The sequence below is a fragment of the Sphingobacterium suaedae genome (assembly GCF_042684625.1).
In the GTDB taxonomy this organism is placed as follows: Bacteria; Bacteroidota; Bacteroidia; order Sphingobacteriales; family Sphingobacteriaceae; genus Sphingobacterium; species Sphingobacterium suaedae.
In genome coordinates this window covers 57,672-115,342 of sequence record NZ_JBHULR010000004.1, presented here as the reverse complement: position 1 = coordinate 115,342, position 57,671 = coordinate 57,672, and the positions used below count along the sequence as shown (strand labels likewise).

At 44.4% G+C, this 57,671-nt stretch carries 34 protein-coding genes (2 of these 34 cut by a window edge); 7 read left to right on the top strand and 27 right to left on the bottom strand.

Annotation, left to right across the window (positions count from 1 at the left end):
• The 15 genes from ACFSR5_RS10165 to ACFSR5_RS10095 all read right to left on the bottom strand — a co-directional run.
• Positions 1-580: the beginning of a glycoside hydrolase family 28 protein gene (locus ACFSR5_RS10165; protein WP_380903349.1), read on the bottom strand. The gene continues 824 nt to the left of window position 1, outside the view; the window shows 580 of its 1,404 coding nt (coding positions 1-580); it begins with the start codon at positions 578-580; the stop codon falls past the left edge of the window.
• A 21-nt stretch (positions 581-601) separates the two neighbouring features.
• Entirely contained in the window at positions 602-1,708 is a 1,107-nt protein-coding gene (locus ACFSR5_RS10160) for a glycoside hydrolase family protein (protein WP_380903347.1), read from the bottom strand.
• Positions 1,709-1,986: 278 nt separating this feature from the next.
• The gene (locus ACFSR5_RS10155) at positions 1,987-3,957 is read right to left on the bottom strand and encodes a RagB/SusD family nutrient uptake outer membrane protein (protein ID WP_380903345.1); all 1,971 of its coding nucleotides are present in this window, start codon (positions 3,955-3,957) and stop codon (positions 1,987-1,989) included.
• A gap of 12 nt (positions 3,958-3,969) precedes the next feature.
• Positions 3,970-7,092, bottom strand: a complete 3,123-nt coding sequence (locus tag ACFSR5_RS10150) for a SusC/RagA family TonB-linked outer membrane protein (protein WP_380903343.1) — start codon at positions 7,090-7,092, stop codon at positions 3,970-3,972.
• A 318-nt stretch (positions 7,093-7,410) separates the two neighbouring features.
• On the bottom strand, positions 7,411-8,442 hold the full coding sequence (locus ACFSR5_RS10145) for a GntR family transcriptional regulator (protein ID WP_380903341.1): 1,032 nt from the start codon (positions 8,440-8,442) through the stop codon (positions 7,411-7,413).
• Positions 8,443-8,615: 173 nt separating this feature from the next.
• Complete coding sequence (locus ACFSR5_RS10140) at positions 8,616-10,124, bottom strand: RagB/SusD family nutrient uptake outer membrane protein (RefSeq protein ID WP_380903339.1); 1,509 nt, start codon at positions 10,122-10,124, stop codon at positions 8,616-8,618.
• Positions 10,125-10,146: 22 nt separating this feature from the next.
• Positions 10,147-13,323 (bottom strand): SusC/RagA family TonB-linked outer membrane protein, encoded by a 3,177-nt coding sequence (locus ACFSR5_RS10135; RefSeq protein WP_380903337.1) that lies wholly within the window; start codon positions 13,321-13,323, stop codon positions 10,147-10,149.
• 222 nt (positions 13,324-13,545) lie between these two features.
• Positions 13,546-16,290, bottom strand: coding sequence for a glycosyl hydrolase (locus tag ACFSR5_RS10130; protein ID WP_380903335.1), 2,745 nt, complete (start codon positions 16,288-16,290; stop codon positions 13,546-13,548).
• A 1-nt stretch (position 16,291) separates the two neighbouring features.
• Positions 16,292-16,603 carry an L-rhamnose mutarotase gene (gene rhaM / locus ACFSR5_RS10125; protein ID WP_380903333.1) on the bottom strand — a complete coding sequence of 104 codons (312 nt, stop codon included), beginning with the start codon at positions 16,601-16,603 and terminating at the stop codon, positions 16,292-16,294.
• Positions 16,603-19,557: a glycoside hydrolase family 2 protein gene (locus ACFSR5_RS10120; RefSeq protein WP_380903331.1), complete on the bottom strand. Its 2,955-nt coding sequence runs from the start codon at positions 19,555-19,557 to the stop codon at positions 16,603-16,605. The genes rhaM and ACFSR5_RS10120 overlap by 1 nt, the downstream gene beginning before the upstream one ends.
• 23 nt (positions 19,558-19,580) lie before the next feature.
• Positions 19,581-20,747: a glycoside hydrolase family 88/105 protein gene (locus ACFSR5_RS10115; RefSeq protein ID WP_380903329.1), complete on the bottom strand. Its 1,167-nt coding sequence runs from the start codon at positions 20,745-20,747 to the stop codon at positions 19,581-19,583.
• A 439-nt stretch (positions 20,748-21,186) separates the two neighbouring features.
• Entirely contained in the window at positions 21,187-21,978 is a 792-nt protein-coding gene (locus ACFSR5_RS10110) for a rhamnogalacturonan acetylesterase (protein ID WP_380903327.1), read from the bottom strand.
• Between the two features lie 5 nt (positions 21,979-21,983).
• Positions 21,984-22,748, bottom strand: coding sequence for a rhamnogalacturonan acetylesterase (locus ACFSR5_RS10105; RefSeq protein WP_380903325.1), 765 nt, complete (start codon positions 22,746-22,748; stop codon positions 21,984-21,986).
• Positions 22,749-22,765: 17 nt separating this feature from the next.
• Positions 22,766-25,549: a rhamnogalacturonan lyase family protein gene (locus ACFSR5_RS10100; RefSeq protein WP_380903323.1), complete on the bottom strand. Its 2,784-nt coding sequence runs from the start codon at positions 25,547-25,549 to the stop codon at positions 22,766-22,768.
• Between the two features lie 19 nt (positions 25,550-25,568).
• Entirely contained in the window at positions 25,569-26,903 is a 1,335-nt protein-coding gene (locus tag ACFSR5_RS10095) for a rhamnogalacturonidase (RefSeq protein WP_380903321.1), read from the bottom strand.
• A 467-nt stretch (positions 26,904-27,370) separates the two neighbouring features.
• On the opposite strand from ACFSR5_RS10095, the gene ACFSR5_RS10090 reads away from it, so the two are divergent.
• Positions 27,371-28,786, top strand: coding sequence for a glycoside hydrolase family 28 protein (locus ACFSR5_RS10090; RefSeq protein ID WP_380903319.1), 1,416 nt, complete (start codon positions 27,371-27,373; stop codon positions 28,784-28,786).
• 376 nt (positions 28,787-29,162) lie between these two features.
• Here ACFSR5_RS10090 and ACFSR5_RS10085 read toward each other — a convergent pair whose 3' ends face one another.
• Positions 29,163-32,024, bottom strand: a complete 2,862-nt coding sequence (locus tag ACFSR5_RS10085; protein ID WP_380903317.1) for a glycoside hydrolase family 2 protein — start codon at positions 32,022-32,024, stop codon at positions 29,163-29,165.
• 115 nt (positions 32,025-32,139) lie between these two features.
• On the bottom strand, positions 32,140-33,204 hold the full coding sequence (locus tag ACFSR5_RS10080) for a GntR family transcriptional regulator (protein ID WP_380903315.1): 1,065 nt from the start codon (positions 33,202-33,204) through the stop codon (positions 32,140-32,142).
• Between the two features lie 278 nt (positions 33,205-33,482).
• Here ACFSR5_RS10080 and ACFSR5_RS10075 point away from each other — a divergent pair, with 278 nt between their 5' ends.
• Positions 33,483-37,202, top strand: a complete 3,720-nt coding sequence (locus ACFSR5_RS10075) for a hybrid sensor histidine kinase/response regulator transcription factor (protein WP_380903313.1) — start codon at positions 33,483-33,485, stop codon at positions 37,200-37,202.
• 626 nt (positions 37,203-37,828) lie between these two features.
• Here ACFSR5_RS10075 and ACFSR5_RS10070 read toward each other — a convergent pair.
• Positions 37,829-40,180 carry a glycosyl hydrolase 115 family protein gene (locus tag ACFSR5_RS10070; protein WP_380903311.1) on the bottom strand — a complete coding sequence of 784 codons (2,352 nt, stop codon included), beginning with the start codon at positions 40,178-40,180 and terminating at the stop codon, positions 37,829-37,831.
• Positions 40,181-41,198: 1,018 nt separating this feature from the next.
• Between ACFSR5_RS10070 and ACFSR5_RS10065 the strand changes: the two genes are divergently transcribed.
• On the top strand, positions 41,199-43,406 hold the full coding sequence (locus ACFSR5_RS10065) for a TonB-dependent siderophore receptor (protein WP_380903309.1): 2,208 nt from the start codon (positions 41,199-41,201) through the stop codon (positions 43,404-43,406).
• A gap of 77 nt (positions 43,407-43,483) precedes the next feature.
• Here ACFSR5_RS10065 and ACFSR5_RS10060 read toward each other — a convergent pair whose 3' ends face one another.
• Both ACFSR5_RS10060 and ACFSR5_RS10055 read right to left on the bottom strand, forming a co-directional pair.
• On the bottom strand, positions 43,484-44,917 hold the full coding sequence (locus ACFSR5_RS10060) for a sialate O-acetylesterase (RefSeq protein WP_380903307.1): 1,434 nt from the start codon (positions 44,915-44,917) through the stop codon (positions 43,484-43,486).
• Positions 44,918-45,159: 242 nt separating this feature from the next.
• Positions 45,160-46,263, bottom strand: a complete 1,104-nt coding sequence (locus ACFSR5_RS10055; protein ID WP_380903305.1) for a glycoside hydrolase family 88/105 protein — start codon at positions 46,261-46,263, stop codon at positions 45,160-45,162.
• 294 nt (positions 46,264-46,557) lie between these two features.
• Between ACFSR5_RS10055 and ACFSR5_RS10050 the strand changes: the two genes are divergently transcribed.
• A complete protein-coding gene (locus ACFSR5_RS10050) occupies positions 46,558-47,472 on the top strand; it encodes a pentapeptide repeat-containing protein (RefSeq protein ID WP_380903302.1) in 915 nt (304 codons plus the stop codon).
• A gap of 4 nt (positions 47,473-47,476) precedes the next feature.
• A complete protein-coding gene (locus tag ACFSR5_RS10045; RefSeq protein ID WP_380903300.1) occupies positions 47,477-47,692 on the top strand; it encodes a hypothetical protein in 216 nt (71 codons plus the stop codon).
• 82 nt (positions 47,693-47,774) lie between these two features.
• Here ACFSR5_RS10045 and ACFSR5_RS10040 read toward each other — a convergent pair whose 3' ends face one another.
• The 3 genes from ACFSR5_RS10040 to ACFSR5_RS10030 all read right to left on the bottom strand — a co-directional run bounded on the left by ACFSR5_RS10040 (position 47,775) and on the right by ACFSR5_RS10030 (position 51,496).
• On the bottom strand, positions 47,775-49,577 hold the full coding sequence (locus tag ACFSR5_RS10040; protein ID WP_380903298.1) for a polysaccharide deacetylase family protein: 1,803 nt from the start codon (positions 49,575-49,577) through the stop codon (positions 47,775-47,777).
• Between the two features lie 347 nt (positions 49,578-49,924).
• Entirely contained in the window at positions 49,925-50,986 is a 1,062-nt protein-coding gene (locus tag ACFSR5_RS10035) for a hypothetical protein (RefSeq protein ID WP_380903296.1), read from the bottom strand.
• Between the two features lie 282 nt (positions 50,987-51,268).
• Positions 51,269-51,496: a hypothetical protein gene (locus ACFSR5_RS10030; protein WP_380903294.1), complete on the bottom strand. Its 228-nt coding sequence runs from the start codon at positions 51,494-51,496 to the stop codon at positions 51,269-51,271.
• 151 nt (positions 51,497-51,647) lie between these two features.
• On the opposite strand from ACFSR5_RS10030, the gene ACFSR5_RS10025 reads away from it, so the two are divergent.
• Both ACFSR5_RS10025 and ACFSR5_RS10020 read left to right on the top strand, forming a co-directional pair.
• Positions 51,648-53,228: a rhamnogalacturonidase gene (locus tag ACFSR5_RS10025; RefSeq protein ID WP_380903292.1), complete on the top strand. Its 1,581-nt coding sequence runs from the start codon at positions 51,648-51,650 to the stop codon at positions 53,226-53,228.
• Positions 53,229-53,415: 187 nt separating this feature from the next.
• On the top strand, positions 53,416-53,841 hold the full coding sequence (locus ACFSR5_RS10020; RefSeq protein ID WP_380903290.1) for a nuclear transport factor 2 family protein: 426 nt from the start codon (positions 53,416-53,418) through the stop codon (positions 53,839-53,841).
• A 282-nt stretch (positions 53,842-54,123) separates the two neighbouring features.
• Here ACFSR5_RS10020 and ACFSR5_RS10015 read toward each other — a convergent pair whose 3' ends face one another.
• The 4 genes from ACFSR5_RS10015 to ACFSR5_RS10000 form a co-directional block, all read right to left on the bottom strand.
• The gene (locus ACFSR5_RS10015) at positions 54,124-55,176 is read right to left on the bottom strand and encodes an NAD(P)-dependent alcohol dehydrogenase (protein ID WP_380903288.1); all 1,053 of its coding nucleotides are present in this window, start codon (positions 55,174-55,176) and stop codon (positions 54,124-54,126) included.
• A gap of 219 nt (positions 55,177-55,395) precedes the next feature.
• Complete coding sequence (locus tag ACFSR5_RS10010; RefSeq protein ID WP_380903286.1) at positions 55,396-55,491, bottom strand: hypothetical protein; 96 nt, start codon at positions 55,489-55,491, stop codon at positions 55,396-55,398.
• A gap of 819 nt (positions 55,492-56,310) precedes the next feature.
• Positions 56,311-57,336: an ABC transporter substrate-binding protein gene (locus ACFSR5_RS10005; RefSeq protein ID WP_380903284.1), complete on the bottom strand. Its 1,026-nt coding sequence runs from the start codon at positions 57,334-57,336 to the stop codon at positions 56,311-56,313.
• Between the two features lie 4 nt (positions 57,337-57,340).
• A protein-coding gene (locus ACFSR5_RS10000; protein ID WP_380903282.1) for a TonB-dependent siderophore receptor crosses the window boundary here: on the bottom strand, positions 57,341-57,671 show its end. It continues 1,829 nt past the right edge of the window; 331 of the gene's 2,160 nt are visible here — the last part of the coding sequence; its start codon lies off the right edge, out of view; the stop codon is at positions 57,341-57,343.

Sequence of the window (57,671 nt, the reverse complement as noted above, 5' to 3'; positions counted from 1 at the left end):
GCAGGATCGCGCGCGCAGGTTTTTGTTCCCCTGGACGCGACTCGTTCCATCCATATTTACGTGCGCCACACCAGTACCACCAATGGTCGTTATCGGCGTTGCCGTCTAACAACCCTTTGCCGGTAATCGCAATATTTTCCTCGCCATACGCATAGATAAATGGCGAATAGTTCATGCATTCCATACCTTCCCATCGCGTGAAAACCATCGGATAATCGGAACTGTCCCGGCTGAATAGTATTGTTGCGCCTTCGCTGACATGCAGGTTAACATTGCTTTCCAAATAAATGGCACCGGTCAGAAAAACGCCAGCTGGTACGACGACGCGTCCCCCCCCTTCTGCATTGCAGCGTCTTATTGCAGCTTTGAATGCCTCCGTATTCTTCGTGACACCGTCTCCTTTGGCACCGTAAGCCGTTACGGGATAATCTTTGTCACGAAAGGTCGGTTGTATCATTTGTTTTTTCAACGCTTCAACTTCTGCAAGCGGTTGTTTTGCTGTTGTCCAAGCCATGTCCTGCGCGAAAGCGAACGTCAAGAATAGACATGAATAGAAGAATAGTATGATTTTTTTCATCATAAAATAGTTATCGTGTGTAAATTAAAGTTTGTACGAAAGAATGTCGAAGACGAATGTGGTCGATGTATCATCTGGTCCACCTTGCGTGGCACCAAAGAGAAATCGGGGTTTATCTGTTTCTTTATCCAGTAGCAGCATGGGGCGTTCTAAGCGGCCAAAACGTTTCAAGTGCGATGCTGGTTGTAGTTCCTGGATATAGCTTTTCATAGCGGAGTAGGAAACCGCAGGATCCGTCCAACGAAGCCCGTCCGAAGACGACAGAATCAACCCATATTCGTGATTAAAAAAGCCCATATCCCGGGCGATCATGTAGTAGCGATGCTCTTCCTTCCACACAAAAGCATCCTCCAGCTGGGCATTATTTGGCCTGTCGGAAAAGTCAATAACCGGATTCTCAGATACCTTTTCATAAGGGCCAAGGGGGTGTTTTGCCTTCGCCAATCCATATTTCCGATTTCCGCGTACCGCGCCTTTAGCTTGCGCATATTCCGCGGTATTCCATGATTTATAGAACAGCCAATACAAGCCGTCATCGCCTTTTAAAAAGGCTGGATTTGTTGTACAGTGATCATCCCACATACCAGCCTGACCGGGCAGCAAACAGGGTGTATCCATACGTGTCCAAGGTCCCTCCAAATTTTTCGAGGTCGCGATCCCGATTCTCTTGGTATCGGTTTTCCCATTGGAATTACCCATATAAAACAGATAATACGTATCATCCACTTTTTTGATCAGCGGATTATGACAGGTCGTACTATCCCAATATCCTGCTCGAGGAGCTAATACAACCGTCTGATGTTCGAAACGATCGTATGGACTGTCCGCAACGGCATGCGCAATCTCTGAGCCTCGAATCCATCCACTCATCCCCCTCTCTTTTTTCCAACGGGAATAAAACAAGTGTACCTTACCATCTGCCCCCCAAATAGGAGAAGAACACCAAATGTAGTAATCAGGAAGTTGAAAGGAGCGACCAATGGGTTTTAACGTAAAAGCCGGTGGCCTATCCGCGAGCCTGGTCGCCGACCACGCCTCAGGGGCTACCAACATGATTGACAGACAGCCTATTCCAGACTTAATAAAGTATCTTCTAGAGAATGGTTTTTCCTCCCTTTTTGTCGACTCCATGGTTTATCGTATTCGCGTTAGCTTTCGGTTTACATCGACAAGATATTAAAAACACCTGCTAAAGGTATCCTGCTCTGTCCTGAAATGCAGTGCATTCTTGTAGCAAAAAGGAGGAAAAGTAGACCGTAACATCTAATCTTAACATTTTTTTTACAAAGACGTTGGCTCGCTAACCGTAAGGTCTGTTGTTTTAGTCGACTAGTGAAGTGAGGTTGGCTACAGGTTAAAAGAAAAACAGACCACACATGGCGGTCTGTCTCTTCAAAATATATATTGGGTTAATAGCCCGGATTTTGCATGGCCTGTTTTTCCGGAGCACTTAGTGGTCTACCACTGGTTTGGATCGCATCCAGAAAACTCTGCGGAATAGGTCGCACATAATGCGTGCCTTCGACCGGATTTGCTTCATTACTAAAAATCTGTGCTCGTTTTACCAATGTTTTCGTACGCGAAAGGTCTTCCCAACGTAGAAGCTCGCCCATCAATTCGCGAGATCGCTCGTTCAGGATGAACACCAAAAATTTATCCTGATTAGAAGATGCGCCGAGTTCCGTATAAAATTGATCTGTTGCCGTCCAAATATCATTTACTGTCAGGGTCATAGCAGTGGTGGTTGCAGCTGTCGTTTCTTGCATATTATTCGACTCATAATACGTATTACGTTCGGATAAGGAGACAAACGAAGTAACTGGAACGACCTCATTGTTTTTGTAAGCGATCCCACCATCCACATAAGCCGACCGATCTTCTCCATCTTTATAAGCGGCACGTTTTCTGATTTCATTAATGAAGGGCATCGCCTGGTCATATTTTCCCTGTCTGCCGTATGCCTCCGCAACAAGTAGATACGTTTCTCCCAATCGCGCCAAAATACCATCTCGGTTACCAAATTGGTTAGCCACCGAATTCCTGGAACCATCGGCAAATTTCGACATCGTCAAATACCGACTTGCTTCATAATTTCCATGAGCTCCTTTATAGCCCTGCGTATTTCCATTAAAATATCGCACAAACATATGTGGCGCTCTTTTTTTGATATTTTCGGCCGTATACCGAGTATCTCCGGCACCGTTGACGATATATTTAATAGAGACTTCTCCGCCTTTAAATTTTACTTGATTTACTAAATCTGCGCTAGGAGCATTTGTTGCGTCCCACTTTGGTGCCGCTTCGGGTTTATTGCAGAGGTATTCCGTTTTAAATGTTTTCCAAAATCTAGAGTCATGTACACGATCGTACACGTCGACCGAATAGTCAGACGTCCGTAATCGTTGAAACTCTCTTCCTCCCGGAATATCCCGTTGCATGCCTGCTAAATTCTGATAAACAGAGGGATAATGCAGATGCAATTGATTACCATATCTACCGGCTGTTGCGACATTATTAGAGAATTGGGCAGCTAAAATAATTTCAGGTAAGGTCTCGTTGGGACCGTCGGGCTTGGTAAAATTCCACAGATCCCGAAAATTATCTGCCAAACGGTGTCCGCTTTGCTCGATGACTTCTTTTCCAAATTTGACCGTGTTTTCCAAATCAGCGTCTTTGGTCGTCTCATTCCAATCGGCATATAGCTCACTGGCTCTGGTCAAATAAACTTTCGCTAGGAAATGAGCGGCAGCCCATTTCGTTATTCTTCCCGTTTGCGCTCCTTCTGTAGGCAAGAGTTCATACGCTTTCGTAAAATCGCTGACCACCTGCTCAAACACCTCCTGCGCCGTGCTCCGCGTAAATTCCAATTGAACGGTATATGAAGGATCCAATTTAATGGGTACACCGCCATATTGTTTGACCAGTTTAAAATAGTTAAATGCGCGTATGAAATATCCTTCTCCTAACCGCGTATTTTTCAAATTTCCATCGGTATAAAACTCGGGTACATTCGCAATAACGGTATTTGCTGAATTGATAGCCCCGTACATATTATCCCAAACGTTGGCTGTTTCCCCGGTCAAACTGTTTAGGGTTGATCCATATGTCCCCCACATTTCTTTCGTACGATCCCCTCCGATCCAAAACTCATCGGTACCGTAGTTTGTTGTCGCATAAGCCCATTCATAATTAAAATGAAAACGCAGCGATTGATACATACCTGTTACCAACCCATCTAGTCCTTCAGTTGTTTTGTAATCGTCTGTATTCCTAGACGTAATCAATTCTTCATCCAAAAAGTCCTTTTGACAGCTCTGCATACTCAACAGGGGAATTGCTGCAAGTAAAGCGTATATGTATTTTTTATTTAAAATTTTCATTATAATGCCTTTTTAAAAACCAACATTTAATCCAAAAACAACCCCTCTGTTGAAGGTCGAACCTCCCAAATCTGGATCAATCCAATCAACTTTCGAATACAGTAAACCTGGGTTCATACTCTGCACATAAATACGGAGTCTTGAAAGCTTCAACCGATTGGTAACATCTTCTCCGAAAGTGTAACCCAACGATACATTTCTGAGTTTGACAAATGTTCCATTCTGATAATTCATGGAGCTCTTGTACGTATCTCCGGCAGCACTATTATAGTTTGGAGCAGGATAATCATTCGTTGGGTTTTGCGGAGTCCAATAGTCCACTAACCGTTGCGAATAACGTCCTTGTAGTGCTTCTTCTCCTCCGGTCAGCATAAAACCGCCGCGTCCATAAATGAAGAAGTTTAGATCAAAATTTTTATAGGTAAAGCTGTTACCAAAACCAAAATTCCAATCGGGCGCCGAATGGCCTAAAATCTGTCGGTCGTTATTCGCATCTATTCTATAATCTCCATTTAAATCTCTAATTTTTATGCTTCCTGGCGTAAAGTTTCCACCGTTCGCGTTAAATTTTTCCATTTCCGCAAGATCCTCTGGTGTATTTTGCCAAATACCGTCTTTCACGTAATCGTAATATACGCCCAGCCGTTCACCTATAAACCAGAAATTCGCTAAGTCGTCGACCGTACCACCAGCCAACTCGACGATCCGGTTTTTGCTATGTGTAAAACTCAAGGTGGATTCCCATGAGAAATTCTCATGGGCGATGTTCACCGTATTCAATGATAGTTCGACACCCCGATTGGCTGTAGAGCCGACATTGTCGAACGTAAACGTGTAACCGTTTACTGTGGGAATTGTACGTTCCAAGAGCAAGTCTGTCGTCTTCGACGTGAAGTAATCCAGTGAACCCGATATTCTGTTTTTGAAGAAAGAGAAGTCGACACCGTAATTAATTTGCGCTGTCTTTTCCCAAGCGAGCTCCTTATTCGGTAATGGAAGTGGATCCCTGGTGGATGGGTCGGATGGCACATATCCAGGCTCAACTACATTGCCCCAGGTATAATATAAGGTTTGCAGTCGACCCAAGGTACTGTATGCGCTAACCGATGAATTTCCGGTGACCCCATAACCGATCCGCGCCTTTAACAGATTAATCCATGAGTGACTCCCTAAGAAACCTTCCTTATCCAGCCGCCAAGCCAAGGCTAATGAGGGGAAAGTATCCCATTTATGTCCTTCGCCCAACATAGACGCTCCATCCCAGCGCATCGATCCCGTAAAAAGATACTTGCCGTCGAAGTCATAGTTCCCGCGTATCATATAGGATTGCATTTGTGTTTCAACCAGTCCCGAAGAAAAATCGTCCAATTTATCCACCGAGTTTAATTGATACCATTTTTGGCTATCCCACGGTAGGTTTGTTGCGAGCATGGTGGATGTTTCTTCACGAAAAGAGGTAGCACTTTGCAACAGGGTCAAACCGACATTATGCTTTTTGAACGTCTTATTGTAGTAAATCAAGTTGTCCAATGTCCAAGAAAAACGCATCGTTTGGTTTAATTGCGCATAATTCGTTGACCCGGGTTCGCCACCACCACGATTCACAGAGTTTGCGTCCATGTATCGGCCGTTGCGGTTATTGTAATAATCAGGACCGAAATTGACTTTATATTTTAGGCCTTTAAGGGGCTCAAATTCCGCATAGATATTACCAAAATTTCGAAAAATAAATCGTTCATTCACATTGTAACTTGCCTCTAGAATAGGATTGAGAATATTAATATCTCCACCCGGCAGGTTGATCCGATTTCCTTGCTCGTCATACGGTACAGCAAATGGAAGCATGCCGCGCGCGGCAAAGTATAAGTTTCCCGGACCAGTCGCATTAGTGGTGGCATAACCATAGTTTTGGTCACCATAGGTGGTATTCAGTACGGCTCCCATTTTAAACCAATTAACCGGTGTAATATCCACCGTCAATTTTCCGGAATAGCGCTGATAATCCTGTCCCAATTGCGTTCCGTCTTGTTTCAAGTAGCCAAATGACCCGTAAGCCTGTACTTTTTCCGTTCCTCCGCTAGCAGACAGCAAATGATCATGCGTAAAGCCAGTCTTGGTCACATAATCCGTCCAATCCGTTGTCGGCACTAGAGAACCGTTCCAATCCCCGTCGGCCCATCCCTTCTGTACATTTGCCCAAGCATACGGATCTTGTCCAAAAATTTCCTGATCAGATGCGAAATCCGCACCATCCGGGTACTTAACTTTCACATTTGGATCTAAACGATATGCCCTTCTGTAGGCTTCCCGTCGGAATTCGATGTAGTCAGCTGCATTCATCATTTCTGTCCGATCTTGCAGATTTTCGATCGTCGAAGTAAAGGAATAATCCAATGTCGTGCGTCCTGATGTTCCGCGCTTGGTGGTGACAATAATTACACCATTCGCCCCACGCGAACCGTAGATCGCCGTCGCAGAAGCATCCTTTAAAACATCGATCGATTCGATATCTTTTGGATTTATAAATTCAATACCGCCGGAATTTAAAGGAACCCCATCGACAACATATAACGGGGAATTGGAAGCCAATAGCGATCGCTCTCCCCGTACACGAACAGATCCCACCTCTCCGGGGCGTTCATTGGATGTCACGTCAACACCTGCCGCACGGCCTTGCAGCGCTTGCAAAGGATTCGTAACCGGCATGGCCGTAATTTCTTCGCTCTTCACGGTAGTAACCGACCCTGTCAAATCCGATTTCTTCACCACATTATACCCCACTACCACCACCTCCTCGACCAATTCGCTTTCGGACATTAAAGTAATCGATAGAGTACTACTCCCCGCCACATCCTGCTCTTGCGATTTAAACCCCAGCATCGTGAAAACCAACGTTCCATTGCTCGGCGCGCTTATTTTAAACGCACCCGTTGCATCGGTTGTCGTACCTCCCTGTTCCCCTTTAACGGTAACGCTAACGCCTGGTAATGGGCTGCCCTCTGCATCTTTTACTCGTCCAGACACATTCGTCTGTGCCCAAGCCGGCGTGATACACAACACGGTAACGAACAACACCAGTATCCGCATATTGAGCAGATAAGCTGTGCTTGCATTCATCAATTTTTTCATTTGCATTTTTTTCTGAAATTTCTCGAATTATAAATCTCCTTTTCTTGAAGGGTACCATGTAAAGAGGCAGTAGGGAGAGGAGACCAACACGGCAACATCACGGCCTGATCGCAGTCAGCAATCGATTGCATTCCCATTGATGAAACTAGATTCGCAGCGAGCCAAGCGGTCGGGCCTAATCTATATGATTAATAAACAATGAAGGTGGTGGCGGTTTATCTTTCTTCCCTAGTATCTTCTAAACAAAATACCTTCTTCAAAATACCTGAGCAAGGTAGATAAACAATAGATGAGCAGCAACCTGCCGTATCCTGCCTATGGACGTTAGATAGAGGGACGGATATTAATGTAAAAAGGCACCTCGACTTGCTTGGTTTCCGATCCTTTAATAATCTGAGCTGCGTATTTGCCCATCAGCTCAAAGTCTGTTGAAATGGTTGTAATCCCGTTCAAAATAAATTTCTTGAGTGGTGTTTCGTTATAAGAAATGATGCCAACATCCGTCCCGACCTGAAAATTTTTCGAAATGCACTTTTCCAAAATGAGTACCAAATCGTCTTCTGCGAGATTAATGTAACATTCTCCTTTTTTAATACTCTCCTTCGACAAATCGCCCACTAGAATATGATCAAATGCATATTGCTGGCAGAACTTATAAAATCCTTTGATTATAGCTTTGGGGTAGTCGCTGTTATCTGGAAAGACCAGTTTAAGCGTTCGATAACTGGAGAGTGGATCCAGTGCTTTTTCAAGTGCCTCATAAATATCTTTTTCATAATTTTCGTATACGGCATCAAAGTGTCCTTCTAAACCGTCGACCATTTTCCCGAGTAACATCAGTTTTTCGGCAGGTATTAACGCAAGCACTTCTGGTGCCTGATCTCGCCCTTCTTTAAAATGCGGAAAAACCACATAGCGGTCATACTGTTTTGTTAGGTTGAGCACTAAACTTCTTAGATGAGAAATATCGCTGTTATATACAAAAAGATCCAGCGAAGCCTCTATTCCTAACTCCCGCGCAAACGCGTCATATACAATTTTTTTATGTGCACTGAGTTTGTTCAGGAATAACGCAATTTTTTGTTTACTCACCACTTCGGCTTTGGCCACAAAATAACCTTTTCCTGGGGTCGATGATATAACATCCAGACTTTTCAGGTGCTTATATCCTTTTTCTACCGTATCACGAGAGATATCTAAGTGGACACTTAACTCATTAATTGACGGTAAGATATCGCCGAGCTTCAGCTGATCGTTTCGCACCCCCTCCATGACGGCGTCCGCCAACTGCAAATACTTTGGCGTCGATGAGAAATCGCTGATCTGTATACTCTTTATAAAATCGGTGTTATTCATCTTCCCTTAACATAAGATCGCCTTAAAGAAACGCTTTTTTCATAAAAAAAGCAATCTTTCCGTAATTCTTAAAGAGAATAGGCGCTGTGTTGTGTAAAGAACGGATATATATAGCAGGAAAAGACATAGCGCGCAGCTTACATGGCCGACACGCTATGTCCCTATTTGTCGGTTTAATACCCTTGATTTTGTTCGTACAGTCCAGGAGCGTTATTCAATTCTGATTGGGGAATGGGATATAACACATAATTGATCTGAAAGTCCTGCATCTGTCCGCCCGTATCTTCTTGATCAATCCATGCGTTCATCGTTTGTTCGACGGTGCCCGAGCGAATTAAGTCAAACCACCGACTGCCTTCTCCAATGAATTCGCGGCGACGCTCTTCAAGAAGCTGTGTTTTTGTTACAGCAACAAGCGGCTCAGTTAAGCCGGCTCTTGATCGGATTTGGTTTACCACCTCATCCACGTCTGTCGTTGCATTTCCAGGAGCACCGTTCAATACACATTCTGCTTTCAGCAGCAGTAAATCCGCATACCGAAAGACAATAAAATTGTTTGGCCAATCTGTTCGGCTAGTTGTTGGCACTTTCGTGATGTCCACAAATTTTTTCACAAATGATCGGGTTTCGACGGCTGAGCCGTTCGAAAATCCACTTTGAATATTAAAAGATTTCCGAACATCAGCGTCTGCATAACGATCCAGCAAATCTTGCGCTACCGGACGAATAGTCAAACCGCCCTGATTGCCAAAACCGAGCGATTGGAACCACGTGTCCGGAACCAACACCCACGGAAATGTCGCTCCTACAGCCGGCGTCGCACCGGTTGCATATTCGATATTAAAAATAACTTCTTTGTTGCGCTCGTTGTTATAATCAAAAACGGCGCTATAGGTCGGCAATAGCTCAAATTCGCCGCTCGCAATAATCTCGTCGAATTGTTCGACAGCTTTTCCCCACTCGTTGCTATTTAATCCTGCACCATCGATACCCAAAGTAGGCCCGGATCTAGTCATGTACACCAAGCCGAGTAGCATTCTAGCCGCGTAGCTGTTAACTCGTCCCTTGTCCTCTGCAGCATACGTACTTGGGGCAGGCAAATAATTTATGGCTGTCATCAGGTCCTGAATAATAAAATCATAAAGAATAGTGACCTCACTACGTGGTATCGTCTTCGCTTCGGCGGCTGTGACCACGTGATCAATCAGAGGAACCTTCCCAAAATAACGAAGTAGATCAAAATAATAAAAGGCACGCAAAAAACGTACTTCTCCTTCCATCCTGCGTCGGACATCCGCATCCAAAATCACGGTTTCTCCTTTGGTAGTTAACTGTTCTAAATAATTATTTGCACGGAATATGCCGATATAATTCCCTTCCCAAGCTTCTTCTACATAGGGATTCGCGTCAATGGTCTTGTGAAAGCTGTTGATCCCTTCCCAATCGCGTACACCACCATCTGATACGGCATAGAGATTGTCCGAACGTGTTTCGGACAGATTTAGCAACCGATCGGGGTAAGTGCGCGTAGCACTGTACACGGCGTTCAACCCCTGTACAAAATCATTTTCGGTTTGAAAAAACGTTTCGGACGTTGGATCAGATATGGGTTGCTGATTGAGGTCCATGTCGCAGGCCGTTAATATGCCTAAACCAATTACTATATAAAATATTTTTTTCATGTTATGCATCGCTTTTAAATGATCAAAATGTCAGATTAATACCGAACGTAAAGGTTTTAGGTAACGCTAATCCACCATAGTCGCCGGCTTCGGGATATGTGTCACTACCACTCAGGTTGGTATTGGCCGATTCCGGATTGACGCCCCCGTCGTACTTATCGTGTCCCCAAAAGTTCTCTAGCGTAATATAGATACGTCCAGAATTTAATCGGGACTGTCCACCTATACGCAAATCTTTAAAATTGTATCCCAAAGTGACATGACGCAACCGCCAATAATCGGAAGAATAAAGCCAGTCGGTATTTTTAATACGGCCGAAGGTAGAATACGCTTTGCCAACGCGCCCGTCGCCAGGATCTTCTTCTGAACGCCACCTATCCCGATAGAATCCAAGGGCATTATCGCTTGCGCCTTGTCCCGTCCTTCCCAAGGCTCGTCCCAGAAGCGAGTAAATATGTCCGCCTTGTTGCCCTTGGAATAAGAAGCTGAGATCAAAATTCTTGTAGCGAAAATCATTGGTGATCCCCCACACGTAATCGGGGTTCGGATGACCGACAATCACACGATCGTCGGCATCAATGGTCTTATCCCCGTTAGCATCCACATAACGTGGATCGCCAGCTTGCTGCGTTCCGTACATCGGCACACCATTATCAATATCCTGCTGACTTAAAATACCGTCCTGTTGTACCACATAAATGCTGTACATGGGTTGACCGACACGCAAAAGACTATGTTCGATATCAAAAGAAGAAGGGATCAAGATTTCCTGTTGATCCGCTATTAATTTGGTTACCTTATTTCTATTATGACTCACATTGAGCGAGGTTGACCAAGAAAATGATTCGCGCTGCATATTGCGTGTCGTAATTTCCAAATCCCATCCTCGACTCTGCACCTCGCCCGCGTTATCCAGATAAGAAGAAAATCCTGACGCCAACATCGTCGGTACATTGAGGAGCAGATTGCTACTATTGCGTGTATACCAGTCAAAGGATCCAGATAACCGCGACCCCAAAACAGAGAAATCAAGCCCTAAGTCAAATGTCTTTGATTTCTCCCAAGTAAGATCAGGATTTATAATGTTACCAGCGCCTTGCCCCGGCGCAAAGTTTCCATTCCAAGAATAGTTATAACCATTTAATATAGCTATGCTGCTGTAATCGCCAATATTGTTATTTCCTGATTCACCATAACTACCCCGGATCTTAAGATCCTGTACAAAACCCACTGATTGCATAAATGCTTCTTCGGAGACGCGCCACCCTGCTGATAATGAGGGGAACCATCCCCACTTGGTGTTCGCTCCAAAACGGGAGGATCCATCCCGGCGGATGCTTCCCGAAAGCAAATATTTATTATCAAACGCATATTGAACACGTCCGAAGTAGGAAAGCATTAAATTTTTTGTGGCCTCGGTTGATGAAATTGTAGAAACCGCAGCATTCAAGGTCTTTACGGAACTGTTTGTATATCCTTTTTGCGATCTGATCGACGATAAATCTATTCGATCGTAATTGTAGGCATGCCCTAACATAGCATTTATACTATGCCTACCCAAATCTAGATTATAGTTCAACGTATTCTCATTCACAAAAGTCAGTTTCCGATACGTGGCACTTGCACCATATGTGCTTTCATTAGGTTTTTCTATGCGGTTTACCAATGTTCCGGCGACCGTATAAGGAATATAATTAAAGCCTTGCCGGTCGGTATTGTCTACATTCACTGTTGTTTTAAACGTAAGGTTATCCAGTATCTGATACTGCCCATACATACTTGCCAGTATACGCGCAATTTTACTCTCACCGATATAATTGGTTAATTTAGCTATCGGATCATTAGTTGATGTGCTCCAGGGATATTTTTCGTTTTCAAAAACATTCACTGTCCCAGCGGGATGATCCTGTACCGGTGTCATGGAATAAATCTGATGCATGATATTATCTTTACCTTCCACCCCCGGATCATTCATCATGGAATACGTCGGGGCGAGGTTCAATCCAATCGAAAGCTTCTTAGTCGCTTTAACATCTACATTCGCCCTGAGCGCGTAGTTTTTATAATCCAGACCTTTCACGATACCTTTCTGATCCATATAGTTGCCCGAAATGTAGTAATTTACGTAGTCCGTCCCGCCGGAGGCCGCTAGTTGATAATTCTGCACAAGCCCCCGACGATAAGCCTCGTCTTGCCAATTCATCAAGTAAATTCCCGGCCGACCTTCTTGCAACCATCGCTCGTCATACATTAACGATGTGTTGTAGGTACCGGGTTGCAACTTCAATATTTGGCGGCGTTCATCCATCGTTTGGCTGGCCGAACGTCCGGCTGCCGAAGCGACCCATGCCGCATCAATCATTTCCACCGCCCTGTCGATCCACTCTTCGCCGTTCAGCATGTCTAACTTTTTGTAGGCTTCAGATGCGCCTAGGTAAGTATTAAACGATAATTTTGGTTGTCCGGTCTTACCGCGTTTTGTCGTGATAAGGACAACACCATTCGCCGCTCTTGACCCGTATATAGCGGCTGCGGAAGCATCTTTCAAAACCTCTACTGACTCAATATCATTGGGGTTCATATTATCCAATGGATTTCCCGATGCATAATTCCCCGAGCCGTTAGGCGCGGCAGTTGCAAGCGGAAAGCCGTCCACCACATACAAGGGCTCACTGCCTGCGGTGATCGAGCCCGATCCGCGCACCTGAACGCTCAATCCTTTGCCGGGGACACCTGTCGTTTGCTTGACCCGCACGCCCGACATCTGTCCCACGAGCGCCTGATCAACACGAACAATCGGTCTTTCTTCCAATCCTTCCGCATTAAATTTAGACACTGGTGCAATCAGGTTGGAACGCTTTTGTGATCCATATCCGATCACTACGACTTCGTCCAATCGCTCGTCTTTCGCCTTCAGTGTGACAAGCACCGGTTCTTGGTTTGTCAAACGAAGACGGTGTGGCTCATATTCCACCGATGAGAAAAGCAGTGTTTCACCAGTCTTTGCTTGTAGGGTGAATTCCCCTTTCGCATCTGTCGATACTGACCGGTTATTGTCTCCTTCTACGCTTACAGAAACCCCAACGATAGGCTGTTGTGATCCATCTTGCACTTTTCCTTTCACCAGCTCCTGTCCGACCGCTTCACCGAATCCAAATAAAAGTGCCAACACAGCAATTAACCAAATTTTTGTTCTCATAGATTTATAACATTAGTTCTCAATTAGATTTATAGGGCTATAGAAACCAATGTAAATACTGTTCAGAAAACAACTGTCATGCGCTTACATGTTTGGCGCCCTAATTAGGTCTTTATTCCCTATTCTCGATACTATTTTGCTTTTTTTTGTAACAAAAACATAGCAAAACAAGAAGGTCGCTCTGTATCAAAGCGACCTTCTTGTTTTAATGAAGCAGTAAAGTTAGTACGTCAGCAAACGCACGGGTCCTTCCAGTCCACTATCCATTACCGACCAGGAACTGGCATCGAAATCCTTATAATCGATATTTACAAAATTAATTTCATGGTAATTACGCCATGACACTTTTCTTCGATCCAAGTCACGTATTCGGTTGGCCATCAGATTTGCTACCTCAATACGAATCGTATTATGGCCATCCTTCAACCACTCGCCTACTTCCAACTGGAATGGATTTGACCAGACGATTCCCGCTGATTTTCCATTAATATAGACGTGTGCACTTTCGGCCACCTTGCCTAAACTCAGCAAATAGGCTTTATTGCTATCTTTTTGTAGTCGAAAACTTGTTTCATAAGCTCCGGTTCCTGAAAATATCTGCGCCACACGATCGCCCCAAGACGTCCAATAGACTGGTCTATCCAACGTACGGGGTGAAGGCAAACTCGGACCTCCTTGTACGAAACTCACTTTCCAAGGATTTTTAAAAACAGGCTCATCGTGCCATTCGTTCGCATAATGATATCGATCTGCCGATTGCCGACGATCAGAAATCATCACGATCCACGCATATCCCGGAGGTATTTGCACACGTAACAGCCCGTTTTTGGTTGGCAAATGAAATATCTTCCCGCTTTGTGGATCGAGCAATGTATACGACTGTCCTTGAACATTCAGGCTAATTTCTTCATCCACGAGTGATTTTCCGTGGTTCACCATATAGTAATACGTGGTATCTCCAGCTTTCCTCCGGGTAAATTTCAGCCCAGTGCGCACGATACGCTCCGCAAAAATTTCTTCCGTTTCCAATGCCGAGTGTACATCTGTGGTTACGTATATTTTACCTTTTCCATAGCGTGTGTAATCATTTTCCCTGTCTTTCTTAAGGCCCAGTTTAGCGATCAGCTCCTGTAATTCAAGCCGACGCTCCTCGATTTGCGCAAGCCCCGCTACATCTTTTGGCAGCGATTCAAAAATAACAGTCGCTCCCTGCTCGGCAAGACTTAATAAGTTTGCGAATGTTTTTTCCGAGAAGTAATGAGCTGTAGGGACGTAAATAGCTTTGTAGGGATGTGCTTTTTCTGCGGTTATGACCTGATTATCTACGACTCCAGACCGGCCTAAAATAGCATCCGTTACGAAATCAAAACTGTAACCCGCGCGTTGCAATGCGACACTTTGCTTATAAAATTCTGTCGGATGCAACCAATCATCGACATGATGCACACTCAGCTGTTTAAAGGCCGTACTTGTATCGTGCCAAACATCGTAAATTGGCCAATACACCAACAATTCATTATCCGATGAGGTCGTTTGTAAAATAGATTGTACACGCGTAATATATGTATTTAACCCGGTTAAATGCGGCCAAAAGGAGTTATTGGTGGTGAAGTTTACCGATGCATAAAACAACCAGCCTGGATAAGGTACATCGGCCGGTGAATAGGTTGTGCCGTGATAAAAAATGTGATTGACACCTGCCAGAAAGAGTTGCTCTACCTCGGGTTTAGCCTGTGCTAATGACGTTTTGAAATGTTCGGTCAACCACGTGAATGTCTCGGACGAGGTATATTTTTTACCGCTCGTGTGCGTTGCGGAAGAGGCAAACTTAAACATCATCGGATCAGGATCAACGTTTCGTATATCAGCACTGTCTCGCCGCAGTCCGGGTATATCAAAAAAGCTAGATCCAAACGTCTCGCATTCCGCAATATCCGTACTGGCATACAAATCGATTAGGTTACCCGGGGAACCGTGCGCCTGATTTCTGGAAAAAGCTCCGTATTCTGCAGCAAAAGAGGTGAAAGGGAGTAAGAAATTTTTCTGCAGCACGGCACTCACCACTTCGCGGTAATCCGACTTAACACGCATTTCCTCTTCTTTGTCATTCCCTTGTCCCGAGAAGGCCAACAGATGATCCTCCAATTTATATGCTTTGATTCGCGCAAATTCCATTAAGAAATCATCTGTCCAATTGGCTCCGTAGACTTCATAACTGTCATTAAAAAATGATCTAACCCCTACCGGTTGTTTAGCAAACGAGCGTCTAAACCGCTCAAAGTAATGTTGTACAGAGCCGGCACCCAGGTGATCCAATGTATACCCTTCACCGCCGGGCGCTGCTCGTTTGACTTTCTGCCGCGTTCGCCCGGAAAAAAGCGCGACGATACGCACATCGGCTGGTGCTGTCCAAGTTCCTGAAGAATGTGTCACATACGTATCCAAATTTATCTCGTCTCCATTTGCCGTAAATGCACGCAAAGCTTGCAACTTCGAAGATCTTTGTTTTGGATCACTGTTCTGCAGGGGAAACGACAGGGTTGATCCCTTACGGAGTACAATTTCATCCAAAAAAAACTTAGTCGCAGCTTGAGGTTCCTCTATCTGTGGGCCACCAAACGGCCAACCGGTGCCTAAATTCATATCCATGCCCAATCCCAGCGACTGCGCCTTTTTTCCAGTAAAGGATAGCATATCCATCCATGGATCAGACAGGAAGGGGATATACCTTTTTTCATATCCTTTTGCGCCGTAGATGGGTGTTACTTCAACACCCCCAAAGCCAGCTTCTGCAAACATCTTGAGTTCACGCTCGACATTGGATTTATCGACCGCCGAACCCAACCACCACCACCGAGTCCATGGTTTCATCTCTTTGGTAACCGTGGGCCACAGCTGCTGCGCTCCCGCCGAAACGTGGAACAACACACCGCAGCAGAGTGTCATCAATATATTTTTCTTATTCATGCTAATCTAAATGAAAAACTTGTTCCAACGGAACCGAAACGGGCGAATAATCGGCGTTTGTTTCCATAATGTCGGCCATGTAGGCCCACCAACGCTGTACAACCTCTGTTTCACCAAGATCTTGCGAGGAATTTCCAGTAAGCCGCTGTACGGCAAACAAGGTATTAGACGCTTCGTCTAAAAATATGGTATAGTCAGAGATACCACTTTCTTTCAATAAAGCAACCAATTCAGGCCAGATAGCGGTATGCCTTTTTCTATACTCTTCCTTCATTCCGGGTTTTATCCGCATTTTAAAAGCAATTTTTTGCATTATTTCAGTTTGCTATAAATATCTATTTCGATAATACTTAACGTTCCTTTAGCGTTGGCATCATTGCGCGCTACCCCGTCATCCAGTTTCTTCCCTCCAATTTCAGCATGCTTATTTTCGTCCATTACGTAAGATGATCCTTTCAACTGGATTTTTATTCGACGGCCTCGAGTACGGGGCAAAGCTAGTGTATAGTAACCCAGCGTCGTCGCTGTCTCTCCGTCGTAGACCAATTTATCATCAACAAACACCTGAAGGGGATAGGCTCGTGACCTAAAGTTATTCAATTTTAGGTCAATTTCGTCAATATCAGCTGCTTTTGCTAATGTATACTCTATCCATGCATGCTGGAGGCTTCCATCATTTACCCAATCTGATAATTCGTTGTCATCAAACGATGCAGTGCCTTGCTGCGCATTTGCTCCAGCGCTGACAGACGCGATCGGCAACGACCGTCTCGTGATCGTTAACGCGGGTTCGTCCAATCCCGGCCCGCGATCAACATTGGATGGAAGTCCCTCTTTAGACAATTTAACGAACAGTCCGCCGACTGAGTCAATTGGGCGTACAGTCCACTCAATCTGAGCCGGCTGAAGGCCATTAGCCTGGGCGCGCACAGTCGTCTTCCCCGCCTTACCATACCGTGTGCGTAATAGAACACGGTTCACGCCTGCTTCTACGGGTAACGACTCCGACAGGATATAGTTACCGGGTCCCTGCGCTATACCGCCCCTCCAATCCATCGGTCCGTCCCAGGAGAAATCAACCATATGGGTAGCCGTCGGACAACGTTGTCCATTCTTATCAACCACTTCCACCTCAACGAGTACCATGTCATTACCATCGGCAAAAAGGCCATTGTCTCCATGTTTATAGTGGAGTTTAAGCGCATACGGTTCTCCCGCTGTACGAAGTACTTTTTCATTTAAAAGCATACCATTTACATTATACGACCGCGCTTTCAGTTCACCGGCTTCATATAAAATGTCTGGGAAGGTAAATACGAACTGATGCGATCGCTTACCAAATCCGACGCTAGCGCCGTTCACAAGCAGTTCAACGCGTTCGCCTGCGCTCACTACACGTATATCCTTTTTCGTTCCCTCTTGGTAATTCCAATGTCCGATAATGTGTAATCCTTTCGGATCGGCATCTACCCATCCGTCCCACATCACTTGATGTGCATAGAAACCATCTTTTGGAATTCGCATGGCGTCTACTTCGCCGCTACGGCGATAATTTTCTTTCCCTCTATAGTGGGTATTCGAGTCGGAAAAAATAATATTTACCCCACCGGAACTAACCCGAGTCCCTGTCCCTGGTCGAACCTTCCAGTATTCCCACCATCGGCGAACTGTTTCAAGGGCGTGTTGATCTTGGTTCCTGTTGTAATCACTTGCATCATTCCCTTTGTATAGTGGACCGTCTCCTTCTTTATGGAAAGGATAGGTATATTCATCCCAATACTTACGCAGCCCTTCGTCGCGCATGTATTCGGTTGCGATCATCGGGTGTTTTGCACTCTTGTTTATGTAGAGCATTTCTCCTCCGTATTCAGCAATCTTGCTGTCTAACATTTCCCGGGAGCCAATTGCCCGTCCACCATGCGGATCGTATCGATCCCGGATAGCTTTCATCTCAGCCATATGTGCTTCAGAAATAGATTCGTTACCGCTTTCGTAGAATAGTACGCTCGGATTGTTCCTATAGTAAATAATCGCATCGCGCATCACCTCGGTACGTTGTTCCCAACGCCGTCCCTCGACGTCGCGTTCCGCATCTCCGGCGGGCAACATTTGCAGAAGACCGACACGGTCACAGGACTCTACATCTTGTCGCCACGGCGCAACGTGCATCCAACGAACGAGGTTGGCATGACTTTCTACCATAAGCTTGTTACTGTAGTCACTCAGCCAAGGAGCAACGGATAACCCTACAGCTGGCCATTCGTTGCTGGTGCGCTGCGCATATCCTTTCATCATCAGGACTTGGTCGTTTAGAAAAACCATGCCTTCTTTAAAGGCTGTTTTACGGAAGCCCGTTTTTGTATCGACCTGATCAACGACTTGACCGTCCACTACCAATTTTGAGGTTACCGTGTATAAGTAGCCATATCCCCAATTCCAAAAATTTACTTGATCGAGCGCGCTGTATGCGGTAACGACTTGTTCTGATCCAACTCCTATTGAGAATTTACTTGAGAAGGTCTTCACCATTTTATTTTCGGCATCTCGCACGTCAATCACAAATTCGCCTTTGACGGGCATTTTGCCCGTGTTCTTTATTTCGGATTCGACATGTAGATCCAATCTCCTTTTAGCAATGTCTATGTTTTTTGCATATACATAGGTTCCAACCGTCCCTAGATTAGCATATAACGGTAACGTTTGATAAAGAGTCCCTTTAAAATGTATCCAAACATTTTTGGGGATTCCACCATAATTGGCATTGAAATTTTTATCATTCCATTGATATGTGCTGTTGGACGATTTCTCACGATATCGCCAACTGTTATCTGTGCGCACGGCGACCGTATTATCCGCATCGGCGTATATATAGTTGGAGATATCCAATCCAAAAGCCATGACGCCATTTTCATGTCTACCGACAAATTTACCGTTGACATAAATTTCAGCGCCGAAACGAACGCCTTCAAATTCCAGAAAAATGTTATCCAAGGGATACTGTTTAGGCAACGTAAATTTCTTTCGGTACCACACGACTGCTGTACTATGCTCATGTATAGGCTTCGCAAAAGCTTCGTCTTCATTCCAAGCTGCAGGCAATGTCACGGGCGTCCAATCCCGATCATCCAAGTTGGGTAGCGCAGCTTGTTCCACATCACCTATGTGATACCGCCATCCCGCGTTAAAACTTAAGACTTTCCGTTCCTGTCCGCAAACCAAAAGGATACATGTGGAAAGTAAACATCCGAAGAGAATATGTAATCGCATATGCTTGTTTTTTATCGAGCGTGTTATTTCATTCCTTCCTTATCCAACAGGACGTAGTACGCTGAACCTGCAAGTAGAAAACAGCCTAGGCCATAGTCTTCGAAATCAGGTACGCTGGAGAAGCTTACCGGTTGGCCGTCTTTAGGTTCTTTACCTGTACCCTGAAGATATCCGAGAAAACCGGAGGGATGAACGGATTCTTTTACCATTGCGTTCCAAGCTCTGTTTAATGCAGGCCGATATGTTTTTGCGTCCAGTAGACCGTTGTTTAAACCCCATGCCATACCGTAAGCAAACAATGCCGTGCCGGAGGTCTCCCGTCCGCCAAAATTGGTTGGATCGTGCAAACTAACATTCCAAAAGCCATCGGTTCGCTGCGTGGCGAGTACACCTTCCATCAGATTTTTATAGTCCTGAAGATATTCCGTTTTATGAGGATCCGTATCGGGCAGCAAATCAAGTACCCGCACTAAAGCAGCGACGACCCAACCATTACCGCGAGACCAGTAGCAATCCTCCCCATTGGGTTCCTGATACGGCGGAACGAAATCCTTATCTCTCCACCACAGTTTGTCTTTTGTGTTATACAGTCCACCACCCTCGCTATTTTTAGAATGCGCGTACATTTTATACATGTAGTCAAAATAGCGATCATCTTTTTGCAATACGCCGAGCTTCGCAAATACAGGCATAGCCATTTGTATGGCATCTATCCATGTCCAATCGTCGACTTTGCCGGAGGCGATAACGTAATCTATATTCGTTTTTATCGTTGCAAGGCGTTCGGGCTTCGGATCGATTTCATATAAATCTAAATAGGTCTGTCCGCACGCTTGATCGTCGGCGTTACGCGTTTGGGTACCGTTTCTTAGTCCCCAAGCATGTTTTGTACCCCAATCTACCGCATAATCGTAATATCGTTGGTCTGCATCTATTTTATATAAGGCCATGAGCCCTTCGTAATACACGGCCCGTGTCCAAATATTACTCGGCCGCCAGCGGTTTGTGTAAATCGGTTTACCGGTATCCGGCCATTTCTCCATAAAATAGGTATTGGCGGAGCGCATAACGTCCAACACCTCTCGTTTGGTATTGACAACAGGTGCGACTTGCTTCTTTGTTGCGCAAGCAGTGACGCAACATACCATCACAAGTAACAAGCCATACATCGTTCTTTTTCTTTTTATCATATATTATACTGGATCAAATTATTTCTGTTTGCACAAACTCTATTTATGTATGTGTAACGATACTTTTCAATTGTTAACATTCGACGCGCCTATTCTACTTCTCCGAACACATCATGTGTCTTTCATTCCGTATCGACACGCGTCGTTAGGTTTATAAGGATTCTTTCAACAGCTATAATAGCACATATATCCGAGCCGGGCAACCTGTAGTATCCTGCGATCCGGCCATTTTATGCCGTGGAAGCCGGCAATGGCAAATTTCCCATATATAAAGATTTTGTTACACCCAAACGCGAAGCAGTTAAAAAAAATGACGCGGGATAGAACTTCAGGAACATTGGCTAACAATCGTTGTTTAAGCCGGTGGACGCCCAAAAAAGCAACGCGCGCAGGATGATCCTACACGCGCGGTAAAAAAAAAATCGCACAAAGTCGGGATCTACTTTTTAAAGAAACGTTGTAATCCGATTTCTTTGGTGTCTTTCAAAAAAGAGGCCACGAGCGAGGCATTCCGCTCCGCTCCTGCTTTAATGGTATGTGTTGCATCTTTCGGCTCAAAGAACGTTCTCTGTACGGCTTCCTTTCCAAGCTCTTCATAATGTGCGATGATCAAATCCTGTAATGGCACAAAGAACGCTTCGCTTTGTGCCGCCGCCTCCTTTGCCCATTGCGCATATGCCGAGCGACGGACATGTTCGCCATCCCAGGCATTACGCGGGATAGGTGAACAGATTATTGCCTTGGCGCCTTTATCGTGTACATTCTTCACGAAGCGGCGTAAATAGAACCCGTAACTATACACCATTTCCCGTTGTTTCAACAACGGGTTGAACACCTCCTGAAATTCATCACCATTTCCTTTTATGGTGCCGCGCGCGCGCAACGTATCCACAATGGGACTGGAATCATTATGTCCAAACTGCATAATGACAATATCGCCGGCCTGAATACTGTCCAGAACCTGTTGCCAAAGCTTTGGGTTATTATAAAACGTTCGTGTGCTCGTCCCACCCAATGCTTTATTGCGCACATTCAATTTCGATCGATCGATATAATCCCCCAAGAAGCTTCCCCATCCCCATTGGCCATTGGAGCCATCTCCTCTACCATTTTTCACGGTGGAATCGCCGATGATAAACAATGTAGGTTTTCGATTTTCTCTGTTTAAAAAAGAACAAAAACAATAGGCCAACAAAAGGGCAACCAGCTTCCAGCCGATCCTATACTTCATTTTTTTCATCTACTTGTCATAAATTTTATTAAAGGGTGCTGTAGTTCTTGAAGTCCAGCTACTACAGAAGCTGCATTCTCTTTCGCACCTTCATAATTTGTATGGGTGTGATCACCCGGAAAATAGCGTTTCTTAACCGTATCGGGACCTAGCTTTTCGTATTTTAGGGCTGTAATTTCGTTAAGATCCACAAATGGGACGCCTTCTTCAGCTGCTATCTGCCGAGCCCAGAGACCAAAATCATGATTTGCACGTTTTACATGACCGTCTTCATCCCACTGGTTACGCGGAATCATGGAAAAAATGACCGGGTTTACGCGTTTCTCCTTTGCCTCTCGAACAAAACGTCTTAAATTTTCTCCATAACTATATACGACTTCAGATTTTCCATTTCCCCAATCCAGTAGCACGGAGTCCTTTCCTATACCGCGCAGTACGCCACGATATCCTTGCTTCGTTGTATCGGGCTTACTTCCCTCATTATGGCCAAATTGAATAAACAGGTAATCACCGGGTTTTAAAAGGGAATCAAGCCGATCCCACCGTCCTTCTTTCCGAAAGGTGCGCGTACTACGTCCGGCCATAGCATGGTTCGCTATTGCCACGGCGGTCGTATCTAAAAACTCAGGCAAGAGCGTACCCCATCCCCAATATTCTTTATTGCTGTTACGCACTGTAGAGTCGCCGATAATATAAATAGTTGGCTTATGCTGGAGGTCAAACGCCAGGAGAAGTATGCCGGCGACAAGCAGTATCACGTTCTTAGTCATATCTTATGATCTGGTATTTAGTTACGCGCTAAATTTATGAAAAGTGGCGCATCGCGATGGCAGATAAGCGCGCCATTATCGTAGCGGATCTCTGCCAGCTGTATGCTGCTCCGACGCTGTTCATAGGTGTCTTGGCCTAGATTTTCAGGCGTTCTTCCCGGATGCGTAAAATAATAAATATAAGCACGGTCGTTTTCAACGATTACGTCTGGGTGTCCCCCGACAACACCATCATCCCTGCCCTGCCCTGCCCTATCTAATAGCAGATCCGGCTGTTTATCCCATGTAAGAAGATCTTTCGATCGATAAATGGCGAGTCCTTTCCAAGTGTCCACGACCATCCAATAGAAATCTTTCCAAGCAAAGACTTTGGGTCCTTCGCCACGTGTTGCCAACGCCTTTCCCTTATCCTGCCAGGTACGAAGATCTGGACTGTCTGCATAATATACTGATTTTCCATCTTTTTCGTTATTGTACCACATTCGCCATCCACCGGTGGGCAATGCAAAAACACTGGCGTCGATAACCTTCTCCGACGAAAGCGCCAACGTAGATACGTACGACCAGTTTAGCAGATCTTTGCTCGTAAAATGTGCGATGGACCGTGGATGATTCCAATCTTCGAATATGCCCGGCACCACTGTTAGATACATATGGTATGTTCCCTTATCTTCGATGACGTCCGGCGCCCACAGCGTCATGTTCGTATATGGTTCTTCAAATTTAGCGGTATCCAAATATTCCCACTGCACCCCATCCGTAGAACGCGCAATACCAATTGCTGTCCCATGCACCCACGAGACCCCGGTGAGTCCTTCGACTTTTGCCCGACGATTGGTATATAGCATATACCATACCTTTTCTTGTTTATTCCAGACCACAACAGGATCAGCGGCGCCGTCTTCTTTCGGGTCTCGGTATAACGGTTTTTGAACCTTGAGGTTTCTACCTCGTTCGGCATGAACCAGTTTTACATTTGGCTTATCAGGCCTTTCCATTCCCGTTCCCAAATAGTAACCTGTATGTGGAGGTTGGTTGTAGGCAACATTTTGCCATGCGATGCTCAGTCTGTATTGCGGGTCTTGCATTAACGTGTACAAGCGATATTCCGTTGGTATCGTCGTACTATAAATCCGTAAACTTTGATTATCATCCGAACGGAGAATGAGTTCTTCGCGCCAATCGCCAAGTATATCCGCACTCAGATTAGGCGTACTTTTGGTTCCATTAATGGAAGAAGCCCCTTCGGCACGGAAGATAACACCTTGCTGGTATTTTTCAATATAATTGCTGTTCAGCAATTCCCTACTAAGATCGCCATCCCACCAAATCAAAAAGTTAGCCGATCGCGGCGCTTGCCCCACGACCTTTCCTTTCATATCATAAAGTGATTTTGAGCCTAGCCACCACATATAGGCGCCTTTATAATTCGGATCAATATTCGCAGCAACGCCTCTAGGCACATCTTGGTCAATCGCTCCTTTGAAGAGAATATCACCGGTCTTGGCATCGAAAAGAGCAGCGCCAACACCTTTCCGGCCTCCCTTTAACTCATGGATACCAAAGACTTCCAGACCAGGACGGTCTGGATCCAAATCAGTTACGTGAAGCGCATCACCATGACCTAAGCGGGTGCTATACAATCCCTTTCCTGTATGATCGACGACCATGGAGCCGAATACAATTTCGTCCTTTCCGTCTTGATCAACATCAGCGGTGGTTAAACTATGATAGCCTTGACCTGAATAGGCGTTCTCCCTGTTTTGCGTGTCAAAAACCCATCGACTTACTAATGTTTTATCCCGAAAGTCCCAAGCCGCAAGCGCTGTCCGTTCATAATACCCACGGGTCATCACCACACTCGGATGGATTCCGTCGAGGTAAGCAATACATGCCAAAAATCGATCCGAACGATTGGCATTACTATCGCCCCACTTCCGCAGATCTCCCCTTTCGGGCAAATAGTTTACGGTGCTTATTGCTGCGCCTGTGAGCCCATCAAAAACCGTCAAATACTCTGGCCCTTTCAAGATTCTGCCAAATGTACGGGAGCTGGACGTGGTATCTCTCCAATCAGCTTCTGCATCGCCAATCGCTTGCCCTAGACCATCCCGTGTACCATCTCCCGTCTTACAAACGAACTCCGCACGCCCGTCGCCGTCTAAATCGTACACTAAAAACTGGGTGTAGTGTGCCCCTTCTCGAATGTTCTTCCCTAAATTTATTTCCCACAGGAATGTACCATCCATTTTATATGCTTGAAAAATGGGCGGATCGGTCATGCCATTGTGCGCGTTGTCATGTCCCTTACCTGTTTGGTGAACGACGATTTCGTAACTTCCATCCCCATCTAGGTCACCGACAGACAGGTCCCCAGGGGAGTATCCTTCGGGTGTGCGCAACTGAAGCTCGGTGTAGGGAAGGACAGGATCTGTCCCTTCAACCGTCAACACCGCTTCCGTATGTTCTTTTTTACCGTCTAATCGAACCAGGGTATATATTGCATCCCTTTTGTTATCTACGCGTTGATCTTCAAAATTTGTCCCTTTTAAAACCGGCTTCTCTGTAATTCGTTCTTTTGCATCACCGGTATACTGACGATACACGTGAAAGGGTGTTTCATAATCATCTGTGGCCAACAATCTCCAACTCAGGAAAGTGCTCCGCTCTGTCTTTTTAATGGCTACGAACCCCCGATCCAAGAATTCCATGTAACGTTGCGCCAGCGTCGTCTGTCCGCAGACGACCCCGCCCAACAGCGCGAGCAGACGCAGATATCTAGCTAAATAGGTATGACACATAGGATCTGTATTTTTTGCTCTATTTTTGTGCGACCTTCTTACCATTTACCAGTACATCATTCAGTTTAAAGCTTTCGATGTATTCTTGATGGATGTAAGGGCGTTTTGCGGCGTTGACCTTCATCTTATCAAATGTGAAATTGGACAGTTTATATTGATCCGAGTTAGTAACATCGAACAAAATGTCGCAATCTAACGTGATGTTCCGCAACGTGATGTTCTGTGCGTAAGACATCTTGATCCCACTTTCTCCCTTTAAGTCAAAAAATTGTGTCCAAGGTTTAACAAAAAGTAAACTAACTGCGTTTCCGGTTACATTCTCTATCAAGATATGCTCATACTCTTGCGGTGTATCCGGACGCATTTTTAGCTGCAGCAATTTCTTTGCCTTATTCAACGTGTTGTTTCTGAAGATGATATTGTAACTGTGAATAGACTCGCTCCCGCACGTAAGCGCGCTGTGACAGAATCCAAAAGCGGAGTTTTCAATGATAATATTGTAGTTTGCGCCGTTATTCGGATCTTTGTCCGCTTTAGGGCCTTTACCACCTTTCAGTGCAATGGCATCATCATTTACAGACAGGTAGCAATTTTTAATCAATACGTTGTGACAGACATCCAGGTCAATCGCATCCGAACTGGGTGCCTTGACCGGCTTTTCCGGGGCAGTGATATGTAGATCCACGAGCTTTAGGTTCTCACATCGGTAATAGTGCGAAGTCCAAAATGGCGAATTTTTCATTCGGATTCCCGATATTTGGACGTTTTTGCTATTCGACACATATAAGATACGTGGACGCATTTCATCCATATTGGTACAGTTCGGATTGAAGCCACGGCGTAGCCAAAATGACTTCCAGTACCGCAGCCCGTTCCCATCAAGCGTTCCTTTACCGGAGACCGTAAATCCGTTCACTTGATCGGCATTGACCAGTGCCGCAAAATATTTGACGGTCTGCCCTTCCATACGGGTCATGAGCAGCGCAAAATTGCTAATATCGTCGCTACCTTTTAAAACCGCACCTTCTTCTAAATGCAGGTGTGTCTTGGATTTAAAAAACAACGAACCACTTAAAAAGGTACCTCGCGGGATAACAACGACGCCGCCGCCAGCTTGATGCGCTTTATCGATCACAGCCTGTATTTTCGCTGTCTGCAAAACGGTACTATCTGGTATTACTCCAAAATCAGTAATCCGATAAATCGCTCCTAAGGAAGCAATATCCGTGGGAATAACTGTCTTAAACCAGTCGGAGATTGGCGAACCGTCGGGAAAACGATCCTGTGCCCGTAAATCAAATCCTAAAAGCATGGTCATCACGACCACTGCACCTACTACAAATCTGTTTTTCATTGTTTTTTATTTAAGCGGTATCAAGTCGAACCATCGATTTCGACTTTGGTCAGCGTAAAAATTATGTCAGCAAACCTATTAATTCGCTATCTTTCACAATCTAAGCTATCAACAATCGAACTCAAAGGCAACCTGTAGTGTCCTGTTCTGTATGCCAATCCTGCACTTAACCATGTCTATACCACGCCAACGTTCGTTTATAACTTTGTAAAAAATTTGTGATTAGTTGATAATCCGAGGGTATGCACTGAAGGCTGTCACTCACCTGTAGTGTCCTGCTATCTCAAATTAGGTCGCTCCTATTTTTATCTCTATTTTTATGCCGAGCCAACGAAGGCTTCTAAATCACGGTTTTGATCATAGTTTCCGAACTGTCTTGGATTCTCCTTGCCATAAGCTCGTGCCTTAGTTGCTGGATACGTTGGTAAGTAAAATAAACAAATCAGGACCAAAGTAAACCATACAATATGTTACGACACACCCCTATTTTTCTTAAACGTAGTTATCTGAGACCGGTATCCATTTTCTTTACATTTATCTTACTGATAATAACCGGAGGAGGCATGGCGGTGCAAGCCCAGCATTACTCGATCTCTAAGGAGACGATCTCCGTAGATGCTCCTTTTGCTATGCCTACATTTTCAATTCCTGATTTCGCCAATGCAGCACGTTTTAATATTGTCGACTTCGGTGCCGTAACCGGAAATAAAGAGCTTACCACACAAGCCATTGCGCGGGCGATAGACGCTGCTCATGAACAAGGCGGAACGGTCGTGATACCAGCAGGCGAATGGCTAACCAAAAAGATTCACTTAAAAAGTCATGTAAATTTGCACATTGCCAAAGGTGCCACCTTGCTGTTTTCCGGCAATCCGCAAGATTATCTGCCCGCAGTCTTTAGTACATGGGAAGGACTGGAGTGTTATAACTATTCGCCACTTATTTACGCGTTCGGGGCTAAAAATGTGGCGATTACCGGAGAGGGTGAGATCAAAGCAATCATGGATATTTGGCGCCAATGGTTCCCTCGCCCACAAGCACATATGGAAAGTATCAAAAGACTCTACAATTGGGCGCAAGACAATGTACCCGTTGCGGAACGAAATATGGTGAATGACACGTCCAATCTTCGTCCGCAATTCATTCAATTCAATCGGTGTGAAAATGTCCTTATAGAAGATGTCAAAATCCGAAACAGTCCCTTTTGGACGGTTCATCTTTATCTGTCTAGAAACATCGTCGTTCGCAACATCGATGTGTACGCACATGGCCATAACAACGACGGTATTGATCCAGAGATGAGTCAGAATATCCTTATTGAGAACTGCGTATTCGACCAAGGCGATGATGCTGTTGCGATTAAATCGGGTCGCAACCCCGAAGGCTGGCGACTGAAAACACCATCGAAAAACATTGTCATCCGAAATTGTAAAATGAATGATGGGCATCAATTGGTTGCCATAGGCAGTGAGCTGTCTGGAGGCATTGAAAATGTTTATGTCACCGACTGTGAAGCTGGACCAAAAGCCAACTTAATGCATTTGCTTTTTATCAAAACCAACGAGCGTATGGGAGGATCGGTCAACGGCATATATTTCTCCAACATCACGGCCCATCATCTAAAAGATGGAATTTTAGGTATAGACACCGATGTACTGTACCAATGGCGTACTTTGGTTCCCACAAAAATTAAAAAGCTGACTCCAATTCAAAACATATCGCTTGAGCATATTCGGGCTACCGAAGCGAAGTTCATTGCAAAAATCAATGGAAATCCTGAATTACCGGTACGGGGAGTTACACTTAAGCGGGTCAGTTTATCCAAAGCGTCTGAACAGGAAATCCAAAAGATACATGTCATCGATTTCCACTACGAAAAGTAAGCTGATCGATTAGAATAAGACACTTTCCACACAGAACAGGCTCTGGCTTTAGAGAAAGGATCGCTTAGCTCCTATTAATCGGCGGCAAGCATTTCGAATATGCCAAACTTTGCTGTTTTTGTAAACACCTCCGTGGCGGTCAAATGGTTTTGATGCCTATCAATGCCTGGTCATAACGGTACGCTCCATGGCTTCATTCATCATGGCGAGGCATTTGCAGTGCATTATTTAAGTAACTTTGACACATATCCAACGCCACTTAATCCTTTTCATGAGGTAGCTCAACTATAAAAAAAGGATGACTAGCCAGGCGGCAGTCATCCTCAAGACATAAACTAACTAAACTAAAGGATATTTTATGCGGAAAAGATCAGGTCTAATCCGTCAGTATGTTCACTTTAGGCATAACAAACTGGGTATTTTCTTTTTCCCCTTTTGGTAAACCAAAATAAAAATAAAGCGTACGGCTCACAGATTTGTCTATGACCGTCAACTCGCCGGCCGGACCATTTACCGATGCTCTGCTATTGATTCCCATTGCCAATTTCGTCCCAATAGGCGGGATGGCATCCAAGAAGGAAATATCACCCTGAGGCAATTGTGGATATCCTTTTGGACCAGAGATACCATAGAAGTCAAACAGTCGTACATACATACTGTCTTGTTCTGTAACCACTAAAAATTTTCCTTGGGTTGTATTAAATTGCATCCAGCTAATGTCCGAAAAGTAGCCTTTAAACTCTGGAAATGTCCACGGCCCAATCCCTGCCTTTGCATCATTATACATGTTTTCCCACGTATTCAACGTTACACCGTGTAACCTGTTTTTCCAGACACGATAAGGACCATTTCCCAACCATTTGGCACTAATAATATAATTCTCTGGGTAATTAAAGCTGACCCCTGCGTAAGGAAAACTTCCACTTTTTTGATAGTGATAGTCTAACTGTAGCCAACCATCCGGATGCATTGTCCAACGAATGCTTTTTAAGTCTCCCGTATACGTGAATTCAATTCCTTGCCTATTTCCGTCGACAAATGGCTTTGCACCAGTCAAGCTGTACTCCCCGTCGATCAATACAGGACCGTTGTTAAAGGCCAATTTCATACTATACGCATTGGTCAAGTCTACCAACAATCCTGTTTGTTTTGCAACCGACACCGTGATCCCATTTGCCGCTAATACATAGTTGGTCGAATCCTCTTGAAAGGTGACCTCCGTCGCGGTTTTCAGCGGTAATACTTCCTCCGCGATCTGCGCATTCGATTTCACGCGCCACGACCATGTATAAATCTCCTCCCCGTGTGGATCGATTGCTGTCAGCCATAAGGCATCCATATTTCGCCAAGTGGCGGGTAGCTGAAGATCCAATACGCCTTTCTCTGTTGGCGCTATCGATGGCGATGGTGTATTTGCCGTCCATATGGTATCGATTCCCGACTGGTCATCATATGGCTTGCGGAAGTTTACCAATTTGAACACGAAGTGACAATCCTTCAAATTCGTATGGTGGAAACGGTTTTCAACAGCTATTTTTCCAACAAAATCGGGAGGAAGTTCCTTCATCTTGATATGTATCGGCGAATAGATCTCGCGAATAGCAAAGAAGCTACCTTCTTTCTCCCGATGTGGTCCTAGGATACCATCGGGCGCGTTTACTTTATTTACGTCGATTACCCCATTAAAATCTGTCCGAACAATCCCTTCATCGGCAAAATCCCAAATAAATCCGCCGGCTCCAAGCTTCGAATTCCAATGCAGTTCCCAAATATCGGCTAAACCGGCGGCCGCACCGCCATCATCTTGTGCATGTAAAAACTCGGTGGGCATATAGATATGAGGGCCTTCCAGTATTTTCTGGGTAGAATAGTAATCCTCATAATGATTACAATCGATCCCATTAATAGCGTTTCCAGGTCGGTGATGAGCATGTATGACCGTGCGTGCCGAGAGGTCGTATTTACGATATTCATCAACTAGTTCCTTATTATGTCCCCCTTCATTGCCATTGCTCCACAAAATAATAGATGGATGATTGACATCCCGCGTCACCATCTCTTTCACTAACTTCTTTCCTACGGGTGTTCCATACGCTTTTTGCCAGCCGGCTAGTTCGTCCAATACATATAAACCTAGGGAGTCACAGTAGTCCAAGAATGATTTATCAGGCGGATAATGTGAACACCGTACTGCATTCATGTTCATTTGTTTAATCAGTTTTACATCATGTAAATCCACCTGCTTATTAACCGATCGGCCTGTTTCAGGCCACCATACGTGGCGATTCACACCCTTCATTTTGACCTTAACCCCGTTGACATAAATACCGTCTCCTGGACGTACTTCCACCGTACGGAAGCCAAAACGCTCCTCGGTCTGATATCCTTTTTCTTTTTTTGTTTCCAACGTGTAGACCGCGTGATATAAATGAGGCGTCTCTGCCGTCCATTGTTTCGGGCTCTTTACCTGCACCTGCACCCGGGCCACCGAATCACCACGATGTACATTCACGGTAGTAGATCCCACGACGCGTCCCCCCGTGTCCTGTATGTCGACCCGCAAGGAAGTATGCGTATGAACCCCTTCAAGATATACCAGGGATTTGAACGTGCCGTCGGCCTTCGCATCAATCGCTGTCCCTGTAATATGAGTAACGGGAGTAGCTTCCAAATAAACTGGCCGAAAAATGCCACCAAGTATCCAGTAATCGGCTAAGCGTTCAGCATTGTTGACGGTCTTATCGTCGGACATCTTGGCAACGGTTGCCTCCAACACGTTATCCTGTCCTATTCGCACCTTATCTGTCACATCGTATTTAAATCTATAAAACGCTCCTTGGTGCTTTTCTCCCGCTAATTGACCGTTAATCTTGACCTCCGTATCTGTCATCGATCCTTCGAATACGAGCGAAATTTTCTTCCCTTGCCAAGCATCGGGAATCTGGAAATTGTATCGATATAAACCTTTCTCGTCGTGAAACTGAAAATTCTTTCCGTAAGTCACATAATCGCGTCCATAGTTATACGCGCCATAGCCCTGTTGTTCCCAGTGACTAGGCACCGCAATCTTTCCCCAGGCCCCAGCTTTTCGGCCGCCCGTTACCCAAAAGTCCCAATCAACGGTGTTTTCATTGTCAGTTCCTGAAAGATACTGTATCTCTTTCCGCTCCTGTGTATAGGCTCCCCATGTGCTTAAGATCAGCAAAACTGTTAATATTCGTTGTAATAGTGGAACCATTGGTTATACGCTATCGGATTTATAATTAGACGAAACTAAACATTGTCCGCTGAAGCGGCAACCTGAGCTATCCTGCTACAAGACGTAGCACGTCATTTGGGCTCCCTATTTCATTTTACACCGACGCGCGAAGGACGGTGTAGAAAGGTACTTCCAAATGACTTTTCAGATCATGAAGTATACACGCGGCCGCATATTCACCCATTAATCTGAAATCCGTAGACACCGTGGTTATCCCGTTGAGAATAAATTTTTTCAACGGAGTTTCGTTATACGAAATGACCCCTACATCTTGTCCAACCTCTAGCCCTTTCGCACGCACTTTATCCAGTAGGTACACCAAATCATCCTCCGCTAGGTTAATGTAGCATGTACCTCTTTTTATTCCTTCTCTACGTAAATTATCAACAAGAATGTGTTCAAAGGCATACTCTTGACAAAATTTGTAAAAACCTTTAATTATCGCTTTGGGATAATCACTGTTGTCTGGAAAAACAAGTTTTAGCGCATTGTATTTCGAAAGAGGTTCTTTGATACTTTCCAATGCTTCATAGATATCCTTTTCATAATTTTCGCAGACGACCGGGAAATTGCCCTCCAAACCATCAACTTCACGCCCCAGTAGCAATATCTTATCGGACGGAATCAATGAAAGGACCTCCGCGGCCTTATCTCGCCCTTCTTTAAAATACGGAAAAACAACGTAGTGGTCATATGGTTGTGGAAGACCCTGGATAAGTGTCCGTAAATGTGTGATATCGCTATTATAGACAAAGAGGTCAATAGAAGCCTGATCTCCCAGTTCGCTTGCGAAGGCATCGTAAACAATTTTTTTGTGAGCGCTCAATTTATTCAAGAACACTGCAATCCGCAAGCGGAAAACCTGTTCTTTAGCCACAAAGTATCCTTTTCCCGGAGACGAGGCGATAATTTCTTCTATCCGAAGTTTTCGATATCCTTTTTCAACCGTATCTCGCGCAATTTGAAGGTGATAACTCAGGTCGTTTATTGAAGGTAATGGATCGCCGACCTCTACAATCTTATTCTTGATCGCTTCAACAATAGCGTCTGCCAGCTGCACATATTTTGGCGTAGCCGAAAAATCGTTGATTTCTATCGATTTAATCAAATCGGTATTTATTGAAGCGCGGCTGTTCGAAGAAATGAATAAGGTTTCCATGCAATAAAATAGGTTTAATTAAGATGTTTACGATTAGCGTTTGTATCCGGGGCACGCCTTACATTTGGCCTGACGTGGGAACATATTCCAAAGTTAAGGGCATACGGAGTATTGGTGCCGTAAAAACGAATCATTGTTCCCGTAAAAATGATTCATTTCTGCACAAACATGCTAAATAAGTGCCCCGCTCATATTATAGATACCTAAAAAACAGGACAGGCCGTGATAGCTTTATACAGTTTTTTTGCTACTTTTAAGGCTATCGACTATTTCAAAAAATGCTAACCAAAGGACGTACACTCACACATCATCTATGGCAACTTATACTCTTCTTGCTATTGGGATGGACTATTCCGTGTCCTGCTCAGTTCTTGCAACTTAAATTTGATCATATCACGTCGGAGAATGGGCTTCCTCATAGTACTATCCATGGTATCGCGAAGGACAAATACGGTTTTATGTGGCTTGGAACCTGGTCTGGTCTCTGTCGGTATGATGGATATGATATCCGTGTATACCGATATGATGCGTCTAATCCAAAAAGTATTATCAACAACCGTATACATAATGTATTGCTGGATAAGCAGGGGGATATTTGGGTTTCCACCTTCAACGAACAGTTTTTATGTCGATACAATTATGAGACAGATGATTTCAGCCGTGTTTCGTTGGACAACTGTGCCCCCGAGATACGCGGAAAGATCAATCGCCGCGATCATCGCTTGCAAGTCAACTTCACGTTCCACCACACGCGATGGCACTTGGACAACCTCAGCACAACTTTGGTAGAAACCTTCCTACCTACAGGTCAACAAAAAACATATAAAGTCGACTCATCCAACCCCTGGTCGATCAACGACGCTTATGTCAGTGATATTTTTCTAGATGAGCAACATGTTCTATGGTTAGGTACCTACAGCAATGGGATTAACCGAAGTTACCTAGATGCTACACCATTTCACTACCTGTATCATTATGCCGATCGTCCAAATTCTCTGAGTGAAAATATTATCCGATCGCTCTGTGAAGATGAAGAGGGGAATGTATGGGTAGGTACACGCAGTAAAGGCGTAACACTTGTCAAACGTAATGGAGAATATAAACAGTTTCAACATGCCCCTAGAGACATCGGCTCCATACAGAGCAACTATATCAAAAAGGTCTTTTGCGACTCGCGAGGCGATATCTGGATCGGAAATCAAAATGGATTGGATCGGTATGACAAACGTACAGAAACCATACGTCGAATGGATGACCCCTTACTCCAGAACACCGGTGTATTTGGAATCGCCGAAGATCAGCATATGAACCTATGGTTTGCCACATGGAAAGGTATTTTCAAGTACGACCGTGCCAAGGCACGCTTTCATGCTTTTGATTTAAGTGACGCACTGTCTGAACCGCACGTTTGGAGCATCTTCGTAGATAGCAAATCACAGATTTGGGCAGGAACAGAAGGGGGTGGAATCTGCATTTTTAAGGAGGACCAAGGACAGCAACTGCGTCTTGTGATGCGTTTGCAACATGGCGGTGTGCCTATGCATTCGTTGAGCGACAACCGTATTTATAGCATTTTTGAAGACAGCAATCACGAATTCTGGATTGGAACAGGAAATGGTTTGGATCATTATGATCCGAAGACGGGTGTCGTCAAACATCTTTCTCCGCAATCTGCCCTTTGGCCGAAAGGTACGATCGCGGGTATCACAGAAGATCAAAAGGGTTTTCTTTGGGTCAGCCACAAGCAAGGAATTTCGCGAATCGACCGGAGATCCCTACGCATACGCACTTTTTCGAAGCAAGATGGGCTCCAGAGTAATGAATTTGCGGAAGGAGCGGTTTATCGCAGCCGTCGAACCAACCGACTATATTTTGGAGGGAATAAGGGCGTTAGTTATTTCAACCCTGATAGTATACGAACGAATCCCACTCCTCCCCGCGTTGTCTTTACAGAATTGCGCGTTTTAAATGAAGTCGTCGAAGTCGGCCAACAGGTGAACGATCGTGTGGTTCTACGTCGCCCACTTTATCTCAGTGAGTCGCTGAATCTGACACACGAAGACAAAAGCATCAGTATTACGTTTGCAGCCCTTCATTATGCTAACCCCGCAGGGAACAAGTATGCGTATATGCTCGAAGGCTTCGACAAAGATTGGATTTATACCGATGCCACCAAGCGCGTGGCCAGTTACTCAAATCTTACCCCTGGAGACTATATCTTCAAAGTAAAAGCTTCCAACAGTGATGGCATCTGGACAACAACGCCAACCGCATTGCCTATCGCAGTGGCTCCCGCCATCTGGGCTAGTAAGTGGGCTTATCTATTGTATGCCTGTATTTTTCTCATTTTGTTATACGCCTTTTATTATTATATACGTCGGTATACCCGATTGAAATCTAAGCTCGCCTATGAAGCATTGTTGCATGAAAAAGAACGTGAGCTGCATGAGAGCAAACTTCAATTTTTCACCAATATCTCGCATGAGATCAAGACACCGCTTTCACTTATTCTTTCTCCCATCCAACAGTTAAAGGGCTGGAGTCAAACAGATGGCCGAATACAGGAGCAACTTCAAACCATGGAGAACAACGGGAATAGGTTGTTGCGCACGGTTAACCAATTGTTGGATATTCGTCGGTTCGAGACAGGACACGAAACACTGCATCTTGAATATACAGATATCATTCTTCTAATAAAAAAGGTTATTGCATCCTTCGCACAAGAGGCTAAGCAGAAAAATATTCGACTGAAAACGGATCTTCCTCTATCCTCTCTATTCGTCGATATCGATGCCGATAAGATTGAAAAAGTCCTGTATAATTTATTGTCCAACGCACTTAAATTCACGGGAAGCGGAGGAATAATCAAAATACGGATCACCCTACGATCGGAACAACTTATTCTAGACGTGATCGACAATGGTTCAAGCATTCCAACAGACGACTTGGAACGAATATTTAAACCATTCTTACAGGGACAAACAACAGTGTCTGGAGGCACTGGACTTGGTTTAACGTATAGCAAATCGCTGGTCGAGATGCATAGAGGCGCATTGCTCGTTCAAAGTAGATCACACGCAACGAGCCTGCATTTAACGTTGTTTCGTATGATCCTGCCGTTAGAAAGGACGCAACCACCGATCGATTCAGCTCGTGAAGAGTGGTCTATGCCGCAACAGGGGCGTGCAACATACGACGTGCAGCATGAAAACGTGACCACTTCTGTTGACAAACAGTCGTTACCGAAGCGGTGTACATTGCTCTTCGTGGAAGACAATGCGGAGATGCGTCACTATCTGGCAAACTATTTTTCGACCGACTACGATATTTTGGAAGCGGCCAACGGAGAAATCGGACTTCAACTCGCCAGGAAGCATGTGCCGGATTTAATCATCAGCGATGTGATGATGCCAAGAATCGATGGGATCTCCTTCACGAGACAAATAAAACTAGACATTCTGTTACGCCACATTCCCGTTATTTTATTAACAGCACGCACTTGGGTAGAGTACGAAATAGAAGGACTCGAAACCGGTGCTGATGACTATATGGTCAAACCTTTTCACCTGCCTATTCTCGCACTCAAAGTCCGCAATCAATTACTCGCACATTTTCGTATGCAGGAGAAATATCGACACAAAGTATCGATCGAACCATCTACTATCGACGTTCAATCGCCAGATGAACTTTTACTGCAAAAAATTCTCGTCTATGTGGAAGGTCATATTGCCGATCCCGACCTAAAGATCGACAAAGTCTGTCTGTCGGTGGGGCTGAGTCGTGCACAGCTCTATCGAAAGATGAAGGCATTAACTGGGTATAGTATGGCAGATCTGATCAAAGAAGTTCGCCTAAAACGAGCTCAACAGTTGTTACAGGATAAAAAATTTCAAATTAGCGAGGTCGCCTATATGGTTGGCTTTAGTGACCCTGAGTATTTTCGAAAGAGCTTTAAATCGAAGTTTGGATACCCGCCAAGCGCGTATGCGAAATCATGACCATACTGGTGGAGCAGGACAGATCGGGTTGCCAACTTCTAATAAAGTACCTATTATTGTAGAAACAACCGGATATGTGTTTGAATACTGGAGTTTCTACGTTGATCCATTATTTAAAAACCTTATCATGATGATGCTGTAAAGCTTGCCCTTTATGGTATCATACGCCTTTCATTTCACATAAATTTAGTGCGACAACAGCCTTCCTTCGGGGAGGCTGTTTGTTTAAAACAACTTCTTCAGCTTTCAACCGATTTGTGCACATTTTGTCAAATGAGCAACGAAAAGGCATTACTTCCCGAGTATCAACAACAACTTAACCTCCTCGTAACATTCGGGTATCCTCGATCAAACAGGACAGCGCAGGTTGCGGAAAACCGGCTGAACATGTATTATTGTATCGTGCACCAACGTGCTAATAAACCGTGTGAGGCGAGATCCATTTATCCAACATAACAAGTTTATACATGCCTTTCCGGCAAAGCTGTTGCAGTAATTATGCACAATAAAGATGCAAGGAGTTTTTTTTCATATAGGTTAGTCAAGGTTCAGCCTCTCGTATGAGAGGCTGTTTTTTTAGGCCGTCCCGACCGAACCGATCCCTGCGGTTTGAACAGCAACGGTTACTATTCTACGGAAAAAACATGAATTTGATCAAGCACCACGCCCTCATCTAATGCCGTTATGCGAATATTGGTTGTCGTCTCAGGATGTATACGATGACCAGTCTGACGAATAGCTTGGTTACGCAATACATTCATTTTCCATTCTTCACTTCGCCCTTCAGTCCGAAAATCGATCGCCTGTTCGGGCGAATCATTAACGGAGATTCCGTAACGGAGCGTTGATCCATCGACTTCATGATTAGGCGCCAACGCCAACTCAATAAGGATACTATCTGATGCTGAAGCAGGAACCTCAAATAGCAGGGACGATCCTTTAGGAATGGATACCGCACCTCGATCATAGCCCAAGCCATAGGATATAGGCTTTGCTCCCATAAACCGTTTATAGTCTTTTCCGTTTAAAACCGTTAATGTGTTCCGATCGGTATGCAGAGGCGCAGAAGCCTTACTACGCGGCACCTTCTGAAAAACCTCTAAGTTCCTCGGTTTGTCGTTCATCATGCGGTTCCATTTGCCATTTGCCAAGGTATTGTATCGATTTGTTAGCGCAAGAATATTTTCGTACGCTTGATCGCTTAATTCCCACGGCACCATTTCATGTCGAGCCAATTGTCCGTAAAGTTGTTTCTTATTCATTTCCGCCGCGCCTTTCACTGGATATTCAATCAATTGAAACCAAGCGTCTTGTTTTGACACGGGTATTTCCGGTGTAAGCTCATCCACTCTTTTTGTCAACCGCTCATACGCTTGGATACGTTGGCGAATGCGCTCCTCACTCCAGGGCAGATCTTTTATTTGTTTGTACATGGGATCCTGTTCTTCGGTTCGCGTATTTCCCATAAATTCAGGTTTGCGAATGTATGCTAACCGATAGTATTCCTGTAGTATGGGAAGCAACATACGGGCTTGCTTCTTTCCAAACTCCCGCGTCAGCCATGTCTGCAAATGGGCGTTCAAGCCGTTCTCGTTATTTTCTATCCCATCGATATCCCAGGCCATATCGAGGAACAATTCGATTAAATATTCCGCAGGCTTAATGTCTCCCACATTCAAAATCCAAATGTCTCGAGCCCCTTTATCATATGCCAATTTCATTTGGGTATATAGTTGCGCCGGATGATTTGTAGCTAACCACAAATAATCGTGCGGACGTCCCCAATAAGAAACATGATAATAAATTCCGTTTCCACCTTTCCGATTTCTTTCCTTTTCGTTCGGAAAATGTTTGATATATCCATAATTGTCATCGCACCAAACCAATGTCACATCGTCCGGCACCGCCAATCCGTCGTGGTACACATCCAACACCTCTTTATAGGGAATAAAAACCTGTGGGATTTTAGTCACGTCGGGGTGAATATGCTTTTCTAAAAGTGCTCGTTGATCTGGCAACACTTGAGAGAGTACCGCTTTATGTTCGGCTAATGTTTTTACGCCTTGCATCATCCCGTCATGCTTGCCCCGAAGGCCAATCGTAAAAATATTGTCTGATCCTTTTAACTCCTCTAATCTTTCCGCCCAATACGTTAAAATCTCTTCTTTATTCGTCACATAGTTGTAAGCACCTTTTCCTGCCACATCCCATTCGTTCGCGCTGTTGCGCATAAGTGGTTCACAGTGCGACGTTCCTAATAAAATACCGTATCGATCTGCGGCTTCCTTGTTGCCCGGCGTAAAATAAAACGGAATGGACACCTCATGCATTGCTGGCCACAAGGTGTTTGCCCGCAAGCGCAGCAACAGTTCGAACACACGCGAATAGGTTTTGGGACCGATCTGGCCCTTTCTGTTTGATGGTTCGTAAGTGGTACTGCTCCACGGCATCAAACCCCAATCTTCGTCGTTTATAAAAATGCCTCGGTGCTTCACCGATGGATGCTTCTGTATACGATATCCGTTTGGTAATTTAAGTGACGTCTTCGGTGCTATAGTTGCGTCTGCCCACCATTCCCAAGGCGATACGCCCATGAGTCGGGAAAGCTCCAAAATACCGTATGCCGTTCCACGCTTATCGCTTCCTAATATGTACATCTTATCACCGTGGACCTCTATCAAAAATCCCTCGGCTCGAGTGCGCAACTTTTCCAAAGATTGGGGATCTAACGTGTTGATCCACTCTCTGGGGTCCTCTAAAGTGCCTATGTGTATGACAGCTTGTTCTTGTACGATTATCGTGGCACCGAAAACCTGTTCGAAATCGCTTTTAAATATAGCTAAAGCCGTCTGTACCACGGGAGCCGCATTGGCAGCAATAGCTACCGTCATCCCCTCTTTCGCACGAAAAGTAACGTCTGCCAACAACGACGTGAAAGAAAACATAAACAATGTAATAAAGAATAATATGGTTTTCATAAGCGCTATTGGGTTTATTTTTTTCGTCCACGTGTCTAGCCATTTTCATGCTCCAAGCTGATCTTCGACATCCGCATGATGCCTCTTTTACTGGTTGACTGGGCCATGGTCTCCTAACAAAGAAACACAAATTCTTTCACTTGAGCGTCATGCAGTATCATGCGTTGTGTCATGTCGAAGCTTGTTCACGCCGTTTGTGCGATCATGCTAAACGCTCGCTTATTGGTTCCTTATAACCGAAAAGAGACTGCTATAATGTAAATACCAGCAACGTAAAATCAGGTCGCTATTCCTGTATATCAAAACTTCCAAAGGCTATACCGATTGCATGATGGTGCGTCAGACAGCCTCAGTTGCAGCATACTGTTTATCATGAGCCGTCTATACTTGAAGGTATTGCACGTATGGACGTCGGTATTGCACATACGTTTGTTGACAATATATACGTGCCATGCGACAAACAGCTCACGTATGTTCGCGCGGAACAACGTATGTTGGGGAACAACAGATCATGTTGAACGGCAATGCAGTTGATCGATAAACAGCTTACGCACATTCGTATTGCAGTCATGTTTTATGACAATTCATGAGTGCAATGTCGATCAGGTGCTATGCAATCACGCTAACCTATTGCTGTCTACCGTCAACATGATGCTGTTTATGAGGATACTTTTTGCAACAGGCGTTATCATGGGGCCTGTTGACCCGATTCGATAAGCATCTTTTCCCATTCAGATAAACAGTAGTCTTTGCACTATACGCGTCGAAATTAGCAAGCGTAAGACAACAAAAGCCTGATTGACGAAGGTTATGTTTTGGTAGTGTTCTTACTTCGTGCTATTGATCATCCGGTGAACCATTCACGTTCAGCTTTTATTTTATCTGTATTAGTCGATGCGATCCTACCATACTAAATAGGAATAAAACATTCGGGTACATCTTCTGAAAAAACTATTTGTTCTATAGAGATTTCTTCTATATTTGCAGTAATTTAAAACAAGTCTAAATAACAATAACAATGAAAACACCATCTGTTTGTGGCTTTGCTCTCTTATCTGCCACGCTTTCTTTTGCACAGGAGGCAGATACAACCCAGACCAGAAAGAATATCGAAGCCGTCATTATCGAAACGTATATTAAGAAGGATTCAGAATTTACCAACAAAATGCCCTTGCGGGCCATCGAGAATTCGCAGGTTTATTCCTCGGTTGACAAAACAGCGCTAGAGAACCAGCTTGTGTTTACCGTCGATGATGCTTATAGAAATGTGGCAGGACTTCAGAAAATGTGGAATGCTACGAATCGTTCGGGAGATGGGGGCGCTTATGTTAACCTACGTGGGTTCATTTCGAACAATTCGTTACGCGATGGGCTAGTCGCTCCGGTGAGTGGTACGATCGACGCTGTGAATATTGAAAAGATCGAAGTTTTAAAAGGACCATCAGCAGCTTTGTATGGAAGTAACATGACGTCTTATGGTGGCGTTATTAATCGAGTTACGAAAAAGCCGCTGGAGGAGTTCGGTGGGAGCATATCCATCAGTGGAGGCAGTTACAACTTCTACCGGGCGCAGGCGGATGTCAATACGCCGGTAACCAAAGACAGGCGTTTGCTGTTCCGATTAAACACGGCGTATTCAGGAGAAGGTAATTTTCAAGATACAGACGCAAAAAGCACCTATTTCGCGTTAGCACCGAGCTTGCTTTGGAAAGTAAACGATAAAGTGCAGGTCAACTTCGAGTACGAAATGTTTGACAATAAAACGTCGGCTGAGCAAAACCTCTTCTTTCTTGCCTCCCCCTCCCTGCTTGGCTATCGCGACATGCACGATATTGAAAAAGCGGGGTTACAATACAAAAATTCTTACATTGGTTCTGACTTACAAAACACCGGACGAAGCAGAAATCTTTTCGGACAGGTAACATATGCCGTCAATAAATATATTAAATCGACTACGGCAATCAATAATGCGTATAGCTATTCCGACGGATTTAATCCATATTTCTATGTCTCGACACAATCCTACGGTGCAGATCCAGACGATACGACGCCAGGTTTACATCGAGGAGATCAATCAACTGGAAACAGCACGCAGCGGATCTTTCAGGTACAACAGAACTTCAACTTTGACTTTCGTATAGGCGCATTACGCAACAGACTCGTGGTGGGTGGAGATTATATGCGAACCAAAAATGACCAACTTTTCTATTCAGGTGTTATTGATTTCGTTCCGTTCACAGGCAGTGCTGACCTTCGCACATTTAATGCAGACTATGTAACCGCATATTACAATTCCTTACGTGAAAATGGCACGTTTGAGGCATCGACATGGCCACTAATCAATAAACGGAACACGTACAGTTTCTATGCATCTGATGTGCTAAATCTGACAGATGCATTAAATGTGATGGCATCGATCCGATATGAAAAAAACGATTTCAAAGGCGGGAAACAAGGCGCTAGTGAAACGCCGGCCTATGAGCAATCGGCGTGGTCACCAAAGTTCGGCGTGGTCTATGAGCTCGTTAAAGATAGGGTGTCGGTATTTGGAAATTTCCAAAACAGCTTCAAAAGCAATGGCTACTATGTATCGGACAATACGGGCAATACGGCACTTTCCGACCCAGAATTGGCCAATCAATGGGAAGGCGGATTTAAAGCCAATCTATTAGATGGACGTATCAATGCCACCGTAAATTACTATGACATTCATGTAAAGAACACGCTACAAACCATTGGTTATACGACGGGTAATATTGCCATACAGGATCAAGCCGGAAAATTGACGAGCAGAGGGGTAGAACTGGAGGTTAATGCCTATTTGGTAAAAGGGTTCTCGGTAATTGCCGGATTGAGCTACAATGACTCCAAGTTTACAGAAACTACCGATGCAACGGTTTTGAACAGGCGGCCAAACACCGCGTCGTCGCCATGGTTGGCTAACTTTTACGCCAGCTATCAATTTGTTGACGGAAAAGCGAAAGGGCTTGGTTTTGGGCTAGGCGGAAACTACGCCAGTGCTAATCGTATTTTCAATACATCGGCGGCAGTATTTGAACTCCCAGCGTACTTTGTTATGAATGCCAATGCATTTTATGATTTCAAAAAATTCAGGATCGGAATAAAAGCGGATAACCTGACCAATGAACACTATTGGATCGGTTATACAACCGCCAATCCGCAAAAACTAATCCATGTCGCAGGTAGCATAACTTACAAATTCTAAAAAAAACACTGTTGCCCAACAAACGAGTGCAGCTGTATGAGCAGCGGCACTCGTTTACCTACCTCCGATTAGATGTTCTATTTATATGTCCGGAATGGGACTGCCGGCAGCCCCTCGTGATTAAAGAAATTAGGCCGCGCCTGCTCACTCCAGGCGAAACGCACATACAGCGGACGAGGCACGGCAGTGGAGGAGACGATCACTTTATTCCCTTCAATTCTTGCTTCGGCAGGAACGAATGATTTGTCGGCTCCAGCAATCTCAAACCAAGTTAGTTGCTCTCCTTGGCAAATCAAACCGCTTCCTATGTGATCAAACTCCAACGCGATACGTCCTTCTTGGATATGATTTCTTTTATAAAGCGGCCCCGAGAAAACGATATTGTTTTGCGCATAATCTTTTGCCAGAGCCCATAGAGCGAGTCGTCTACCCACCTCCCATTTATACGATGGATGGATGTCTGACAAATCATCTACCAAATCTGTTATGACGACCATACCCGACCTTTTAGGATCCATCGCTTTCGTTTGTATTTCCCAAAACCAAGGCAATGTTTCCGTGGTATGCTGCATTTTGTCTTTTCTCCGGCTATAGGAATAAGGTGCAATTTGTACATAGTGAAACGAGAGTTGCTGGTCTTTCCATAGTTTCCGCCAAGCATCTATCAATACTTTTTGCTTCCTTCCGTAAAGGGCATCCTCAAACATGACATTACTTTCGCCCTGATACCATAAAAAACCACGAAGAGCGAATGGAGCTAACGGACGGATCATCCCCTCAAACATCTCTCCCGCTACAGCGTTATCCACCAGTGTGTTGCTCCCTTTTTTTACCGTTTGAATATCTGCTGATTTTTCGTAGGCTGACGCGGGTGTCCATGGCTCTATCCGGCTGCCACCCCAAGACGAGCTGATCAATCCGATCGGCACCCGGAGTGTTTCGAGCAATTCCTTCCCAAAAAAATATCCCGCCGCGGAAAATGATGCCAGCGATTCGCTGTTGCACCGTTGCCATCCGATAGTCTCCACATCTGGAGCATGCCCTTTCTTACGACCCACAAGCAAGAGGCGAATATTCCTGTTTTCCGGTTTTGCTAACTCTTCCAATGTACGATCTTTACCTTTTGCAGGCGCCTTATATCCTTTGCGAAGCTGCATCGTATATTCCATATTCGACTGACCGGAACACAACCAGACCTCTCCAACCAACACATCGGATAACCGGATAGTGTTACCGCCAGAGATAATAACGTCGAATGACTCAAAACTTGCCTGTTGCGCAGGAAACTTTACCTGCCATGTACCATCTTGTTTCGCAACGACACGGCGTTCGCTATTTTTTAATCGAATAGTCACGGTTTCGTTAGGAGAGGCTTTGCCCCAGATCAGGATAGGTTTTTGCTGCTGAAAAACCATATGCGAACTGAAAACTCGAGGTAACGTAACATCGGCATACGACTGAATGGACAAGCATGCCAATAAGACAAGCCAAAAGAATTGTTTGAACATCATTTTAATATTTAGTGTTGCGTGTCTAGGTATTGATTAGCAAAACAAACAGCCTAATTTACGAAAAGAAAGACCGCATATCAATACAAGCTGCTTTAAATATACGAAGAAGATTCTTTTTATATAGCCTTCAAAGCCTCAAAAACATCCCATTAAACAGTCGTACGTTTAATGGTTAAGGTATAAAAACGTTTTCCTTTATGTAGACATGGCTAAGCACGTTATGTTTGGCTACCGGTATTCCATTAGTTCTGTAGCAAAGCGACTACGCACCACAAGTAAGGCGCCTGCCCATGATAATCACCTACATGCCTGGGGCGATCGTAATAATACTGTTTGTCATTTTTCTTATTCGTTCCAACACATACCTCCGACACCGCTCCTTTCTCATTGACATAGCCAACCAACGCTAGCCAGGCCTTACGTGCTGCCGGTGCAAATTCGTTGGCATCCAGCCATCCTTGTTTTACGCCCGTTATGAACGCATACGTAAACATGGCCGAAGCAGAAGTCTCTGCCCAGCAATCTGCTTCGTCAATCAGCTGATTCCACATACCACTTGGCCTTTGGTAGCGCTTAAGGCTCTTCATCATCGTAAGATAGCCGTGCATAATACGTGGGCGATCAGCGTGTTCCTTAGGCAGGTGACGTAGAAGTTCTGTCATACCTGCCGCCATCCATCCATCGCCTCGCCCCCAATAATAAGGGACATCGGGAGCATGATAAAACAAGCCATTTGTTTTTTGAAGCTCATCTAAATATAGTACCATCTCCTTTGCTGCTCGATCGAGATAGATCTGATTACCCGTCACTCTATAGGCCTGGGTCTGTACGATCGTAATCATATACATATCATCGATCCACAATCGAGTTTGCCAGGAATATCCTTTTGCGGCCCATTCTATTTCCTTATCATTGGCCTTTTCAGGCACCTCCCATTGTGTATCAGCGTAAGGCAGCCCCAAATCGAGGTACCGTTGTTCCCTGGTTATCCGGTATAGGTTTAACGGCAGGCTACCAAACATGTTCAGATCAACATGATTTTTTATTGGCAGCAACGCCTTTTCCGTCGTAAACAAAGGCTCGAATTTATCTTGTAACAGTCTAAGAAGCGTATTGTCCTTCGTTAATTCGGCAAACTGTAAAGCACCATTCCAATAAAACGTTTCGGGATAACTAATCCACTTGCCCGCATGCAACGCATGTTTCGCTTTCACGAAACGGTATGCGATCAACTGGCCAACTTCTTCTGGCGTAGCGCCTTTCGGAAAGTTGTTTAATATTTTCTTTTGCGCAACTACCAACTGGAAGGATAGCATCAATAAAACGATTAATATTTTTTTATACATAGTTGATTTATTTATTCGTCGGTTCTTATTAGCGGCTAACACCTAACAAAGATGTTTATTCTGTATCGAGAAAAATGACCGTATTTACTCAAAATTTTGTCATTTCGTCTCATTGTACCGTCGCTGACTAGCCGTTAAAAAAGTTTTTTTTCAAAGAAACCCAACCTATACAACATGTATTCACAAGAAAACAACGAAAAGGAGCCAACATACAACGAAAAGTTGAGTGGTTTATTCGTACTACTCGCCCCAACCCCATACTTTTGCTAAGACAGAATTATAATAAAACAACGTATGTTAACGACCAAAATTATTGGCAGTCGCATAGTCGCTGCCCGAAAAAATAAGAACCTCTCTCAAGCGCAATTGGCAGAGCAGTTGTTTATCAGTGCTCAAGCGGTTGGTAAATGGGAACGTGGAGAATCCATGCCCGACATGATCACATTCAATCGCTTAGCGGATATCTTACACGTGGATCTCAACTATTTTTCCGAAAATTTTGCAGCCGATGATGCGATCGGATTGTCTCCCGTCTCCGCTGTTGTGCCTACACTTCCAAAAAAAAGACAGTGGGACATGTCTGGAGGAAATTGGTCCGATGCAGACTTCTCCGGATTAAATAATCTGGAGAAAAAACTGAGTTCGTCCAATTTTAGAAATTGTGAATTTCAGGCATCTGTTCTATCGGGGCTCCTACTTAAAGGCAATAACGTGGAGCATTGCGATTTTTCCGGCGCCAACTTGTGTCACGCCCAAATCGAGCATTCTTCGTTGGCTAAATCATCTTTCCGCGATTCAGTTTTAAACAACGCTACCGTTACGGGAAGCGAGATCAGCAGATGTGATTTTAGCGGAGCAAATCTTAGCCATGTCACGTTTAAATCGGGAGGTTTTTCAAGAAATATAGCCGCGAATGCCATTTGGTTGCACACATCATTCTTAGCTACACAACTGACTGATGTCGTTTTCGAAACCGATCTAGAACATTGTATTTTCGAACATTGCGGATTCAAACGCATTGTTTTTCAGAAAATCAATATTCATCAAACATTTTTTAAGAACAACAGCCTGAAGGGTTTGACATTCGTTGACTGTACCGCGGATCGGATGTCATATGAATTTTTAAAAAATGGCAAAGTGAATCTATCGGGACTTTCCATAGCACCTGAAGGAAACAGTAAGCTATCAACTGCGGTAACTAAGCATTAATCCCGTGAAAACCAAACCACACATATTGATTTTCAAAACATCGGTCTTTACGCGTCTCGATGTCGCTTGTTTGACGAAGCTGTTGAACAGTTTAGGTAGCTGGACATTCGATTTGGAGGACGAGGATCATGTTCTTCGGATAGAGACGATTTTCTCTTCCCAAGAGATCGAGCAGCAGTTAACTCAGGAAGGATTCGAATGCGTATTAATGCCTTATTAGGGTTTCAAAGAGCTGGTTTATTTAGCCGTCTATCGCGAGGTGATCAATGGCTCATTTTCCATAACGTCTTTATTTTACACCACTATCTCGCTTCTATCTGCATGACGATGCGCCCCCCATATGGATCAAAATCGAATAGGACTTTATCTGGTAATAGCTGTGGTTTCAAGATTTTTTCGCCTTGCTGGATCTTCACTTTTTTTACGCCAGAACGATCAATAACTCCCGTTAATTTTTCTGTAAAAAGAGTTTTGTCCAGGGTTAAGTGGGGTGTTACAATCATTCCATCTTGCGTAATCTCCACATCGTAGGTCGTGTATTTCCGTTCTTTGATGTAGGCAACTACCTCCCTAAAAGTACCTATCCAAATCTTGTCTTCCTGCGCTTTCACTTGTTGTAAGTGCTTCCAAAAAATCGCTGGATTGCTAAATTTGTCGTAACCGTAGGTGATCCCGTGTGTCATTCCGACTCCCCAGCCACGACTCTCCATCAGATCGGCCACCCATTGCGCAAGGCTCTCTGACGTGGATTTGCCGCCTAGAGACCGTTGAAGAAGCCTAGTGCCAACTCGGTTTTCATTTACGAAGGCAAATCCCTCTGGGGTTTTTGTATTGTTTGGATAGCAGAACGTGAGTGGCTGCATGCCAATCTCAGCATATAGTACGCTGTCGTTCTGAGAAACATCCTGCTTGATCTCTTCCAATGAAAATCTTCCGAAATTACGGTGTGCCCAGCCGTGATTAGAGATCTCATGTCCAGCCCGGGCCATTTCTCGCAGATTTTGCCACGTCGTCCGCGTCGTATCCACGACATGATCCGCTGAAGGATTTATTTTACTCCCGTTAATCCAGAATGTTCCTCGAAATCCTAACGCATTCAACCGCGGATTGACAAGCGTATAGTGTTCCTGCAAACCATCATCGAATGTATAACTAATCGCGCATCGTTTATCTCCTTGATAGTCTGCGATCCGGAACTCAGTAGGTGTCAATTTTATCTGCTGGTTCAGTACTTTGAACATTTGCTGTCCGAGGTATTCTGCGGCTTTTTCATTAAAGTGCGTCCGATCCTTTTGCAGTTCCATATGTCCCATATTGATCAAATAGGCATTCGGATCTTCTTCCGCAATACGTTGCATGCCTGCTTCAACCAATGGCTGATAGTGCCTATTCGCTTTTGGAATGGAACCAAATATAAAAGGTAGTGTCGAATAATCTTTTCCAGTTACAGCCGTGAGATGTTGTCGTACATAGGCGACCACCTGTTTCAGATTTTCATAATAATTGGATGCGAAGCGATCATCGCTTTCTCCTTGATGCCATAAGAAAGCGTCGATTTGGTACCCCTGCTCCAGTTGAGAGAGCGTTTGCTCAATCGCGGCATCAATAGCATCGGTAAATGATAATAACAAGGACTTACCTCCTTTTTCCACGGCAGAAGTTTGGGATAACCATGTGGGATTCGCATACCAATATCTGCCTTTTGCGGAATCGCTCGGCATTCCTATTGACGTTCCACCCACTGCCCACTTAACGACATAGAAGTCCTCTTGAAGTGCTTGGGCAAAGTGATAATAAACGATCGCATCATATGTCCAACGCCCTTCCGTTATACTTCCCTTTGGCCAAAACGGCACAAATGTACCGCTTCCATCATTCTGCGATATCTTACAAAAAGGATAATTCCCCTTGACATATAAGGAGTCACTTGCCCAGGGCTTGATATACGCGGGCAACAACGTGTTGCTTACCCGACCATCAGTATTCGATTGTCCGGCCGTAATGAGCACATGAGCAGGCTTTTTTTTTGTTTCTTGTCCATATATTTTACTGCTTATGAAGGCGAATAAAAGCAAAAAGACAAGGTGATAGGTTCTCTTTTCCATACTATAGATAGGATTATTTTATTGAAAGTATTTGTGTGCAATGGACACCAAAGTCCATCATGCCCGTTTTACTCCAAACGAAGCGCAAACAATTTTTTGTTGCGATGGCCGAAAGTATCACAAAGTGGGCACAACTTTTTTTAGGATACCGTCTTCTTGAATACCAATCTCCCATGCATACCGTTCGATGATACCCTGCAGCCCAGCTCAACGATACGGCATTTAGCCTCCTGAAACGATGGTAAACGATATACCATTCGTCGGTATCGGGTTTACAAAACACGGAATTATGTCCTGTTCCTAAAATACTAGTATAAAACAATTATGCGGTATCATGCCCTAAGCCCTTACTCCCACGCTAGCTCGACTTGGCCTAGACCGTAGAATGTTTTGCCATCTTTCGTGTAGCGCGCTGTATATACGACCGTAAAGGTCCCATCGGTTTCTTCTACCGCTCCCAAAGGAGTTCGCATGGAATGGTCTCCGGCTTCAGCCCATAGATTGTTTACAGATTGTACTTTCAGTCGGGTTTCTCTATCCCAATGCACCCCGTCTGCAGAAAGGCTATAACCGATCTCTTGGTCGCCAAAGGAATCAAAAATGGCGAGATATCCGCCCGCTTTCAATTCGGTAACTTGTACATTTTCATTAAAGACGGGAGATATCGGCACGGGATTATGCCCTTCGGGCATTCGTGTCCACGGTCCATTTAATGTGGGCGCAGTAGCCATTCCAAGGGGCCAATCGCCTTGAGGCAAATGATTGTGTCCATCGTAAAACGCATACCATTGGTCACCAACACGGTAAGGGTTGAATGCTGCGACGGCCTGCTGTCCTTCCCAGGACTGGCTGTTCGCATCGGGTTGTAACACAATATCCATATCGGCATATGGTCCAGCAATACCATCTTCGCCCGGTACGACGGATTTTGCCCGCCAGATACGTCCAGCGTAGTCATACTCTGCGATCTCTCCTTTGTCTTTGTCGCCGGCGCGATAGGCAACATAAAAAATATTCCATGCATTTTCTTCTGTGTTAAACTCCACGCCCGTTACCCAAATCTCCGAGCGCGGATTGGTGGAGCTACGTCCCGGTATACTCTCCACGATTGTGGACTGCCGTTGCCAATCCACCGCATCTGTACTTGTCCAGTGGGCAATGCGCATATCCCGATGTGGCCGCTCAAACATCTCGTTGATAAACATGTGGTAGGTATCTTTTATCTTTACCACCTGCCCCGTTTCGAACCCTCCTTTGTTTGCGCTTGCTATAACATCTGGATGTGTGTGAGAAATGACCGGCCCCTCATGTATCTTTTTAACGACCAATTGTCTTTTACTTTGCGCATTAACCGTGACGCCTAATAATACGTGTATCAGCAAACCGAAACACCATCTTCTAAGTTTCATATTATGATTTTCTTGTTTTATCCTTTTTCTATTCCCACCAACGCCAACGTTTCGCCGTCATCCAGAAGGTTTGCGCGATGCCTAGAGCACATGCATACGACCGCGACCCCGAGGAATATCAGCCGTTTAACGTGTAGCTGGTGGCATAAATGCCTCCCACGTTCTTCGCCTTGTGTATACAATCAATTGCTAATGATGGTTTATAAGCTTCTTCGCACCATAAATATAATCATGGCAACTTATACAACTGTTCTGCACTGTCATGATGTGTAAACATGTGGGTTATTTGTTCGAATTTCGAAACCGGATACTGCCCAAGATGAATAGGGTCCCTAATGCCGTATATCCGGGATAATAAATGCTTGAATAGATGAATGCAAACATTCCTCCCAACAACAACATGAATAGGCCAGCCTTCTGACCGGATTCCATATAAATCGAGGCTATAATACCTCCGATTCCTATCAGCACAAAGGTGAGGATCATCATGGAACTAAAAATAGGAGGCATTTATTAACTCTATATTATGTATAGATCATAAGATTTATTTTTATCCGCCGGTCTCTTCTTAATGGCTTCATAACTCCAGTAGGACAGCACAGGTTGCTAGTATCATTTATTAGAGTTATTATTGCTCAACACATTTTGTAAACCTACCACCATGGTCACTACGCCTGTTCTACCAAAAAATTTCATCTTCATCCGGATATTCTTCCTGTTGTATTTCCTTTCATCTTTTTCTTCATTTGCGCAACGTTCTACGTCCAATGCCATAGCATACGACGTCCGCAATTATGGTGCGAAAGGAGACGGCAAGCATGTAGACCACCATGCAATCAATCGGGCTATTGAAGCTGCTAATCAGGCTGGCGGCGGAACGGTTTTGATCCCGGCGGGACGATATCTTTGCTTTTCAATCCGGTTAAAAAGTTATATTACATTGCAAATCGATGCGGGTGCTACCATCGTTGCTGCGCATATGGACGAGCATGACGGACAATACGATGATCCAGAACCCAATCCTTGGGGTGAACTACAGTATCAAGATTTTGGACATAGTCACTTTCGGAACAGTCTAATCTGGGGCGAAAACTTAACGGATATTTCTATTATTGGTCCGGGGCTGATATATGGCAAAGGACTACAAAAATGGGGAGACCGCACGGCGGGACTAGGGAATAAGTCGATTGCCCTGAAAGCATGCAGAAATGTGATTTTACGTGATTTTTCTATTCTTCAAGGAGGACATTTCGGAATCTTGGCAACTGGTGTAGACAATATAACCATCAGCAATCTGAAAATAGATACAAACCGTGACGCCATCGATATAGATGGGTGCCGTCACGTCCGTATTTCTGATTGTCTCCTGAATTCGCCAAATGATGACGCACTCGTCCTTAAATCGTCTTACGCGTTGGGACGCCCGCTGCCTACAGAACATGTCACGATACAGAACTGCTCAGTATATGGATACGACGAGGGGTCTTTCTTAGACGGCACCTTTCAAACCACACAGAAAACTGCTCCTGATAAAGGTGTCGTAACGGGACGCATTAAATTCGGGACAGAGTCTAATGGGGCTTTCCGGCATATTACGATCAGCAATTGTACATTCGAGCATTGTCGCGGGCTAGCGCTGGAAACAGTGGATGGTGCTATCCTCGAGAATATTACGGTGTCCAACATAGTCATGCACGATATTTTAAATGCTCCTTTCTTTTTCCGTTTAGGAAGTAGGATGCGAGGCCCTAAGGATATCAGCATTGGAACATTCCGCCGAATTTTGGTGGATAATGTCATTATTACCGCTAGCAATCCCACCTACGGATCCATGTTGATGGGAATTCCGGGGCACGAGGTGGAAGACATTCAGTTCTCCAATATCTGGATACGAATTAAAGGAGGAGGTACGGCGAAGCAGGCAAGAACCATTGTTCCTGAACTAGAAACCGCGTATCCCGATCCTCAGGAATTTGGTGACATACCTGCGTATGGATTCTTTATTCGTCACGCGAAACGTGTTTATATGAACAATATTCGTTTAGAGTTTGAGCAGGCCGACTGGCGTCCAGCGTTTATATTAGAAGATGTTAAGGGGGCTTACTTTACTAATATCACGGTGCAATGTATGCCGAACATTCCGCGCTTCGTACTAAAGGACGTATTTGATTTTCTACTGCAAGAAACTTCTGCCACCCGCCCTGTACGATTCAAAAAGACAAAGTCAAGATCCCTCTTATAATTGCTGTTATACCCTGTTTTTCTAGCGCTCGACGCACATCGCTTTTCCTTTTTCACCGATTTCTCCCCCATATTTGCCGAGAAAAACAAGCGGCTGATCTAATCCGTATTTCGTGATCTGGGGATCTCGCCTACCTTTGAACCATCAAATACGCAATAAAAGATTTACATAATAACAGCTTAACGACATGAAAAAGACATTGACAAGCATCGCTACAGCATTAATCATGATTACTTCATTCAGCTCTTTTGCGGCAGAAAAAACGAATCCATTGAAATACGTAGCATCCAACAAAATTATAGAGACATACCTCGCTGCCACGACGTTCGGAAGTATTGATTTCAACAATTTCCTTTTTACGACAGATTTCGAGTATACCAATAGCGCGAATGGCGACCGTTTTAACAAATTGCAATATACCGACTTTTTGAAGGCACATAAAGGTATTAGGTATGATTGCACGACCAGTTACGAGATCCTTGATCAGACCGGAAAAGCCTGCATGGCTAAAGTGACAATGAAATTTAATACGTTTACACGGATCGATTATATCACGTTAAATAATACCGCGGAGGGATGGAAGGTGAACAAGGTCGCAACGACTTATCCTTAACTCAGGAATATGCCAGATTTTTAGTTGTTTAATAAAAGGAGAGCCTACGTAAGTGTGGGCCCTCCTTTTTTTAGCAATATAGAGAAGAACAACAAATACGTGGCATTTCCTACCGCACGAAAAAATATTTAAAAAAGTAATATAAAAATCATACAAAACTAGATTGCATAACGCTAGGATCTGTTAAAAAAATAAACACTGGTCGAACCCGGTCTTTACAGGCTAGGCGCATTATCCAAATAAGGTATCCACGTATGAAGCGATAGCTTTACCTTCCAAGAATTAGTTTTTCAAACTTTCTATGTCGATAACAAAGCGATACTTTACATCGCCTTTCAACAACCGTTCATAGGCTTCATTGATATCTTGCATACGGATCAGTTCAATATCCGATACAATATTGTGCTCCCCACAAAAATCCAACATTTCCTGTGTTTCAGCAATACCTCCAATCATCGACCCTGAAAAGCTCTTACGGGCGGGGATCAAACTAAAAGGAGCAACAGGAAGCGGATACTCCGGCGCTCCGACCAATGTCAATGAACCATCTCTCTTGAGCAGGCTTAAATAGGCATTAATATCATGTTGAGCGGATACACAATCTAAAATAAAATGAAGAGATCCTACATTTGCGTGCATCTGCGCCTCGTCTGTTGATAAAATAATCTCATCTGCGCCAAGACGTTTTGCGTCGTCTACTTTGGACGCCGAGGTCGTAATGACCACAACGTAAGCGCCCATAGCCTTCGCTATTTTCACCGCCATATGACCTAGTCCACCTATACCGACTACACCCACTTTTTGGCCGGGGCCGACATGCCAATGCCGTAAGGGAGAATAGGTTGTAATACCGGCACACAATAAGGGAGCCGTCGAAGCCAAATCCAAATTGCTTGGAATACGTAACACAAAATCTTGATCGACCACGACCCGTTCTGAATAGCCTCCAAAGGTTTGCTGGTTGAGGTGCTTGTCATGTCCGTTATATGTTTGAATGTTGCCATTCTCGCAGTATTGCTCCAAACCTTCTTTACAGCTTTCACATGTTCTGCAACTATCGACCATACAGCCAACACCGGCTAACTCCCCGACCTTAAACTTTGTGACGCCCGCTCCTACTTTCGTAATCCGCCCTACAATTTCGTGTCCCGGAACATTTGGATAGACCGTGCCTCCCCACTCGTTACGTGCCGTATGGAGATCGGAATGGCAAACTCCGCAGTATAAAATATCGATTTCTACATCGTTCGTTTGCACTTCGCGACGATCCACGGTTAATGGTTTCAAATTCTCTTTGGCCCCCGATGTGCCAAACGCTTTTGCTGTTGTTGTCATATATAGATATTATTGTTAATGATAAAATATAAATCAACGCTAACCCGCTTTCATTCATCGTCTACCGACATACATTTAATACAAGTTTTTACCTTTTTTTGTTTTTCCATTGTTGCATGTGCCATATACGGATCACCTTAGGATGAACAAATGTAAAACGAAAAACTCATAACTAAGTTGCTATGAGGCTCAAATTACTTTGTTCTAAAGCTCACGGTCCTATTTTTCTGTAGGCGTCATATGATACTGCTTTTTAAATGCTGTAGAAAAGTAAGTTGGTTTTCTGAAACCAACAGCAAGGTAGACGTCTTGCACCTTCCGCTCCTATTTTAATTCATCGTAAGCGGCTTATAGCCAACGCTTTATCAACCATTTTTGTGGATTCAGATTGCTCATTTTTTAAATCGCGCTTGAAGGTTGCCAGACTACGCCCGGTATACGACGCGATTTGCTCCATCGTTAGGTGATATTTATAATTTTCATTCAAAAATGTCAAAATATCGATATTCTATGGATCCACAAAATCAAACAATATAAGGTAAAGTGCTCTGCATTATTCAAGACGGCATATATGCCTTCGAGTAACTTTAGTTGCGTGGCCCCATCTATCGGCTTGATCTGTTCATCGTATATGAGGTCAACGATCGAAATAAACTGGTGAAATTCGGCTTTGGCGCTATACGGAATACACTATCTCCCCAATGGGTACTTTTTTTGGTATCGTCTGCTTATCTCCAATCTAAAAATCACGCAACACCTGACGATTAAAGGTCATCGTGATATCTTTATATAACTCGTTGCCCTTACTATTTTTTATACATATCCAAACGGTGATCGCAACGGATAAAATGCACATTCGCCAGATTGTATTTTTATTTTTTTGTCAACTACTTTGCAAATCAGCTCACCTGAATAAATATAGACTAACACGTGTTCTGGGTTGTATGTATACATTTTGCAATCCTCTCTGTGACACAAGACAGAAATGCCGGTTAATTGATGGTTTTCCAAGTTTCTTGCTCGCTCATGTGCCTAATATCATTGTAGATTTTACAAAAATATCAATATTCTAGCAATGCGCCCATTGGGGAGATTACACCAACTTTTCGTCTGAGCCCGGCTTGTAAAACATTGTTACCACAAGGTAATAATTTTCTCGGCGTGGTCTTTTCCGTATAAACGTGTGAGGGTTTTTTCAACAGATTGTTTGGCATTTGTATGCGCTTCGGGATAGGCCCATTGGTGTATCGCACTCGCAGTACAAAGTGCTTTTAGTGTATGAGGATTGTACAAAAACATGGGCACAAGATTAAATATTTGTTTATTCTTTACGGCACCGATTTGACGAAATTCTTGACGATCGTAAAATAAAGAGGGACTATCGTTCCACATGACAATCATGTCCGGATCCCATTTGATCAGCGTTTCGGCATTGATATTGGGCTGGTCGACTTCGAATGGGCAAACATTCGTTACACCAGCCATCTCCAAACAGGTGTGCATCATACTCTTGGTACCCGTCGTAGAAAAAACTCGGCCGTAGGCCCATGTAAAATAGACCCGCTTTTGGTTTTTCATACCGTGTGTACGTTTCTTCATTGTTTCCACTTCATGTTGGACATACGAAATAAGCTCCGCACCTCGCTCTTCCGTTCCTGTTAAGATGGAAATATCCTGTACTGTCTTTAACACTTCTTCCTGCACATTGGCATGAACTGCATACACCTGTATGCCAGCATTCCGCAGTGCCCTAACCATCTCTTCCTGCGCTGCGTGTGCTATCACCAAATCGGGTGCTAACTGGATGACATGTTCTATATGTGCACCGTAATTCGTTCCCGTTGATGGCAGTTTTTTTTCAGCAATTCGGCTATCCAACTTGGCGTAAAAAGGATAAATATCAGACGTATAAACTTCGTGATAGATCCCGATCAGATTGCTGTCTGCGTGCAACATATATAAGGCGTCTAAGCCCGGCTCATACAAGCAGACGATACGTTGTGCGGCTTTTCCTAATGTCACCTGTTCACCTAGGGCATCCTTTACGATAATTTGATGTTTATCTTCCCTATCTGTTCCGGATGTGGCTAGTTGGTTGCAGCTTAATGTAAAAAGACACAACGTTGTACATAAGAAAAGAATGATTTTATTGTTATTCATGTTACTAAAGATTTATACCTAAGGATAGCCGAGCATGTATCGGTGCCATCTGCACCCAATAATACATGTCTTTCCCACCGTTACGCCATGCTGTGGAGTACATCTTGTCGTTTAATACATTATTTATTATCAAACCCACACGATATGTTTCATTGCTCCACCCGGCCCCTGCATCCAGTCGGAAGACATCCTTTAGAGTCAGCGGATCGGTGCTCGTAAAGCGTTCTGCCCTACCCGACAAAAGCTGATAACCGACAGATACGTTAAACCCCTTGAACGACTGTAGGGGTAATAAATAATTCAACCATGTGTTCTGTATGTGTTTCACCCGATTG

Coding starts and splice junctions, on each gene's coding strand:
- ACFSR5_RS10090 (WP_380903319.1), top strand. CDS start 27,371: ATGTTACGACACACCCCTATTTTTCTTAAACGTAGTTATCTGAGACCG.
- ACFSR5_RS10130 (WP_380903335.1), bottom strand. CDS start 16,290: ATGAATAAGAAAAATATATTGATGACACTCTGCTGCGGTGTGTTGTTC.
- ACFSR5_RS10070 (WP_380903311.1), bottom strand. CDS start 40,180: ATGAAAACCATATTATTCTTTATTACATTGTTTATGTTTTCTTTCACG.
- ACFSR5_RS10055 (WP_380903305.1), bottom strand. CDS start 46,263: ATGTATAAAAAAATATTAATCGTTTTATTGATGCTATCCTTCCAGTTG.
- ACFSR5_RS10080 (WP_380903315.1), bottom strand. CDS start 33,204: ATGGAAACCTTATTCATTTCTTCGAACAGCCGCGCTTCAATAAATACC.
- ACFSR5_RS10085 (WP_380903317.1), bottom strand. CDS start 32,024: ATGGTTCCACTATTACAACGAATATTAACAGTTTTGCTGATCTTAAGC.
- ACFSR5_RS10110 (WP_380903327.1), bottom strand. CDS start 21,978: ATGAAGTATAGGATCGGCTGGAAGCTGGTTGCCCTTTTGTTGGCCTAT.
- ACFSR5_RS10020 (WP_380903290.1), top strand. CDS start 53,416: ATGAAAAAGACATTGACAAGCATCGCTACAGCATTAATCATGATTACT.
- ACFSR5_RS10040 (WP_380903298.1), bottom strand. CDS start 49,577: ATGGAAAAGAGAACCTATCACCTTGTCTTTTTGCTTTTATTCGCCTTC.
- ACFSR5_RS10140 (WP_380903339.1), bottom strand. CDS start 10,124: ATGAAAAAAATATTTTATATAGTAATTGGTTTAGGCATATTAACGGCC.
- ACFSR5_RS10050 (WP_380903302.1), top strand. CDS start 46,558: ATGTTAACGACCAAAATTATTGGCAGTCGCATAGTCGCTGCCCGAAAA.
- ACFSR5_RS10105 (WP_380903325.1), bottom strand. CDS start 22,748: ATGACTAAGAACGTGATACTGCTTGTCGCCGGCATACTTCTCCTGGCG.
- ACFSR5_RS10095 (WP_380903321.1), bottom strand. CDS start 26,903: ATGAAAAACAGATTTGTAGTAGGTGCAGTGGTCGTGATGACCATGCTT.
- ACFSR5_RS10035 (WP_380903296.1), bottom strand. CDS start 50,986: ATGAAACTTAGAAGATGGTGTTTCGGTTTGCTGATACACGTATTATTA.
- ACFSR5_RS10065 (WP_380903309.1), top strand. CDS start 41,199: ATGAAAACACCATCTGTTTGTGGCTTTGCTCTCTTATCTGCCACGCTT.
- ACFSR5_RS10135 (WP_380903337.1), bottom strand. CDS start 13,323: ATGAGAACAAAAATTTGGTTAATTGCTGTGTTGGCACTTTTATTTGGA.
- ACFSR5_RS10115 (WP_380903329.1), bottom strand. CDS start 20,747: ATGATAAAAAGAAAAAGAACGATGTATGGCTTGTTACTTGTGATGGTA.
- ACFSR5_RS10030 (WP_380903294.1), bottom strand. CDS start 51,496: ATGCCTCCTATTTTTAGTTCCATGATGATCCTCACCTTTGTGCTGATA.
- ACFSR5_RS10150 (WP_380903343.1), bottom strand. CDS start 7,092: ATGCAAATGAAAAAATTGATGAATGCAAGCACAGCTTATCTGCTCAAT.
- ACFSR5_RS10100 (WP_380903323.1), bottom strand. CDS start 25,549: ATGTGTCATACCTATTTAGCTAGATATCTGCGTCTGCTCGCGCTGTTG.
- ACFSR5_RS10060 (WP_380903307.1), bottom strand. CDS start 44,917: ATGATGTTCAAACAATTCTTTTGGCTTGTCTTATTGGCATGCTTGTCC.
- ACFSR5_RS10025 (WP_380903292.1), top strand. CDS start 51,648: ATGGTCACTACGCCTGTTCTACCAAAAAATTTCATCTTCATCCGGATA.
- ACFSR5_RS10015 (WP_380903288.1), bottom strand. CDS start 55,176: ATGACAACAACAGCAAAAGCGTTTGGCACATCGGGGGCCAAAGAGAAT.
- ACFSR5_RS10145 (WP_380903341.1), bottom strand. CDS start 8,442: ATGAATAACACCGATTTTATAAAGAGTATACAGATCAGCGATTTCTCA.
- ACFSR5_RS10075 (WP_380903313.1), top strand. CDS start 33,483: ATGCTAACCAAAGGACGTACACTCACACATCATCTATGGCAACTTATA.
- ACFSR5_RS10120 (WP_380903331.1), bottom strand. CDS start 19,557: ATGCGATTACATATTCTCTTCGGATGTTTACTTTCCACATGTATCCTT.
- rhaM (WP_380903333.1), bottom strand. CDS start 16,603: ATGCAAAAAATTGCTTTTAAAATGCGGATAAAACCCGGAATGAAGGAA.
- ACFSR5_RS10005 (WP_380903284.1), bottom strand. CDS start 57,336: ATGAATAACAATAAAATCATTCTTTTCTTATGTACAACGTTGTGTCTT.
- ACFSR5_RS10155 (WP_380903345.1), bottom strand. CDS start 3,957: ATGAAAATTTTAAATAAAAAATACATATACGCTTTACTTGCAGCAATT.
- ACFSR5_RS10160 (WP_380903347.1), bottom strand. CDS start 1,708: ATGGAGTCGACAAAAAGGGAGGAAAAACCATTCTCTAGAAGATACTTT.